General features: G+C 57.8%; 40 protein-coding genes, 1 riboswitch and 1 other annotated feature (1 of these 42 only partly in view). Of the genes, 31 read left to right on the top strand and 9 right to left on the bottom strand.

Features of this window, described 5'->3' with window-relative positions:
- Positions 1-1,101 precede the first annotated feature (1,101 nt).
- The 16 genes from infC (at position 1,102) to AAC01S_RS05005 (ending at position 13,412) form a co-directional block, all read left to right on the top strand.
- Positions 1,102-1,623, top strand: a complete 522-nt coding sequence (gene infC / locus AAC01S_RS05080) for a translation initiation factor IF-3 (RefSeq protein WP_083511531.1) — start codon at positions 1,102-1,104, stop codon at positions 1,621-1,623.
- 55 nt (positions 1,624-1,678) lie between these two features.
- Complete coding sequence (rpmI, locus tag AAC01S_RS05075) at positions 1,679-1,882, top strand: 50S ribosomal protein L35 (protein ID WP_067619783.1); 204 nt, start codon at positions 1,679-1,681, stop codon at positions 1,880-1,882.
- Between the two features lie 68 nt (positions 1,883-1,950).
- The gene (gene rplT, locus AAC01S_RS05070) at positions 1,951-2,310 is read left to right on the top strand and encodes a 50S ribosomal protein L20 (protein WP_067619780.1); all 360 of its coding nucleotides are present in this window, start codon (positions 1,951-1,953) and stop codon (positions 2,308-2,310) included.
- Positions 2,311-2,503: 193 nt separating this feature from the next.
- Positions 2,504-3,289: a TrmH family RNA methyltransferase gene (locus tag AAC01S_RS05065; protein WP_067619777.1), complete on the top strand. Its 786-nt coding sequence runs from the start codon at positions 2,504-2,506 to the stop codon at positions 3,287-3,289.
- Positions 3,290-3,315: 26 nt separating this feature from the next.
- Positions 3,316-3,894, top strand: a complete 579-nt coding sequence (locus AAC01S_RS05060) for a divergent PAP2 family protein (protein ID WP_067619774.1) — start codon at positions 3,316-3,318, stop codon at positions 3,892-3,894.
- A gap of 122 nt (positions 3,895-4,016) precedes the next feature.
- Positions 4,017-4,247 (top strand): spore coat associated protein CotJA, encoded by a 231-nt coding sequence (locus AAC01S_RS05055; RefSeq protein WP_067619771.1) that lies wholly within the window; start codon positions 4,017-4,019, stop codon positions 4,245-4,247.
- A complete protein-coding gene (locus AAC01S_RS05050) occupies positions 4,244-4,519 on the top strand; it encodes a spore coat protein CotJB (RefSeq protein WP_067619769.1) in 276 nt (91 codons plus the stop codon). Before AAC01S_RS05055 ends, AAC01S_RS05050 begins: the two co-directional genes overlap by 4 nt.
- Positions 4,520-4,785: 266 nt before the next feature.
- A complete protein-coding gene (locus AAC01S_RS05045; protein ID WP_245630087.1) occupies positions 4,786-5,496 on the top strand; it encodes an iron-containing redox enzyme family protein in 711 nt (236 codons plus the stop codon).
- Between the two features lie 93 nt (positions 5,497-5,589).
- The gene (locus AAC01S_RS05040) at positions 5,590-6,159 is read left to right on the top strand and encodes a manganese catalase family protein (protein WP_067619766.1); all 570 of its coding nucleotides are present in this window, start codon (positions 5,590-5,592) and stop codon (positions 6,157-6,159) included.
- 177 nt (positions 6,160-6,336) lie between these two features.
- A complete protein-coding gene (locus AAC01S_RS05035) occupies positions 6,337-6,888 on the top strand; it encodes a CBO0543 family protein (RefSeq protein WP_067619763.1) in 552 nt (183 codons plus the stop codon).
- Between the two features lie 248 nt (positions 6,889-7,136).
- A complete protein-coding gene (locus AAC01S_RS05030) occupies positions 7,137-7,988 on the top strand; it encodes a sugar phosphate isomerase/epimerase family protein (protein ID WP_067619759.1) in 852 nt (283 codons plus the stop codon).
- On the top strand, positions 7,981-8,730 hold the full coding sequence (locus AAC01S_RS05025) for a sugar phosphate isomerase/epimerase family protein (protein WP_067619756.1): 750 nt from the start codon (positions 7,981-7,983) through the stop codon (positions 8,728-8,730). The genes AAC01S_RS05030 and AAC01S_RS05025 overlap by 8 nt, the downstream gene beginning before the upstream one ends.
- 40 nt (positions 8,731-8,770) lie before the next feature.
- Positions 8,771-9,739, top strand: coding sequence for a sugar phosphate isomerase/epimerase family protein (locus AAC01S_RS05020; RefSeq protein ID WP_067619753.1), 969 nt, complete (start codon positions 8,771-8,773; stop codon positions 9,737-9,739).
- A 13-nt stretch (positions 9,740-9,752) separates the two neighbouring features.
- Positions 9,753-10,796 (top strand): Gfo/Idh/MocA family protein, encoded by a 1,044-nt coding sequence (locus AAC01S_RS05015; protein ID WP_067619750.1) that lies wholly within the window; start codon positions 9,753-9,755, stop codon positions 10,794-10,796.
- A 118-nt stretch (positions 10,797-10,914) separates the two neighbouring features.
- Complete coding sequence (locus AAC01S_RS05010; RefSeq protein WP_370670807.1) at positions 10,915-12,051, top strand: Gfo/Idh/MocA family protein; 1,137 nt, start codon at positions 10,915-10,917, stop codon at positions 12,049-12,051.
- Between the two features lie 107 nt (positions 12,052-12,158).
- Positions 12,159-12,307: riboswitch (FMN riboswitch) on the top strand.
- A gap of 139 nt (positions 12,308-12,446) precedes the next feature.
- Complete coding sequence (locus AAC01S_RS05005) at positions 12,447-13,412, top strand: DMT family transporter (protein WP_067619744.1); 966 nt, start codon at positions 12,447-12,449, stop codon at positions 13,410-13,412.
- A 98-nt stretch (positions 13,413-13,510) separates the two neighbouring features.
- Here AAC01S_RS05005 and AAC01S_RS05000 read toward each other — a convergent pair whose 3' ends face one another.
- Entirely contained in the window at positions 13,511-13,981 is a 471-nt protein-coding gene (locus AAC01S_RS05000) for an anti-sigma factor (RefSeq protein WP_157071048.1), read from the bottom strand.
- 871 nt (positions 13,982-14,852) lie between these two features.
- Between AAC01S_RS05000 and AAC01S_RS19860 the strand changes: the two genes are divergently transcribed.
- Both AAC01S_RS19860 and AAC01S_RS04990 read left to right on the top strand, forming a co-directional pair.
- On the top strand, positions 14,853-15,839 hold the full coding sequence (locus AAC01S_RS19860) for a 2-hydroxyacid dehydrogenase (protein WP_067619738.1): 987 nt from the start codon (positions 14,853-14,855) through the stop codon (positions 15,837-15,839).
- Positions 15,840-15,844: 5 nt separating this feature from the next.
- On the top strand, positions 15,845-16,822 hold the full coding sequence (locus AAC01S_RS04990) for a type I phosphomannose isomerase catalytic subunit (RefSeq protein ID WP_067619735.1): 978 nt from the start codon (positions 15,845-15,847) through the stop codon (positions 16,820-16,822).
- Here AAC01S_RS04990 and AAC01S_RS04985 read toward each other — a convergent pair.
- Genes AAC01S_RS04985 through AAC01S_RS04970 form a run of 4 tightly spaced genes read right to left on the bottom strand, consistent with a single transcriptional unit; the run spans position 16,810 to position 21,301 of the window.
- Positions 16,810-18,039 (bottom strand): DUF4129 domain-containing protein, encoded by a 1,230-nt coding sequence (locus AAC01S_RS04985; RefSeq protein WP_067619732.1) that lies wholly within the window; start codon positions 18,037-18,039, stop codon positions 16,810-16,812. The genes AAC01S_RS04990 and AAC01S_RS04985 overlap by 13 nt on opposite strands.
- The gene (locus AAC01S_RS04980) at positions 18,032-19,078 is read right to left on the bottom strand and encodes a DUF58 domain-containing protein (protein WP_067619700.1); all 1,047 of its coding nucleotides are present in this window, start codon (positions 19,076-19,078) and stop codon (positions 18,032-18,034) included. Before AAC01S_RS04980 ends, AAC01S_RS04985 begins: the two co-directional genes overlap by 8 nt.
- 3 nt (positions 19,079-19,081) lie before the next feature.
- Positions 19,082-20,074, bottom strand: coding sequence for an AAA family ATPase (locus AAC01S_RS04975; RefSeq protein WP_370670806.1), 993 nt, complete (start codon positions 20,072-20,074; stop codon positions 19,082-19,084).
- 15 nt (positions 20,075-20,089) lie between these two features.
- The gene (locus AAC01S_RS04970) at positions 20,090-21,301 is read right to left on the bottom strand and encodes a mannosyltransferase family protein (protein WP_169794006.1); all 1,212 of its coding nucleotides are present in this window, start codon (positions 21,299-21,301) and stop codon (positions 20,090-20,092) included.
- Between the two features lie 182 nt (positions 21,302-21,483).
- Here AAC01S_RS04970 and AAC01S_RS04965 point away from each other — a divergent pair, with 182 nt between their 5' ends.
- Positions 21,484-24,279 carry a 2-oxoglutarate dehydrogenase E1 component gene (locus AAC01S_RS04965; protein WP_067619693.1) on the top strand — a complete coding sequence of 932 codons (2,796 nt, stop codon included), beginning with the start codon at positions 21,484-21,486 and terminating at the stop codon, positions 24,277-24,279.
- Positions 24,280-24,396: 117 nt separating this feature from the next.
- Complete coding sequence (gene odhB / locus AAC01S_RS04960) at positions 24,397-25,668, top strand: 2-oxoglutarate dehydrogenase complex dihydrolipoyllysine-residue succinyltransferase (protein ID WP_067619689.1); 1,272 nt, start codon at positions 24,397-24,399, stop codon at positions 25,666-25,668.
- 130 nt (positions 25,669-25,798) lie between these two features.
- On the opposite strand, the gene AAC01S_RS04955 is transcribed toward odhB, so the two are convergent.
- Positions 25,799-27,247: a glycosyl hydrolase family 18 protein gene (locus AAC01S_RS04955; protein WP_083511527.1), complete on the bottom strand. Its 1,449-nt coding sequence runs from the start codon at positions 27,245-27,247 to the stop codon at positions 25,799-25,801.
- A gap of 243 nt (positions 27,248-27,490) precedes the next feature.
- On the bottom strand, positions 27,491-28,915 hold the full coding sequence (locus tag AAC01S_RS04950) for an NAD-dependent malic enzyme (protein WP_067619684.1): 1,425 nt from the start codon (positions 28,913-28,915) through the stop codon (positions 27,491-27,493).
- Positions 28,916-29,114: 199 nt separating this feature from the next.
- Here AAC01S_RS04950 and AAC01S_RS04945 point away from each other — a divergent pair, with 199 nt between their 5' ends.
- The 10 genes from AAC01S_RS04945 (at position 29,115) to AAC01S_RS19535 (ending at position 41,891) form a co-directional block, all read left to right on the top strand.
- Positions 29,115-30,236, top strand: a complete 1,122-nt coding sequence (locus AAC01S_RS04945; RefSeq protein WP_067619680.1) for a PucR family transcriptional regulator — start codon at positions 29,115-29,117, stop codon at positions 30,234-30,236.
- A 108-nt stretch (positions 30,237-30,344) separates the two neighbouring features.
- The gene (locus AAC01S_RS04940) at positions 30,345-31,493 is read left to right on the top strand and encodes an ABC transporter ATP-binding protein (RefSeq protein WP_067619677.1); all 1,149 of its coding nucleotides are present in this window, start codon (positions 30,345-30,347) and stop codon (positions 31,491-31,493) included.
- Between the two features lie 157 nt (positions 31,494-31,650).
- A complete protein-coding gene (locus AAC01S_RS04935; protein WP_067619674.1) occupies positions 31,651-31,911 on the top strand; it encodes an HPr family phosphocarrier protein in 261 nt (86 codons plus the stop codon).
- A 268-nt stretch (positions 31,912-32,179) separates the two neighbouring features.
- Positions 32,180-33,985, top strand: coding sequence for a methyl-accepting chemotaxis protein (locus AAC01S_RS04930; protein WP_083511525.1), 1,806 nt, complete (start codon positions 32,180-32,182; stop codon positions 33,983-33,985).
- 223 nt (positions 33,986-34,208) lie between these two features.
- Entirely contained in the window at positions 34,209-36,923 is a 2,715-nt protein-coding gene (gene ppc / locus AAC01S_RS04925) for a phosphoenolpyruvate carboxylase (protein WP_067619671.1), read from the top strand.
- 84 nt (positions 36,924-37,007) lie between these two features.
- On the top strand, positions 37,008-37,967 hold the full coding sequence (pfkA, locus tag AAC01S_RS04920; protein WP_245630088.1) for a 6-phosphofructokinase: 960 nt from the start codon (positions 37,008-37,010) through the stop codon (positions 37,965-37,967).
- A gap of 85 nt (positions 37,968-38,052) precedes the next feature.
- Positions 38,053-39,120, top strand: a complete 1,068-nt coding sequence (locus AAC01S_RS04915; protein WP_067619665.1) for a class I fructose-bisphosphate aldolase — start codon at positions 38,053-38,055, stop codon at positions 39,118-39,120.
- A gap of 176 nt (positions 39,121-39,296) precedes the next feature.
- Positions 39,297-39,791 (top strand): 5-(carboxyamino)imidazole ribonucleotide mutase, encoded by a 495-nt coding sequence (gene purE, locus AAC01S_RS19855; protein WP_067619663.1) that lies wholly within the window; start codon positions 39,297-39,299, stop codon positions 39,789-39,791.
- On the top strand, positions 39,775-40,962 hold the full coding sequence (gene purK, locus AAC01S_RS04905) for a 5-(carboxyamino)imidazole ribonucleotide synthase (RefSeq protein WP_067619821.1): 1,188 nt from the start codon (positions 39,775-39,777) through the stop codon (positions 40,960-40,962). Before purE ends, purK begins: the two co-directional genes overlap by 17 nt.
- 752 nt (positions 40,963-41,714) lie before the next feature.
- Entirely contained in the window at positions 41,715-41,891 is a 177-nt protein-coding gene (locus AAC01S_RS19535; RefSeq protein ID WP_176573017.1) for a hypothetical protein, read from the top strand.
- On the opposite strand, the gene AAC01S_RS19185 is transcribed toward AAC01S_RS19535, so the two are convergent.
- Positions 41,888-42,571, bottom strand: coding sequence for a putative endonuclease domain-containing protein (locus tag AAC01S_RS19185; RefSeq protein ID WP_067619656.1), 684 nt, complete (start codon positions 42,569-42,571; stop codon positions 41,888-41,890). The genes AAC01S_RS19535 and AAC01S_RS19185 overlap by 4 nt on opposite strands.
- Positions 42,572-42,845: 274 nt before the next feature.
- Complete coding sequence (locus AAC01S_RS20040) at positions 42,846-42,971, bottom strand: hypothetical protein (RefSeq protein WP_281178108.1); 126 nt, start codon at positions 42,969-42,971, stop codon at positions 42,846-42,848.
- Between the two features lie 247 nt (positions 42,972-43,218).
- Positions 43,219-43,533, top strand: a binding site (T-box leader).
- 96 nt (positions 43,534-43,629) lie between these two features.
- Here AAC01S_RS20040 and pheS point away from each other — a divergent pair.
- On the top strand, positions 43,630-44,033 hold the start of the coding sequence (pheS, locus tag AAC01S_RS04885; protein ID WP_067619818.1) for a phenylalanine--tRNA ligase subunit alpha. Its footprint extends 631 nt past the window's final position; only the first 404 of its 1,035 coding nucleotides appear in the window; it begins with the start codon at positions 43,630-43,632; its stop codon lies off the right edge, out of view.

The following is a 44,033-nucleotide window of genomic DNA, read 5'->3' as shown; positions in this document are numbered from 1 at the left end:
TGACGAGACATGCTAGGCAAGTTCGGTTACGGTTGGGGAGAGGGAACCGGTGGCTGCCCGTGTTTGCTCGGCTGTATGAGTCATTTGGCTAAGAGGCAGACATTATGCACATGTGGATAACCCCACGAACCATTCGGGGATGTTTAACCGTGGACAATTTTGTTAACAGCCTTCTCCCATACAAAGTTGGCGGAGTTTCTCGACGTAATTTCGTCCTCGCCACGCGAAGAACAACGAATTTAGTTCATACGTCACGGATTCAGGAAGCAAGAGAGCAACCCAAAAACTTGACGTCACGTAAATGATTTACAATCCGTTTAAGTACTTACAGGGAAGGCTAAGGATGTATGCCACTCGTGTGTTCACAAACATTGGCCGATATGGTTCTGTCCGGTCCAGTCCACTGTGTGCAGAGAGAGGATAAGAAGCGAGGGCTTTGCCCTGAGACGAGCAGACACCTCGGAGGATGCGGAGGCCGAAGCGCAGGACACCCTGAGCTAGGCGCATTGCCTTGCGCGCCCGCATGGGCGTTGTCTATACGGTGAAGATCCGGAATGAAGAGGGTAGAAGTAGCCACTAGCTTAAGCCAAGGGTGCCCATCGCGGGGGCGGATCTGAAGGAAGGGTGTCAACATCGGGTGTAAAATCCCCAAATAACAGCGGATACGATTCCGCCAGAATAACGATTCAATTCCCGAAAATCACTGGTCTCGATTCGCCGCACTATGTTGAATATACGGCAGCGCAACCTCAAAAACGCCCATGACTTTTTCGGAACGCGGACTATGATGAAATGCCATACCCTGTTGCATTTTCGTAAGAAAGCGGTGCGCATCTTACGAACGATCGGAAGTAAGGCAGCTCATCCACGATGGTCCACTTGACTTGACTTGGGCAGTTCGTTAGAATTCAAGTGTTGAAGTGTACTGACAAAGAAGAAGCCTGCCGCTTCTCACCCGCTTGGTTGGTGCTGACGGGTTACCTAGACGTGACGGACTTGAGAAGGTTCAAGTACGTTCATTACTGGCTATCTAGGGGCGCAGGTCGTGGACCTGCGCTTTTATTGTTGCGGTGTCGGTAGACTTTTCGGAGGTGACATCAGATTAGCAAAGATGGATATCAGGTGAACGATGGGATTCGTGCGCGTGAAGTGCGTGTGGTTGATGCCGAGAACGAACAGCTTGGCATCATGCCGTTGCGCGATGCGTTGCGCTTGGCTGAAGAGCGCAATCTTGACCTCGTGAATGTGGCTCCTAACGCGAAGCCGCCCGTGTGTCGTATCATGGACTACGGCAAGTTCAAGTACGAGCAGAGCAAGAAGGAAAAAGAGTCGCGCAAGAACCAGAAGGTCGTCCTTTTGAAGGAAGTTCGCATGACGCCGAATATCGACGAACACGATTTAAACGTCAAATTGAAGAACGTCATCAAGTTCCTGAAAGAAGGTTCCAAGGTCAAGGTTTCGGTTCGGTTTCGCGGTCGCGAGATCACGCACCAGAACATCGGACAGGAGCTCTTGCTCAAGTTGGCCAAATCGGCGGAAGACCAAGCCATTGTGGAACGGATGCCCCGTTTGGAAGGGCGTCATATGGTCATGATTCTTTCTCCTAAGCAGCCAAGTGCCTAATCTCCACCTGGAGTTTCGAAGGTTCATAAATTTGGAAAGTGGAGGACACAACGACATGTCTAAGAACAAGATGAAGTCCCACAGTGGTTTGAAAAAGCGCGTTAAGCGGACAGCTTCCGGCAAACTGAAGCACGCTCACGCGTTCGCCTACCACAAGGCAGAGCACAAGTCCGCAAAACGCAAACGTCATCTGCGTGGCACGGGACTCGTGTCAGCCAGCGACTACAAGCGGATTAAGCAGCTCGTTGCCTATAAATAATCGACATGAAACAGGAGCGTATCCGCGGTTCGCGAAGAACCGGGTGACATCTGAGGAGGATATCAGCAATGGCACGTGTGAAGAGTGGTATGGTGACGCGTCGTCGTCATAAGAAAATATTGAAGATGGCTCGCGGCTATCGTGGTTCCAAGCATCGCTTGTTCCGTACGGCGAAGCAGCAGGTCATGAAGTCGCTGATGTACGCGTACCGGGATCGTCGAGTTCGCAAGCGCGACTTCCGTCGTCTGTGGATCCAACGTATCAACGCTGCGGCGAGATCGAACGGTTTGTCGTACAACAAGTTCATGTATGGACTGAAGCTCGCTGGCGTCGAAGTCAATCGCAAAATGCTCGCCGACTTGGCTGTCGCGGACGGCGCCGCATTTACGGAACTCGTCAACGTCGCTCGCGCGAAACTCAACGCCTGAGCCGACTTGTCGCGGGCATGCGCGCCAAGCCTGCGAGACGTTTCCCAGTCGGCTGGGGTGATTTCAGCTTCAGTTTCATCGTGCGGTATGTCAGGTGCCCGGTCAGTTCGCTGGCCGGGCGTCTTGGCCTGTCGCTGCTGTTTTGACGAAGGGACTTGGCAGGAACCTTCCGGTGCCGAGGAGGCGGAATTGGGTGTACATAGAATCCGCGCAGAATGATCGAGTTCGCGCATGGAGTCAGTTGAAGAGCAAGAAGGGAAGGGCGAAGTCTGGTCGTTTTTTAGTCGAGGGACGCCTGCTCGTACTTGAGTTGTTGCGCAGCGCGTACGAAATTGAAGCGGTTTTGTGGGATGTCAGTTCTGACGAGCCGTCTGACGACTTGCGGAGCCATCCGAAAGTGGCCAGTCGATTGGTCGAACTGTCGCCGGCGGCGTTTGCCCAGGTCGCCGATACGTCCACGCCGCAAGGTGTGATTGCTGTCGCCCGGATACCGCACCAGCAAACGGTGGCGATGACCGCGCCGGCGGTTCTTTTGGACGGGATGCAAGACCCGGGCAACGTCGGCACCCTGTTTCGCACCTGTGAGGCGTTTGGCATCCAGACCGTGTGCTGCGGCACCAATACGGTCGACATGTTTGCGCCAAAGGTGGTGCGATCGACGATGGGCGGCATGTTCCGCCTGTCGCTGCATGACCGAGATTCGACGGAATTCATCGAGGCGTGGCGGGCTGCGTTCCCGAGCGGCCAGGTTGTCGCGGCCGCGGCGCAGGCCGACGATTGGTGCTATACGACGGAGATGTCTCATGATACGCTAATCGTGATTGGCAGTGAGGCGAAGGGCATCCGGCCGGAAGTTTTACCTTTGGTGGACAAGCTCGTGTCAATCCCGATGCAGGGCCAGGCGGAGAGCCTGAATGCCGCCGTCGCCGGCAGCATTCTCGCGTACGAATGGTTTCGCCAGCAGCATCGTCGTTCCTGAAACCGCCCAGAGAGGGGAAGCTTTCGTTGATACATCCATCTGCTTATATGTGGTTGGCTCCGTTGATTGCGATGGTCGTCGCCCAGGGCCTGAAGCCACTATTTGTGATGGGGCGCTTGCGTACCTGGGACTGGAGACAAGTACGAACGTCGGGTGGAATGCCCAGTTCACATACAGCCGCGGTGGTCGCCCTCGCGGTGGAACTTTGGATGCGTTATGGCGGATCGGATCCGATTCTTGGCATCGGCTTTTTTCTGGCTGCGGTCGTGATGTATGATGCGGCCGGAGTGCGTTGGCAAACTGGTCAGCAGGCGGCGGTGCTGAACCGACTGCTGCGGGATCTGAAAGGGCAAGATGTCCACGCCGACGCGGCGGGTGCCGGCGAGATCGGGAGAACAGACGACGCAAACCGCGGAGCGAATGTGCAAGAGGAATCTCATCGGCCGACGTCCCCGAACGCCGCAGGCATTCGGCCGCTGAAAGTGGTCAAAATGCCGTGGTGGCTGATTGACTGGCCCATCTTGAACGAACACGTGGGTCACAAACCAACCGAGATTGTCGGCGGCGCCATCGTCGGCATTCTTGTCGCGCTGTTGGTGCATTGAATCGTATTCGCACTGAAATTCTCCCCGGCAATTCTCCCTGGCGAACGCGTTCGATGGACTACGATATGTCCCTCCCACATACATATGGGGCTGAATACGGTCAACAGGAGGGACGATCCGCCGTGGAGAAGCAGGATCCGTCGCAATGGCGAGTCTATCATCCGTACCACAGCCCGTTTGATCCTTGTCCAGCACGACCCAAACACTTCATCATTCCCCCTAACGAGACCGCGCCTTTCCAAACCAGCGCCCGCAAACAGTACTCGCCGCATGAAGCTTTGCGCAAAGGAACGCTGTGGCCGGACTATTACAGTCCGTATCCATCGAGTGTTCGGGACGGAGGTGCGGAATGAGCGATCGACCGAAAACGATGCCAAAAGCGTACTATCAATACCTTCAAGAACTGCAGGCCGTCGATTTTGTGTTGTGCGAGCTGACCCTGTACCTCGACACGCATCCGGACGATCAACAGGCGCTGGCCCAATTTGGACAATATCAGAAACGAAAGCACAATCTCATGGCGCAATTTGAATCGGCGTTCGGTCCTTTGCACGAATTCGGCGTGAGCCCGATCAGCGGCAATACGTGGACGTGGTCACAAACGCCATGGCCCTGGCAAGTGTAGCGGGCTTTCAGCCGCTGTGTCGATGGAATGGTGAAAGGCTGCCATTTGGATGCGGTCGTCTGGATGGTGAATCGAACCTCGGTGAGTGTATCCGAGGTTCGATTTTTTGTGGAGAACTGGACGCGCTGCGGCTTCCTCACGGGACACCCTGCATGAAGAACCGGTGTGTATGATAGAAAAACGTTGTCACTTATCGAGAAATATTTGCTAGACTACATTTCGTGATTCTTTTCATTTGTCATTCTTTGAAGAGGAAGGTAATCGATTTGTTTACTCAGTACCAGGATGTCGAAAGAGCCATCGACGAGGTCGTTGATAAGGAGTTTCTGAACGGAGTGTTTCTGACTACGCTAAGAAATGGCGAGTACACAATTCCGCAAATCCAATATTTTGCTGTTCAATATTCGTATTACAGTCGCCATTTTCCTCGCGTACTTGGGGCGGCAATCTCTGCGATGGCGCCCCTGGACACGTGGTGGGTACCGCTGGCGGATAACCTGTGGGACGAGGCTGGTCGCGGAATTGCGGGTAAATCACACGAACAGTTGTACAAGACATTTCTGCGCTTGGTCTATCCAGATGTCCAACTGGATGAGAAGGGAGTCCCAGTACAGCCCATATCGCCTGCGGTGCTGAACGCCATCGAATTTTTCGTGCATTTTTTCCGTGAAGCGACTCCTTTGGAGGCAATGGCCGCGGTAGGATTGGGTTCGGAAATGTTTGCCGGAGCCGTGATGGGTGCCATCGCAACTGGGCTCCGACATCCAAACTATAACCAACAGCCGCTCAACCTGCTGTTCTGGGACGTTCATGCCGATGAACACGAGCCCAGGCACTATCAATTGTGCAAAGACATTCTTGAGCAATTTACCAGTTCCGATGAGCTTGAGCTCATGTTCCATGTGGGAGAAAAGATTGCAAAGTCCGAGGCGATGATGTACACACAACTTCATCATGAAATGATGAAGTTGTCATAGCAAGAGTTCCTTTCGGCAGGGGGATCGAATACGTACAAACCTTCCATGCATATCCATCTCTGAAAGCATTCTGCCGCGGAGGTGGACCACTGCATGTGGATCTATGAAAAGAAACTGCAATACCCGGTTCGAGTGAGCAAATGTGACCCGCATCTGGCGAAAATGTTGATTGAACAATACGGAGGCGCTGACGGCGAATTGTCCGCGGCCCTGCGCTACCTGAACCAGCGGTACACCATACCTGACAAAGTGATCGGCTTGTTGACCGACATCGGGACGGAGGAGTTCGCGCATCTCGAGATGATCGCGACCATGGTCTACAAATTGACCAAGGATGCGACGCCGGAGCAGATGAAGGCGGCGGGTCTCGTCGATCACTATGTCAATCACGATAACGCCCTGTTCTACCACAATGCGGCAGGTACTCCGTGGACGGCGGCTTACATCCAAGCCAAGGGCGATCCCATCGCCGATTTGTACGAAGACATTGCCGCAGAGGAAAAGGCGCGCGCGACCTACCAATGGATCATCGACAACACCGACGATCCGGATATTGTCGACAGCCTCAAATTTCTGCGCGAACGAGAAATTGTCCATTCTTTGCGATTCCGGGAAGCTGTAGAAATTCTGAAGGAATACAACGCGACACAAAAAGTGTTTTAGGTTCAGCGGGCTCGGGGTTTCTTGTGTCGGCGTGATTTGACCTCATCTTGGACCGGGGCGGCTCCGAGCCATTCGGGGGCGTGCCCCCTCCTTCGCAACGCTGCCAAGTGTCGTGATCGTGGACCACCCATCTTTTGGACATACTTCATTTTGAAGCGTCTGAAGGAGAGGTCTATGATGGCGACATTTTCGGATGTGAAAGACGCGCATCGCCACTTGATGAACTTGACTCGGGACTTCTGGCTGCACCATAACCTCTTCACGTGGCAGTGGTGGCTTTTAATATGTCTTGAAATCATCCCATGGATCGTTTGGTGGCGGCTGGTTCACAAACGGCGGATCGTCGAAATTTTGCTGTATGGCTGCCTGGTCGCCGTGATCGCGTTAACGCTGGACATCATGGGCAGTTCCCTGCTTCTGTGGGATTATCCGCAAAGGAGCGTTTGGTTCGTCTTCCCACCGATGATCCCGGTCGATTACGGGATTGTTCCAGTCGTGGACATGCTGTTGTATCAGTATTTTCGATCCTGGAAGGCGTTTTTGATTGCCGTCTCGGTGTTTGCGCTGTCGGCGGCTTTCATCGCGGAGCCGCTGTTCCACCGGGGAGGGATGTACGTCCTCAACGGCTGGAGCTACGTCTACTCGTTCCCTTTGTATATCGCCAAATCGGTCGTGGCAAGATTGGCCATGGAAGGTTTGCGCCGCATTGAGCTTCGTTCTACGCGTTAGCGGCCGTTCCAACGCTGGTTTTTGTGCCCAAACAGAGAGAATAGCCAGATTTGCAAGAAGACAGTCACATTGTGGATGGCGATGTGGGCGCTTGTTGTGCTTAAATGTGGCCGAGGCCTGTTGTTGATAAGCCCAGGGGGTGCCTTGGCGGCGGCGATTGGCCGCATTCCCCGGACTTTTCAGAGGCCGATCTGATGTACTTTGTGGCACGCCGCGCAGCGGTCTGCCTGGAAGAATGGAGGTAGCATATGAAACCTTGTCTACACCCTTCGATCGTGGACGAACATCGGTTTGAGCCATTTCTCGAGCTGGCAGCGCGCCATGGGTATGAATGGGTGGATATGCCTCTCCAGTGGATCGAGGATGCAAGAGCACAACACGGCGATGCGTACGTCGAAGAGCAGTTTTTGTCGCGAGGCATAGCATTGGCAAGTTTCGGACTTCCAGTCGACGTGTACGGCGACGAATCGGAATTTGTCCGGGATCTGGCGATGCTGCCGGAACGGGCTGAATTGGCTCTTCGTCTTGGCGCGACGCGATGCACCACGTTCTTGTGGCCGTCGATCGACGAGCGGCCAGTTCCTTATACGAGCCGATTGGCGCGACGCTTGCGCCAATGCGCCGTGGCCATGATGCCGTACGGAATTCGATTTGGCCTCGAATTTGTCGGACCACACCACTTAAGGAACAAGGCGTATCCGTTTGTGCAGGACATGCAGGATTTGTTTGCGTTCATCGAAGCGGTTGGCGCCCCCAACGTGGGTATGCTGCTCGACAGCCTGCATTGGTACACGGCTGGCGTCTCGGAGGACGATGTGGCGAAACTATCCGGACAACAAATTGTTCACGTCCACATCAACGATACGGACGGCGAACCAAGCGACGCGCACGATGGCCGCCGACTGCTGCCGGGACACGGGCGGATCGATCTTGCGGCATTCGTCCGGGCGACGTACCGCGCCGGCTATCGGGGACCCGTCTCCGTCGAGGTTCTGCATCAGGAACCTCTGTCCGGAACGGAAGACGATCGGGCCAAAGATGCGAAAGAACATATTACGAAGCTCATTGAAGAAGCGAGAGGTGCATATCAACATGACTGAGATTGGCGTACAGCTGTATACGCTTCGGGATCTGCTTGCCAAAGATTTTGTGGGGACGCTTCGCAAGGTGTCCGAAATCGGTTATCGGGCTGTCGAACTCCACCATTACGGCGGACTGGAGCCGACGGAATTGCGCAAGGTGCTCGACGATCTGAACCTGCGCCCTGTATCGAGCCACGTGGCGTTGAACAGATTCGAGTCCGAACTGGACCAGGTGATCGACGAGGCGAAGGCGATTGGACTCGAATATCTCGTCTGCCCATTTTTGCCGCAGGAGCGCAGACAGTCCAAAGCGGATTACGAGGCGTTGGCCGGGATTCTGGCGAAAGCCGCGCAAGCTTGCAAAGCCGCCGGCATCAAGCTTGGCTATCATAATCACGACTTTGAATTCGAGACGTTCGATGGTACGACCGCGTTGGACCTGTTGTTGACCGCGCTGGAAAGCGAAGGCGTTCAGATGGAGTTGGACGTGTACTGGGCACACAAGGCCGGGTACCAACCGACCGAATTTCTTCGCCGTTACGCTGGCCGCGCCGATCTGCTGCACGCCAAGGACATGTCGAAAGAAACGGGCGCATTCGAAACTGTCGGCAAAGGCGTACTCGATTGGAATTCGCTGTTCGAAGCTGCAAGTGCGGCAGGTGTGAAGTACTACATCGTCGAACAGGATGTTTGTCCGGGTGATCCGCTCGAATCCATTGCGGCTTCGTTGGCGTTCTTGCAAGAGCACCTGAAAGCGTAACCATTCGGACATCAACATCAGTGGAATCGGAGGCGATGTCGTGAAACTTGGTATTTTTACGGTACTGTTCGGTGACAAGTCGTTTGAAGAGATGCTGGATCATGTCGCCGCTGCCGGCCTCGATGCGGTGGAGATTGGCACTGGCGGATTTCCGGGATCTGCCCATTGTGATCGAAAGGCGCTGTTGCAAAGCGCGCAAAAGCGTGAGGCGTTTTTGGAAGCCATCCATTCGCGCGGACTTGAGATCAGCGCGTTGAGCTGCCACAACAACCCGTTGCACCCAAACAAGGAGATTGCGGCACAAGCGCATGAGACGCTGCAGGAGACGATTGAACTGGCGGCCTTGCTCGGCGTTCAGACCGTTGTGACGTTCTCTGGATGCCCAGGTGAATCGGAGCATTCCCTGTACCCCGTGTGGGTCACCTCGCCATGGCCAGACGATCACCTCAAAGTGCTCGAATGGCAGTGGAATGAGAAAGTGATTCCGTATTGGTCCGAGCAGAACAAGGTGTTGGCTCAACACGGCGTACGCGTCGCGATTGAAGCCCATCCGAATTTCGTGGTATACAATGGCGAGACGATGCTGAAGCTGCGCGAGGCTTGCGGCGAAAACATCGGCATCAACTTCGACCCAAGCCACATGTTTTGGCAGGGGATTGATCCAGTGGAAGCCATCCACGCCTTGGCTGACGCGGGGGCTATCTTCCACGTCCACGCGAAGGACACCGGGTTTAACAAGCACAATCGTGCGGTCAACGGCGTTCTCGATACGAAGCCTTATCAACAGGAGCGCAACCGCGCGTGGATTTTCCGCACGGTCGGCTATGGACACGACTCAGAGACGTGGTCCGATATCATCAGCGCCCTTCAGTTGGCTGGCTATCAAGGCACGGTGTCGATTGAACACGAAGACAGCCTGATGTCGGTCGAAGAAGGCTTCCAAAAGGCGGCTGCGTTCTTAAAGCCGCTGATCATTCGCGAAAAACTTCAGAACATGTGGTGGGCTTAAGGAGGAAACAGCGTTGGCTGACAAACTGCGAGTTGGCATCGTGGGCGCGGGCGGTATCGCCCAACACGCGCACATTCCGAATTACTTAAAAGTGAGTGACAGGGTCGAGATCGTGTCCATTTGCGACGTTGTCCTCGACATGGCGAAGAAAACGGCTGAAAAATTTGACATTCCCAATGTGTTTTCGTCTGTCGACGAAATGCTGGCCGGCCCAGAACTGGACGCCGTCAGCATTTGTACGCCAAACAAATTTCACAAGGACGCGAGTATCGCCGCCCTGCGGGCCGGATGTCACGTGCTGTGCGAGAAACCGCCAGCCATGTCGGTGGCGGAGGCCGAAGAGATGGCGAACGCGGCGAAAGAAGCTGGCAAGTATTTGACGTTTGGGTTCCACTATCGCCACTCCAAAGAAGTCGACACGTTGAAGCGTTTCGTCGAAGCGGGCGAGTTGGGTGACATCTACGCCGCTACGGCGATTGCGATGAGACGCCGCGGCATTCCAGGATGGGGCGTTTTCACAAACAAGGCCCTGCAAGGCGGCGGCCCGCTCATCGATATTGGCTGCCACATGCTCGATACCGCGCTGTATCTCATGGGTTACCCGGAACCGACGATGGTGCTTGGTGCTACATACCAAGAGTTGGGAACGCGTAAGGGCGTCGGCCTGCTCGGCGATTGGGATTATCAGAATTTCTCCGTCGAAGACATGGCGCGCGGTTTCGTGAAGTTCGCGAACGGTGCGACCTTGGTGATTGAGTCTGCGTTCGCTGCCAATGTGCAGTTGAACGATGAGATGAATGTCAAACTGATGGGCAAGGAAGGCGGCGCAAATGTCTTCCCGTTGACCATCTACCAAGAGCGGCACGGCGCGCTCGTCGACGTCTCGCCGGTGTATTTGCCGGACGTTTCCGCGTATGAGCGCGAGATCAAGCGGTTTGTCGACGCGTGCCTGGGTGGGGAACCGCCGATTTCGACGCCGGAACAAGGCGTGAAACTGCAGCGCATCATCAATGGTCTCTATCAGTCGGCAGAGACCGGGGAGACTGTCAAGCTGTAAGTCATCACATCGCGGACACAGCGAACATGGGGCGGGACCGGACGAGGTTCCCCCCGTTTGCTGTACGCGCGTATTCAAGGAGGCGTGTTTGGTGAGCAAACCGAAACTCGGTATCGGCATGATAGGCTATCAGTTCATGGGAAAGGCCCACAGCCACGCGTTTCGCGACCTCGATTTCTTCTTCCCGGGCGGCGCTTCTCCGGTACTGAAGGCCATCGCGGGCAGGGCGGAAGCGGCTGTTCGCGACGCGGCGAACCAGTATGGTTTCGAGTCGTATGAGACGGATTGGCGGAAACTGCTGGAGCGTGACGATATCGACGTGATCGACATCGTGACGCCGAATTACCTGCACGCGGAAATGGCGATCGCCGCCGCAGAGGCAGGGAAACACGTGATTTGCGAGAAGCCGATGGCGATGACCGTCGAAGAGGCGATTCGCATGCGCGACGCGGTCAAGAAAAACGGCGTGACAGGCCTCTTGTGCCACAATTACCGCTTTGCGCCTGCGGTGCAATACGCGAAGCAATTGATTGCTTCAGGGCGGCTGGGGCGCATTTATCATATTCGCGCCCAATATTTGCAGGATTGGATCATGGACCCCAATTTCCCGCTCGTGTGGCGTTTGCGCAAAGAGGTCACTGGCTCAGGCGCGCTCGGCGATATCGGGGCTCATATTCTCGATCTCGCCCGGTTCCTCGTCGGCGAGATCACCGAGTTGACCGCGACCATGGAGACGTTCATCAAGACGAGACCGCTCGGTGAGATGAGCGGTGGACTGGAAGCGAGAGTTGACGGATCGCAGACGGGCACAGTCGACGTCGACGACGCCACCGCGATTTTGGCCCACTTCGACAACGGTGCGCTTGGCGTGTTTGAAGCCACGCGATTCGCCGGCGGCAACCGCAACGGCAATCGTTTCGAGATCAACGGCGAACGCGGATCCATTCGCTGGGACCTGGAGAACATGAATCTGCTGCACGTTTACTTGGAAGACGATGAAGCGGGGCTGCAGGGATTCCGCACCATCAACTGTACCGAGACGGTGCACCCGTTTGCGGATCGGTACTGGCCGGCGGGACACATTATCGGTTATGAGCACACGTTCATGAATCTGTTCGCGTCGTATTTCGAGAGTATCGTGGAAGGCAAGCCGTTCCAACCGGATTTTGACGAAGGCGTGCGCAACGAGCGCGTCTTGGAAGCCGTGGAGACGTCGGCTCAGAAGCGGGAATGGGTCGCGATTCCACAGGAGTGACGTTTTTTGACCCGTGTGGACTCGCGTGGCTTGGGGGCGACCCGCACTGCGGACGAGCTGGCTCTAGATCTTCGGTGTCGGAACTGCTATACTTTTTTCAGTTGAATATGAACCTTCGGGGCAGGGTGAAATTCCCGACCGGCGGTGACGATCACGACTGATCGAAGCCCGCGACTCGACGTCATTGAAGATGACATCGATTGACTTGGTGATGATTCCAAGGCCGACGGTATAGTCCGGATGGGAGAAGGTAACGAATGGGAATAGCTGACAGACACGTCGGCTATGCCTTCATTTGTGTACGTGCCCCGAGTATGTTTACTCGGGGCTTTTTACGTGCGCAAACCTTCGGGAGGTTCAATTCAAACTCCTCATTGTGCATGGAGGTTTTTGAATTGGGAGAGAGTCAAAAGGTGAAAACTGGGTGGTCGTTGTGGCTGATCGCGATTGGGGCAGGAATGTGGGGACTGGACGCAGTATTCATTTTGGCGCTTCAGAAATCATTCACATCTACCGAAATTGTTTTGTTGGAACACATCCTGTTGGCGTTTTTCGCGATTCCTGTCCTGATCTGGAAACGACACGAAGTTCGTAAGCTCAACATTCTCGACTGGGGAGCAGTGTTGTTTGTCGCGTGGGGCGGCTCTGCCATTGCGTCCATTCTATTCGACAACGGCTTGCAGGTGGGGCTCACCGCGAACAATGTCAACGTTGTGCTGATCCTTCAGAAACTGCAGCCGCTCTTTGCGGTATTGTTGGCGACGCTGGTCTTAGGCGAGCGGCTTCGCCGCGGATATTGGCTGCTGTTTGCCGTCGCGATGTTTGGGGCCTATCTGCTCACGTTTGGCTTCCAAATTCCGCAGACGGCAGCGAAGGGGGCGCTTTCGAGCGGTCTCTACGCCATTGGCGCGGCGGTTCTGTGGGGCGGATCGACCGTGATGGGTAAACGCATCGTCAACAAGGTTTCGTTTCCAACCATGACCGCATTGCGATTCGCAGTGGCCTTGCCCTTTTTGCTCGGAATAGTCTCGTTTCAACATCCACACATCGGTGCTATGGCCGTATCCCTGACCAAGCTGCACGTGCTTGGCAACCTGTTGTACCAGACCATCGTGCCGAGTTTGCTGAGCCTCCTCCTATACTACCGAGGATTGAATGGCGTTCGGGCATCGTACGCGACGTTGGCGGAACTCGCATTTCCCGCGACGGGCATCTTCGTGGACTGGTTGTTCCTCGGCCAGACTGTACACTTGGCGCAGTGGATAGGCTTCGCGATTGTCTGGCTGGCCGTGCTGCGGCTCTCCCAGGACCCGAACCGGGCGACCACTCGAGATGGGGCCAGCAGCCCGTCTGCAGCGTGATCGATTGACCATACAGAGGTGGATGCGCAAACAAGCTGCCGCAGAGCAATGGATGCTCGCGGCAGCTTGTTTGTCTAGACGAGGTTGTCCGAAACGCCTTAATAGAGTCGATCCGTCAGTTGTTTGCCCTTGGCAGCCCATCGCAGCGACGCGTGCGCAATGTGCTGCCACGAGAAAAAGTGCAGGTCGTGAAGTCCAATCGGATCGTGTCGGTTCACCAAGCCGACAAGGCTGATGAACATCGCCAACGACAACGTCAATGCCGCCCAAATTGGGCGGTAAGGGGGCCGTGGGATGGATTGGGTCTTCAATTCGCGACCGCGGATGGGAAATGGGATGACTTTCGTCCGAGTTGTCCATCGAATGGCGGACGTATGTAGGCGTTCCGTGTGTTGCGACGATTCATGCGGCGATTCAATCGATGCGAGAAACGACCGATACTCCATCACGTCCTGCTGACATTCGAGGCACTGTCGGAGATGATGTTCAAACCGCTTCTTCAACAATTCGTCGTGCAATTCGCCCAAGGCGTAGTCGATTGACACATTGCAGATGGATTGGTTGTCCAACGAATTCCCGCCTTCGAAACGGCGTTGCGATGTCGCCGTAAAGATGAGCCTGATTCCAGTAAAGCACGAATCCCACTGCAAGAAAAGTCTTGTTTCTGAAATATTTATTGCGATTTGAATTATCGTGATGGTGACCCGTCGATGGGTGTATCGTGTACGCACTGTCGCGATCGGGTGGGGCGGAGGAATCGGGGGAGTCGGGGGAGTCGGGGGAGTCGGGAGAGTCGGGAGAGTCGGGAGAGTCGGGAGAGTCGGGAGAGTCGGGAGAGTCGGGAGAGTCGGGGGAGTCGGGAGTCGGGAGAGTCGGGGGAGTCGGGGGAGTCGGGGGAGTCGGGGGAGTCGGGGGAGTCGGGGGAGTCGGGAGCGAATAAGCGGCCGCTGGCCGCTTAAGTGTGTCGAATCCGCAGATTGGCGACGAATAAGAGGTCCACAGCCGCTTAATCGGCTGTGGACGACCCATTTTGGAGGCAGCGGGGCAAATAAGCGTCCTGGGGCCGCTTATTTTAGTTCGATCCGGGCAACTCGCCGAAATAAGCGGCTGAGGACCGCCTATTTGCCGATCCTCCGTTCCCTGTCTTCCGTTCTCGATCCTCCGTTCCCTGTCCTCCGTCCCCTGTCCTCCGTCCCCTGTCCTCCGTCCCCTGTCCTCCGTTCCCTGTCCTCCGTCCCGCTCCCCTGCCGCCAGCCCGTGTCTACCTTCGCCTACCTTCGCGATCGCGCGCGATCGCGCCTGCTCCCGCTCGCCTGCCTTCGCCACGGTCCGGCCCCGCCTCCACCCATCCGCATAAACGCCCCCATCAGAACGTGTTTTCGCTTTTTGCCGAGAAAGTGTAGAGTGATAAAAGGACAATTGCGGAGGAGGTGTCGTCATTTGCAGAGAGTATTCTCGACCAAAGTGTTGCGGTCGGATTTGGAAGAGAGACTGGCTGAGCTAGGCGTGTATACGCGCTGGCGAGAAGAGGGGCCAATGCCGCGTGAGTTTTTGCTGGAAGAGATGGCGAAGGCCGACGCCTTGATTACGGGCGGGCTTCGGATCGACGAGACGCTGCTTTCCCAGGCGAAGGCGTTGCGGGTCGTGAGCACCACGTCCGTCGGTTACGATCACTTCGACATCGCAGCGATGAGGCGGCATGGCGTGGTGGGAACGCACACGCCTGGCGTGTTGGACGATACGGTCGCGGATTTGGCGATGGCGTTGGTGTTGGCGACGGCGCGGCGGATCGTCGAACTGGATGGTTGGGTTCGTCAAGGCAGGTGGACGAAGGGATTCGACGAATCGTTGTTTGGCGTCGATGTGCACCACCGAACCATGGGGATTCTTGGCATGGGGCGCATCGGCGAGGCCGTGGCGCGACGAGCGCACTATGGCTTTGGCATGAATGTGTTGTATCACAGCAGATCTCGTCATCCACATGCGGAGGCCTCGGTCCATGCGGTGTACGCTTCGTTCGACGAGTTGTTGCGGCAATCGGATTTCGTCGTTTTGTTAACGCCTTTGACACCTGCTACGATAGGGCTGATGAACCGCGACGCGTTTGCGAAGATGAAACCGTCCGCGATCTTTATCAACGTGTCGCGCGGCAAGACGGTCGTCGAAGAGGATTTGTTTCAGGCCTTGCAGTCTGGACAAATTAGGGCGGCTGGTCTGGACGTGTTTGTCACCGAGCCAACGCCGACGGACAATCCTTTGCTCAGCCTGCCGAACGTCGTGGCGTCGCCGCATATCGGTTCAGCGACACAGGCGACGCGGGATGATATGGACAGGTTGGCGGTCGACAACCTGATTGCTGTATTGGAGGGGCGCTTCGAAGACGCCCGCATCGTACCCGAGTTGCAGGATCTTGTGAAGGAGTTGTGAGATTCGTGTTGCCAGTGAAGTTTCGACCCGTACCGATGCCTCGCATTTGGGGCGGCCACGCCTTGAAATCGACGTTTGGCGTGGAGACCGACGAACCTATTGGAGAATACTGGGTGCTTTCTGGACATCCGAACGGGATGAGCGTCGTCGCTGACGGACCGCTGGCGGGAAAGACGCTGGCCGAGTTGACAGAGCTGTATCCCGACGCGTATCTCGGGAATTCTCCACAGAATCGCTTTCCGCTACTGATCAAATATCTGGAGGCTGAGTCCGATTTGTCGGTCCAGATTCATCCAGATGACGCGTACGCCAATCAGCACGAAGGGGATTTTGGGAAGACCGAGGCGTGGTACATACTCGACAGCAAGCCCGACGGCCGCGTGAACTATGGACACACTTTTCCAAATCGCGAGGCGTACGAGTCCGCCGTCCGCGAGGGCAAGGTGAAGGATTATCTCAGTTACCGTTCGATCGCGCCAGGGGATCTCGTATTTGTTCCGGCGCGGACGCTCCACGCCCTGTTGGCGGGAACGAAGGTGCTGGAAATTCAACAGACTTCCGACGTTACGTATCGTGTGTACGATTGGGATCGCGTCGACGCCGACGGCAAACCCCGAACGCTGCACGTGGAGAAGGCGGCGGAGGTGCTCCAGTACGGCGGATCGACACCGGAGATGCCACGGGTAACGCTGGTGGACGAGGAAGGTGTCCAGGTTGTGCGTCTGGCGCAGTGTCCGTATTTCACAATCGACGAAGTGCGACTGAGCGCCACGGAATTGAACTTGGCGCTCGGGGTGAAGGGCAACCCAGACGCGCTGATCGCTGTGGAAGGGCAGGGAACACTGTCCTTTGTTTCACCAGATGGCCTGGGTGAGCTCGCTCTTCGTCCCGGGGATACGGTCCTCATCCCGTCGAATATCGAGTCATATCGCGTATCCCCGCACGGTTCCATGACGCTGATTCGGACATTTTATGGCTCCTGATTGCCTCGCTCGTCTCCGTAGCGAGCACGTTCATAGGCTTCGGTCAGCCTGACGTCGTCGAGGTCCCCTGTATGCTCTGCCGTTTGGGGGACTCGATGCAAAAATTCGCGAGGTGATTCGGATCTGCCGATGGTGGCTCCGTTGCGGTGCCAATGCAGCAGGCGCTTTTGGTACGCTTGGCGGACTGGATCGTCCGTGTGCATCAGACGAAACGGCGCGATGCGCGCGTCTCGCGTCACGCGAACGCCGCCGACGCCGTCCGCCGCAGTGGAATCAGCCTGAGATGCCGGCGTTTGTTTGCGGAGAATGACCACGAGTAGAATCGCGAACAGCGCGCAGGCGATGGCGAGCGGAATCGCCCACGTGAACATGTGAGACGCGGAGTGGGGTTGTGCATTGAGCCACTGCGACGGCTTCAAATTGCCCTTTCCGAGTTGCTGCACCTGTTGTGAACGCGGATGCCGCTTGAGGTGGCTCAGGGCTTGAACGAGCCAAGGGCTGATGAAAAGCAGTACCGCGAGAATCAACAGGGATCGCACGAAGTTCTTGAGCAGCGGACCCAGTGTCCGAAACCATTCCCCTAAGGCGAGAAGGCCGGACAGGCCGTAACGCAAGGCGTGGTTTGACAGGTGAGTGGCCCGGGCCTGCGCGTAGCGCGTGAACCACGTCTGCGCAAGCATCGCGCCGAAGGAACAGACGAGTACATAGAGGACGCTGCCGTCGTTGCGGCCCTTTGGCTCGGAATCGGTGACGAGGACATACAGCACGATGCCTGCGACGGAGATGATGGTGAGATAGCGCAAGTTGACGACACAGGCGTCCGTGACGTCGCCGCGGAACGAGTACGGCAGGGCCAAGGCGCTTGCGATAAGCACGCCGAAGGCGGTCGTCACCATCAGGGTCGGCCACGGGTCCAAGGCCAGCCCCGCGCCGAGATCGATCACGAGTCCCGACAGGACACCTCCCAGGAACGCCGCGCGCCACGTCGTTCGTCCGAGCAAGAGCGCCGTGACGATGCCGGCGGCGATCGTCGACAGGCATGTCAAAACCACGTGCATGGACCACTGTGCATAGTTCCAGCCAAATGCCGTGGCGACAAAACTTCCTGCCAGGCCGTCAATGAGGCCGACCAAGCCCTGCATCCGGGCGGGGACATTGGTCCACGGCAGGTCGGTGCCCTTCGATGTATCCACGACGCGCTCTTCTCTGTCACTCATTCGCCGCACCTCCAACTCGAATGGCTTCCACGCTCGTACCGCGTTTGCGCAGCATTTGGAGCCGACCCGATTGCTCCTCGGTTTCGTACTGGCTGAACAGGAACACGAGCGGCATGCGCGCCTTCGCGGGATGGAGGAGCGCGTCGAGAACCGAGTCCAGCGGCGACGTCGCGATCGCGTGCGCATGGCCGAGCAGCGACGCGATCCGCGAAGCGGTAAGCTGGCTGAACACGATGCGCTGTTTGCCGCCGCACGCCGCGTTCGTCGCGAACCACACTTGGGTTCCTCGTTTCTCCAGTTCGATGGCTGCGCCAAGCACTTTCTCGCAGAGGCCATCGAATGCGGGCGATCCGGTCTTCATCCAATACGGATCGGTGAATTGCGCGTTGAGAATCAGCAAAGCGCGCGGCTCCGTGGACGAGAAGAACTGTTTGGAGACGATTTGTCCCAGGCGTGCGCTGGCCCGCCAGTGAATGTGCCGAGCCGGATCGCCAAATTGATAGGGCCGCACGCCCTTGAGCAGCGTTTCGTCCGGAAAGACAACGTGCTCCATCGGCATGTCGCCCTGCATGGAAACAGGCAGCCGATAGCGGGTGAACTGCGCTGGTCGCGGCCGGACGGCGACGGTGGACGAAGCTTGTCCGCTCAAGTACAACCTGTTGATGCCGAATCCCTCGTGCAGCCGGATCGACACGTCCCGCACGGCTGTTGGTCCGCGCCGGAACCCGTACAACGTAAATTCGACGCGGACACGTCGGCGCATCAGCACGTAGGTGGCGAACGCTCGCCTGCTGCGCTCTTCTTGCGGATGAAACGACAGTTCCTTCGGCAGATCGATTTCGATCTCGGCAAACGGGATTGGGAAATGCGACCGATTGATAAGTGTCACCGTGAATGGCACACCTTCCCCGATATCGCATTCGTGTCTCGGGAACTCAATCACGCAATCCACTTTGCCGTCTACCCCGCTCTTCCACGCGGTTGGCCAAATCCACAGCACGGCCACAAATCCGATCGCGACCCACAGGATGTCCAGCATGTGTCAACCCTCTTCCCGCTCGTGCGGAACCGGAACAGCTTCAAGCAGCTCGTTGACGATGCGCGCACCCGCCTCCGCGTCCATCCAGTCGACGTTCAACTGGAGCCGGTGCGTCATCACAGGCGCAAACCCGCGTTTGACGTCGTCGGGCGTCACGAAGTCGCGGCCCGCGATGTAAGCAAGCGCTTGCGCGTACTGCGTGAGAAGAACGACGGATCGGGGACTGGCGCCAAGCGCCACTTGATCGTGCGATCTCGTGGCGCGGCAGAGATCGACGAGATAGCGCAGGACATCGTCGCTCACGTGCGTCGCGCGAACTTCCGCCTGCGCCGCGAGGACGTCGCTGCCGGTGAGAACAGGCTGGACTGGGGCATCGTCGCGGAAGACGACGCGGCGAACCATGTCCATTTCCTCGTCAATGGAAACGTAGCCCAACTTGAGTTGGACGAGGAACCGATCCAACTGTGCCTCGGGGAGCGGAAAGACACCTTGCGATTCGATGGGGTTGGCGGTGGCAATCACGAAGAATGGCAGGGGCAGCGGCGACGTGGTGCCGTCCGCCGAGACTTGGCCTTCGGCCATGGCCTCGAGGAGCGCGGCTTGCGTGCGCGGCGTCGCGCGGTTGATCTCGTCCATCAACAAGACGTTGGTGAAAATCGGCCCAGGGTGAAAGCGGAATTCTCCCTCCTGCGGGTGAAAAATGGTGGTGCCGACGACGTCGGACGGCAATAAGTCCGGTGTGCCTTGAATCCGTCGATAATCGAGTCCGAGGACGCGGCCGAACGAGGAAGCCAAACGAGTCTTGCCAGTCCCCGGGACGTCTTCCAACAGGACGTGCCCTCTCGCCAAGCAGGCGGCGACGAGCAGCTCGATCGTGTCTCTTTGCCCTACCACTTTTTCAGCGAGCGCATCAATAACGGCTGGCATCGCTGACTGAAGGGATTTTGTCTCCATTCCCTCGTTCACTTCTTTCTCCGCAAGATTGTCAATTGCCATTGTACCACCAAAATCTTACTGAAAGAACCAACCGTGACTGAACAAAGACGAACCGATGGCCGCGTAGGCGCAAAATGACCCGCCGACGATATAGACGAACGGGGCAAATTGTTCGGGCCTGCCGCTGGTGGCGGGATCGTATTCTTGTCCGCAGCGGTTCTCGCGCGTACCCGCGCGGGTACAGGCAGGGATGTAGACGGGCCAGAGGACGCAGAAGAACCTTAGGACGCTCATCAACGGATGCTTTGGTATGTACGCGCACAGTCCCAAGAGCAGGATGCACGCGGTCCAACAGGCTGTTTCGAGACTGAAGACAATCGGCTGCTGCTGCTCGGAGTCAAGCCGCCATGCGCGATCGCGGTGGGACGATCGGCCGATTTGCCAAAGGGCGAGGACCACCATGCCGAGGATGAAGATCGTGTTCAGCGACAAAGCGCCATGGGCGATGGTATGGACGAGATTGACGAAGGGTGGGCGCCAGGAGCGATTCCAACTGCCTTCGGCGGCAATCAACGCGAGCGGCGTGTGAAAGTGATTGAACAAATACCATTCGTAGGCCGCCGGCGGCAAGGCTGCACAAACGAGAAAGCAAAGGGCCCGCATGGGCATGCGGAGCCGGATGAAGCGGATGGCGAAGACGGCGGAGAACACGCCGAGATCGTGAACCCCGGCGGCGACGAGGGCGCCGACGCAGCTGAGCGCGAAGCAGCGCGATGAATCGGGACGGCGGAGGCCGAAACAGATCAGCAGAACGCCGAGCAGCGTCAACGTCTCCGTGTAGAGGGCGCTGAAAAAGATGGAGCATGGATTGACGGCGAACAGCATGATGGAGGCGAAGGCGAGATCGCTTCGTTCGCCGCTGATGAGCACGTACATCAGCCACAGACAAAGCGCGAACAGCGCGTTGATGAGGACGACGGTCGCGCTTGCGCCGAGCACGTGAATGAGCAGCGGGAGTTCCGGAAAGAACGCCGCGGCTTTGTACGGCGGCGAGAAAGGGACGGTATTGCCGGTCGCCATGAAAGGAAGTTGGGCGGACAGCGGAAACACGTATCCGTACTTCGCGATATTGACGAACCACTGGGCGTCCCACTGAATCAGCGAATCCGCGATGGAGCGCGTCAGCGTCAACCGGCTGACGGAATTGCGCAAGGGCGAGCAGATTCCGACCAGCAAGACGGCCCAATGCAAGGTGAATGCGATACCAACCTGTTTGATGCGTTCCAAAACCGAATCATTCCCCGTATTTTGCGTGTGAATTCCGAGTGTGGTATACATAGTGATCGGAATTGGGTTTTGTTATCCCATATTTCCGTTTTGCGAGAATTCATCATTTTGTCCATGCAATCTTCCCGAAAAAGGAGTATTGTATCTGTTGGTACGCCCAGGGATACGGAAGAGGGGTTACGATGGAGAGCGAACATCCAGCATCAAACGCATCGTTTTGGCAGCGCTTTTTTGGTCCGAATTTTGGGTATTTGTTGGAACTCTACGACACGTACAAGGACAATCCAGGGTCGGTTAGCGTCGAGACGCGCGAGATGTTCGAAAAGTATGGAGATCCGAACCTCGCCGCCCCCGTTTCCATAGAACAACATACGACCCACACGGCATCGGGTGGGTCATTTGTATCCCCAGAGATCGTCGTACGTGTCAACGACTACGCCCGTAAAATTCGGGAGTTCGGACACTTGGCCGCAGCGACGGATCCGATGTATCCGCCTGCAGGTTCGGAAGAGATCGAGGCTGCGGCGCGAGCTTTGACGGAGGCTGATCTCGAGCGGGTTCCCGCCTCGGTGGTCGACGGCGGCTCCGGCACGGCGAAAGCGGCCGTTGAGAGGCTTCGGGCAAAGTACTGTGGCGCTTACGGCTATGAATTCACCCATTTGTCGCAGCAGCGTGAACGCGATTGGCTGCAGGATCAAATCGAACATGGGGATTGGCAGAAGCCGCTTTCCAGCGAGGAAGCGAAGTACTTATACCGCATGTTGGCGGAAACCGAACTCTTTGAAAAATTCCTGCACCGCCGTTTTGCAGGTCAGAAGCGGTTCTCGGTGGAAGGCTTGGACGTGCTCGTGCCGATGGTGGACACGCTGGCGTCGGACGCGGTGAAGGCGGGATTTTCGACGGTCGTCATCGGCATGGCGCACCGCGGACGCTTAAATGTGTTGGCACATGTGATGAAAAAGCCGTATGAACGGATTTTTTCGGAGTTCCACAGCGGCAACGAACTGGCGAACGACGACGAATTCGCCGCCTACATGCGGGGCTGGGGCGGCGACGTGAAGTATCACCAAGGTTGGCAGCGGGAGTTTGTCGCGGAGAACGGCAAGACCGTTCGCTACGTGCTCGCGAACAACCCAAGCCACCTGGAAGTGGTGGATCCGGTGATTGAAGGCATGGCTCGCGCGGCTCAGGAAGACCGTACGCACGCAGGTCTGCCCATCCAGGATGTCGAGCGCGCGCTGCCCATCCTGGTTCATGGCGATGCGGCGTTCCCCGGCGAGGGCGTGGTGTCCGAGACGATGAACCTGAGTCAAATTCCCGGCTACTACACGGGCGGAACGGTTCATATCATCGCGAATAACCACGTCGGTTTTACGGCCGATCCGGATCAGGGAAGATCGACGCGGTACGCGAGCGACCTCGCCAAGGGCTTTGACATGCCCATCGTTCACGTGTCAGCGGACAACCCCGAGGCCTGCATTGGCGCGATTCGATTGGCATTCGCTTATCGCGAGGCGTTTCATAAGGATTTCATGATAGATCTCATCGGCTATCGCCGCTGGGGCCACAACGAATCGGACGATCCGAGCATGACTCAGCCGGTTCTCTACGCGAAGGTCGCCACGCATCCGACCGTGAAGGAACTGTACGCGGGTGTCCTGCAAGCTCGCGGCGTGATGGATGCGGCCGCCATCGAGCAGTTGGACGAATCGATCAACGCCGCCTTGATGGAAGCGTACCGCAAGTATCCGAATTTGCACGATGAGCCAAAGGTCGACGATTTTGAAGCGCCGTCCGCGGCGGTCGACAACGTCTCTATCGACACCTTGCGAGATGTGAATCGGGCCTTGTTGGAGACGCCGACCGATTTTCACACGTATCCAAAGCTGCGCAGAATTCTGGATCGGCGCGCCAACGCGATCGACGACGGAGATATCGACTGGGCGCACGCGGAGACGCTCGCGTTTGCGACGATCCTGCGCGAGGGCACACCGATTCGTTTGACTGGTCAAGACTCGGAACGCGGTACGTTTGGCCAACGCCACCTCGTGCTCCACGATGTCAACGACGGCCACAAGTATACGCCGTTGCAGCATCTGCCCGGTGCGAAGGCGAGCTTCGTCGTGTACAACAGTCCGCTGTCGGAAACGTCGGTTATCGGCTTTGAGTACGGGTACAACGTGTTTGCCCCGGAGACCCTCGTGCTCTGGGAAGCGCAATTCGGCGACTTCGTCAATGTGGCGCAGCCCATGATCGATCAGTTTCTCGCTGCGGGCCGCGCCAAGTGGGGTGAATCTTCGGGACTCGTCCTCCTGTTGCCGCACGGCTTCGAGGGCCAGGCGTCCGAACACTCGAGCGGACGCGTGGAACGCTTCTTGCAATTGGCCGCCCGTAACAACATGTTCGTGACGAATGTCACGACGGCGGCCCAGTATTACCACTTGCTGCGTTTGCAGGCGGCTCGGCTTGGTTCCAATGCCCGCCCGCTCGTCGTCATGACACCGAAGAGTCTGTTGAGAAACCCGTACGCCTCGTCCAAGGGCGTCGATCTCGCGAACGGCCAGTTCCAAACGGTCTTGCACGACGATTCCCGCAGGACGGCGAAGAAAGTCACGCGACTGATTCTGTCGAGCGGCAAAGTCGGTGTCGATCTCGCCGCCGAGATCGACAAGCGCGGCGGCTTGGATCCGACTGTGGCGACGGCCCGGTTGGAGCAGCTGTATCCGTTCCCCGGCGAACGTCTGCAGGAGATTTTCGCTCACTACGAGAATTTGCAAGAGATTGTGTGGCTCCAAGAAGAGCCGCAAAACGCGGGTGCGTGGTCCTACGCGGCGCCGCGAATCACGGCGATTCTGCCAGAGCGGGTGACGCTGCGTTACGTCGGCCGCCCGGAACAGGCATTCGTCGCGGAGGGATCGCCGGATGTCCACAACCGCGTGCAGGCGGAGATTCTCGCCGCCGCGTTGGCGAAGGACTGACCGTTGCCGGCTTGCGGCGGCGCGTGAAACGCGTGAAATTCAAATGATGATGTCAATCGTAGTTCTGACGGCGATACTTGTCGGATAAGCTTGAAAAGCGAAGGGGAGGAACCTAACGTGGCAGAGGTGAAAGTACCGACGCTAGGCGAGTCGATTGTCGAAGCGACAATCGGTCAATGGTTGAAGTCGGAAGGCGAAGCGGTTGAATCGGGCGAAGCGATTGCGGAACTCGAAACCGATAAGGTGAACGTGGAGGTTATCGCTGAGGAAGCGGGTGTCCTCGCGTCGATTGTCAAGCAGGCTGGGGAAACAGTCGGAATTGGCGACGTTATCGCGGTGATTGATGTGGGCGCGACGGCGGCCGCACCTGCCGCGGCCGGAACCGCAGCTGCCCCGAGCGGCGTAACGGCAGACGCGGGCGCAACTCAACAACCTGCCGCCGCGGGAACCGTTCCGGCGGCGCAACCTGCACCTGCGGCGAGCGTGGCGCCTGCCACTCCGGCGCCGCTTGGCGTTCGGGCAACCCCATCGGTTCGCCGCGCTGCGCTCGAACAAGGTGTCGATCTCAGTCAAGTGCAGAGCGGACGCGTCGAGTTGGCGCATTTGGCCGCCCGGACTCCGGCTGCGCCGGCGGGTGGATCGACCGCGAGTGGTTCGGCAGCCGCCGCACCTGATGCGAATGCGTCGAGGCCCGACGAAGAGCGCGTACGCATGTCTCGCCGCCGCATCACCATCGCGAAGCGTCTGGTCGAAGCACAGCACACCGCCGCGATGTTGACGACCTTCAACGAAGTCGACATGAGCGCCGTCATGGACGTTCGCAAGCGCCGCAAGGACAACTTCAAGGAGAAGCACGGTGTGGGTCTTGGGTTCATGTCGTTCTTCACCAAGGCTGTGGTTGGCGCGTTGAAGCAATTCCCGCGGCTGAACGCGGAGATTCAGGGCGACGACATGATCATCAAGCATCACTACGACATCGGGATCGCGGTGGCAACCGAGGGTGGACTCGTTGTGCCGGTGGTGCGGGACGCGGATCGTCTGTCGTTCGCGGGCATTGAGCGGGAAATCGCTTCGCTCGCGGCACGGGCTCGTGAAAACAAGCTGGGCATCGAGGATTTGCAAGGCGGTACGTTCACGATCACGAACGGCGGCACGTTCGGTTCGCTCTTTTCCACGCCGATTCTCAACGCGCCGCAGGTCGGCATTCTTGGCATGCATGGCATCGTCAACCGCCCTGTCGCCGTCAACGGACAAGTGGAGATTCGCCCAATGATGTATATCGCGCTCTCCTACGATCATCGCATCGTCGATGGCAGCGAAGCGGTTCGCTTCCTGGTCGCCGTCAAGCAGATGATTGAAGATCCGGAGTCGCTGTTGATTGAAGGCTGATTTGCCGTACGGCAGTGGAGGTAAGCGCAACAGATGAGGATGCGCGAACAATAGAACAATAGGTGCTGTCCCCATATCCAGCTGCATGGGCTGGATATGGGGACAGCTTTTTTTGCGTGGACGGGCCTCTTCAGCCGAAGCTGTCCAACACTTGCGCAGTCGCGCTGTCTTCAAGTCCTGCACGCCAATCGGAGATGCCGCCGAGCTTGAAGGTGGTGGCAATCGCGACGCGGGCGGACAGACTGGCCGCGTTTTCGTAGTACACGGTGTGTTTGACGCCGTCCTGGACGTAGGTCAATTCCGGTGCGGCATCGGCGGCGTCATACGTGGTGACCGTGCCAGGCTGCGAGGCCAGACTGTCAGCGTGGTCAAGGCCGTACGATGTCGCGGTGCTGGAACCGGTGCTCCAGTCGTACGCGTAAGTATCGATGCCAAGGATCACTTTATTGGCGGGAATCTGCGAGACGTCGTAGGAAATGGCGGCGTTGACCCACGACAACGGCGCGATTGGGCCAGCCGGGCTGGTCGGATAACTGTAATCGTAGGCCATGCAGATGACTTTGTCCGCGATCTCGCCGATGGACGCGACGTCGTAACCTGCGTCCCAGGTGTCCTGGGTGGGGTTCGTGATGGCGGGTACGTCGACCGTGAGCCACTTGTTCTTGGCTGTCAACGCAACGTGCAATTGTTCGAGGAATGAGAGAAACGCGCCGCGATCGGCCGTTGGGAGAAATTCGATGTCGAGATTCACACCGTCGTATCCGGCTCCGATAATGGAAGAGGCAATCTCGTTCGCCAACGCGCTGGTGGACGATTCGCTGCCAAAGATGGAGGCCTCTTCGGTTTTGTCGAAGAGGTCGACTCGGCCAATCGACAACATGCCGTGTTGGTGGGCGTAGCTTGTTGCCGCTGCGCCTTGGTTGGCGGAGAGCTGATCGTTCGATTCGATGTCGTACGCGTCCGGCATGATCACGTTGACGTTGTGTCGGTTGGTCTCGACATCGGTAAGCGAAGAGGCGTTCGTGACAAACGCGACGTTCCAGAGCGGACCATCTGTGGGTTGCGGAAGCTGCCCATCTGGCGTGATGGTCCACGTAGTTCCGTTCCACGAACTGGCGATGTTCGCGCGCGCGAGCATTTGCATGACGTACCAAACGGGCATGTACGTGGTCAACTTGCCGCTGTTCGGATCTGTGTGAACGACCGCTTGTACTTTGTGGACGGTGACGTTGTTCAGTTGAAGGGTCGCGTTTCCGGTGCCAATCGACAGGTTGCTCCAATTGATGGCGTCCGTCGAGTTGACAGTGAAGCTCCAGGTCGATCCGTTCCAGGAATTTTGATAGCCCAACGAGGTTAAAGCGGACATGACGTAGTAGACTGGCATGTACGTCGTCCCATTGACGGCGATGCCGTACACGTTCGCGTTGCGGCCGTTGCAGACGATTGATTTGGCTGTGACAGGGCCGCTCACTGCGGCTGCCACGGGTCGAATGTCCGCGTTGGCGTTGGCTATTGACGATCCGAATAGGGTTGCTGCGAAAACGGTGATGGCTTTCCTGCGAAACCGATGTCTAGTCATAGATGTCAGTTCGATCCTTTCGGATGCGTGTGAAGGGTGCGATGGCTTTGTGTGGGAATCGTTTCCCCGCTTGGCACAACGACCAAGGACTCGCCGTATTTCCAGACTAAGGGGTAAACGGAAAGTTTACAACGGGAGGAATATTGCTAGTGGAGGTAACCATTTCCACCGAGGCTGGGGGCGCCGAGGCCTGCGATGAACGGGCAACGCGCCCCCATCGCCCCCATCATGGGTGGTGAAAGCTTAAAACTGATCGACTTGTACCACTTCTTTGCGCGCCACACCCGTCTCGATCGCCGCTCTGGCGACCGCGTCGGACACGCGCTGCACGACGGATTGGTTGAACACCGACGGAATAATGTAGTCTTCGCGGAGTTCCCGATCGCTGATGACCGACGCGATCGCACGCGCCGCCGCGAGCTTCATCTCTTCGTTGATGGTGTGTGCTCTCGCGCTCAACGCGCCCTTGAAGATCCCTGGGAAGCACAGCACGTTATTGATCTGATTCGGATAGTCCGAGCGGCCGGTCGCGAGCACCCGGACGTGTGGGGCGGCCAATTCCGGTTCGATTTCCGGCGTGGGATTGGCCATCGCGAAAACGATGGGATCGCGCGCCATCTTCTGAATGTGTTCCACCGTCAGGACGCCCGGGCCAGATACGCCAATGAACACATCGGCGCCGTCGATCGCGTCGGCGAGAGAGCCTTGGATATTGTCCGGATTCGTATGCTCCTTGTACCAGTTCCACATCTCGTTGTCGTAGTGCTTGCCGCGGTGGATGATACCGTCAAGCGTGACGCCGAGAATGTTGCTGACACCTGCGCGGAGCAGCATTTTGGTGCAAGCGACGCCGGCCGCTCCGATGCCGACGACAACGACCTTCAGCGAATCCAACTGTTTGCCGACCAATCTCGCCGCGTTCATCAAGCCAGCCAAGAGGACGACGGCGGTGCCGTGTTGATCGTCGTGGAAGACAGGGATGTCCAGTTCTTCGCGCAGCCTGCTTTCGATCTCGAAGCAGCGCGGCGAAGAAATATCTTCGAGATTGATGCCGCCGAAGCCAGGGGCAATGCCTTTGACGATGCGCACGATTTCGTCCGGATCTTTGGTGTCCAGACAGATGGGGAACGCGTCGATGCCGGCGAACTGCTTGAACAGCATGGCCTTGCCTTCCATGACTGGCATGGCCGCGTAAGGACCGATGTCGCCTAAGCCGAGAACCGCGGTTCCGTCGGAGACGACCGCGATGGAATTGCGCTTGATCGTCAATTGGAACGCTTTTGAAGGGTCTTCGTGGATAGCTTCGCACACCCGTGCGACATGTGGTGTATAGACGCGTGACAAGTCTTCGCGCGTCTTCACCTGAAGCTTGGGTTCGACAGTCAATTTGCCGCCGAGATGGACGAGAAAGGTCCTGTCCGACACCGCGACCACGTGAATGCCCGGCTCCTTGTCCAAAATGTCTGCGATGTTGCGGCCGTGATCGCGATTGTGAACGCTGATGGTGACGTCTCGCACGACGACGTCCTGGGTGACGCGAATGACGTCCACCGCCGTGATGTCACCGCCTGCTTCGCCAATGATGGCGGCCACTCTGGCGAACGTCGTGCCGTTGTTTGCCAGCTCCAAACGGTAAATGAGGCTGATACCTGCCTGTTGTAAAGCCATGAAAAAATCATCCCCTTAGATCGATCGGGTGGTTCCGTCTCTCCAGCGATTCAAAGTGTAACAGAGTCAAACGCTGTGAGACAATGAGATGGGTAGCATTCGTAGAGAACTGGTGGCGAAAAAGCATACAATAGGGACAAAGGGCGGCCGATCTCGGACCTGTGCGGCGAGCCCTCTTGTTTGCTGGGTGGGATGTTGGGTGAAGTGGTGGGAGGAAGCCTTGGCGCGCTGGGCGAAAGCGCTGGGGTTGCGATACATATTCGACGAGGCTGGAGCCTCGTCTGAAGAAGGCGTCGCTTGCGGCTCGTGGCGCTTGGAGAATGGGGTGTGGCAACTCGGCGTCGGTGACGGCGTGGTCCGCTTCGCAGATTGGGATGGGCCGGCGGAAGTGCGCGAGGCGTTGACATGGACGCTGCTCGCGTTGCAGCCTGGCGATTCGGAACGAGGACGCCATCCGCTCGCCGCGTGGTACGACCACTGTCGGCAACTGTCTCTGCATGCGTTGGCTGAGCAGTTTTCCGGCGAGGCTGCAGAGGGCGCCGCGATGGACAAGGGCGGCCCAGAACTCGGCGCCTTCACGTACCCGGGCTACTTTCTCGTATTGTCGCCTTTGCTTCGTCGCGACGAGGCGTCCGACGCTTGGAAGACGGCCAGGGAGCTCATGCTCGAAGTGATGAGGGCGACTTTGTGCGACGTCTGGAATAAAGATGTGGCGGACGGAACGCAGATCTTGACCTATGTTCCCGCGCAGGCGTTCGACACGGCGTTCGACGATCTCTCGTTGTGGACGAGCGATCACCCGCCGAAGCACGCGGATCGAACGCGGACAGTCGTGGATCACCTGGCTACGGCGATCCGGGAAGAAGGGTTGATTGACGTCGCGATTTCCGTATCCATGCCTGTGTTGGAACAGGCACAACTCCGTCAGGCGATTCTGTCGCTCGCGATGGCGTCGCGCTTGCACGGGGCTCAACGCGTAGGCGGCCAGCGAGTTGCGGTCTTTGGCGATCAGCCGATGGCGTTTCTGCTGTCGGCAGTCCCAGAGTCGGCACTGCGTACCATCTTGGCGATGGTGTCGGCGAGATCGGCCTCAAATCCAGAGGAATGGCCGAACGGCTGGATGGAATTGACCCGCGCGATGATGCGGGCCAACCTCAACGTCAGCGAAGCCGCGCGAGCGATGTACGTCCACCGGAACACGTTGCTGGCGCGGATCGAAAAGGTGTATGAGGAGACGGGCTTCGACGTGCGCGTGATCGACCACCTGATGGTCCTTCATTTGGCCGCGCTCGCCATGGAGCAGCAAGGTGCCTACAATTGAGATGTTTTTTCGTGCAACGTGTACATAGGCGGCGGTGCGCCCTTCGAGTAGACTGTTCTCATAAGAAACGGGTCCGCACAGGCGAGGCCATATCTGGGAGGTATACGAATGGCGAGAGTTCTGCTGGAGCACATCTACAAGACGTATGGCGGAGCGTCGGAACCGACCGTCAAGGACTTCAATCTGGATATCCAGGACAAGGAGTTCGTTGTGTTCGTCGGTCCGTCGGGTTGTGGTAAAACAACCACACTGCGCATGATTGCCGGGCTGGAAGATATCACGGACGGCAATTTGTACATTGGCGAGCGGCGCGTGAACGACGTCGCGCCGAAGGACAGAGATATCGCGATGGTGTTCCAAAACTACGCGCTGTATCCTCACATGTCGGTATATCAAAACATGGCGTTTGGGTTGAAGCTGCGGAAAGTGCCGAAGGCGGAAATCGACAAACGGGTGCAGGAAGCCGCAAAAATTCTCGACATCGCCCATCTCTTGGATCGCAAGCCGAAGGCCTTGTCGGGTGGTCAAAGGCAACGTGTCGCCTTGGGGCGCGCCATCGTCCGCGAGCCGCAGGTGTTCCTGATGGACGAACCGTTGTCCAACTTGGACGCGAAGTTGCGCGTGCAGATGCGTGCGGAGATTCGCAAACTGCACCAACGCCTGCAGACGACGATGATTTATGTCACGCACGATCAGACCGAGGCCATGACCATGGGTGATCGCATTTGCGTGATGCGCGATGGTATCATTCAACAGGCGGATACCCCGCAGGTGGTGTACAGCCAACCGAGGAATATGTTCGTGGCTGGATTCATCGGGTCTCCGGCAATGAACTTCATTCGCGGCGAGATCGTCGCCGACGGAGGCAAGTTCTACTTCCGCGCACCGTCGATATCGCTAGAGTTGCCGGAGGGCCGCCACGCCTTGCTGAAGAACTCGGGTATCGTTGGTCAACCGGTCGTGCTTGGCGTCCGCCCGGAAGACCTGCACAACGAAGAAGTGTTTATGGAGACGTATCCCGATACCGTGATCAACGCGCAGGTGGAAGTTGTGGAGCACATGGGCGCAGAAGTGTATCTGCACTGCTCCGTCGGCAGCAATACGATTATCGCGCGAGTCAATGCGCGGTATCCGTATCAAGTGGGTTCGAACGTCAAATTGGCTGTCGATTTGAACAAGATCCACATCTTTAACGCTGAAACGGAAGAGTCCATCGGGTTCGCGACAGCTGGCTCGAAGCAAGAGGTCACGGTATAAGCGTGTCCGAACAGGTCACAGGTACGACGCGACGATACTCAGCAGAGTTCTGTGACCGAACATCTATAAGCGTCGGTGAAGTGGAATACTATCCAAGTTTCGCACACGTGTGCCATCCGAGTATGTGGATGCACACGATACGGTGGAGGTGATTGGTATGGTTGAACGCAAAGTCGTTGTGGCCTTGGCGCAAGGATTAGCCGCAAGACCTGCCGCTGAATTTGTCAAACGCGCTTCGTCGTTTACGAGCAGTGTCCGTATTGGTAAGCATGATCAATTTGTGGATGCAAAGAGCATTCTCGGTGTCATGTCGATGGCGATTTCGCACGGCGAAGAGATTGTGGTCCAGGTCGATGGCGCTGACGAAGACGCAGCAATCGAGGCCTTGGTGGAATTATTGACCTCGACGAGCGTGTGACATCGTCTCCTTCGCAGGCATCTTTGTCGAAATTCTCGTGGAAACCGTCTCGCCTGTCGCTTGAACGCGATTGGGGGAGGCGGTTTTTTGCGTGGTTGGAATCGGATTGGATTCGACAGGGTTCGGCTTGCAGGGAAACATTCCGACAAGTCGAATTAGTGAACTCTAGCTCCCGTGAAATCGGTTTCTTCGGTCCGTCGCCCCGATTGCGCGAGGAATTTTTTCCGTTTTTATGGATTGAGGTTGGTCATGTGAAAGGGCTGGTAGAATGACTGTCTTTTTTTCGCGCGTCAGGGCGGCTTTGACGCGATCCAAAACGACGAGCTGGATCGTAACGGCATGCGTCGGTGCAGGGAAGGTCGCGAAACGTTTGGGACGCTTCCTTCCTGGTTTGAAAATTCGCCAAAAATTCATGGTGAATACGGCCTTGACGACCGTTCTTATCATCGCCATCGGGATCACGAACTGGGCGATTGTGCAACGAATTCACACGGCGACTGTCAAGATGGAGAACGCTGCGAGCGTGCTCGATCAAATCCGCACGCTTGATTACGACATCAGCAGCGTGGACGACGACGGTGCCATTTATTTGCTGGATCCGACTGGACCAGAAGCCTCGTCGGCCATGCAGGATTACAAGCGCGATGGGACAAAGGTGCAGCAGGATCTGAGCAAGTTGCAAAGGGCCGACGTCAGTAAGCAGGACAAGGCGATCCTGAGCTTGTTCGACGTTCAATGGCAGCCGGTCCTACAGGAGAACGAGTTGTCGTTCCAAAGCGTTTCGAGCGGTCTGGCCTCCGTCCAAAGCGAGTATACGCAGAACTCGATTCAACCATTGCTCGACAGCTTGGTTCAGTTCACCAACGACGAACAGGCTGCGGAGAAGGTCGCCAGCCGCGAGGTCATCAACCTGATACGCGAAACGGTGATTTGGGACGTAATCATCTCTCTGATCGCCATCGCGATTGGCTTTGGGGGCAGTTGGCTGCTCTCCGTCATCATTACGACGCCGATCCTGCGCATGCGGAAAATGGCGCTCGAAATATCCAAAGGCAACCTGCGGGTCGATCGCGTTCAAATCGAGTCGGAGGACGAACTGGCGGATTTGGGCAACGTGTTGAATCAATTGGCGGAGAATCTGAAGACGCTGATTCTCGGCATCGCGCAAGCGTCCGAACATGTGGCCGCGTCGTCGCAGCAATTGTCGGCCAGCGCGGACGAAATGATGCACGCGACGGAAGAAATCGCGACCTCCATTGAGCAGGTCGCCGCCGGGGCAGCCACGCAGATGGAGGAGATTACGCAGACCTCGTCTTCGGTCGGCGAAGTCATCGGCGAGATCGACACGGTTACCGCGCTGACCCAGGTGCTGAGCGAAAACGCCCAGCATACCAGAGAGCAGGCGGGCCGCGGTACGCAGATGATGGAATCGATGGAAAGTCAAATGGGGACGATTCGCGATCGCGCGGGTGGCGCGGCAGACTTGATTGCGCAACTGTCGGAAAAATCGTCCGACATCCGGCATATTGTCGAGACGATCGCGTCAATCGCGGATCAAACGAACTTGCTCGCGCTGAATGCGGCCATTGAGGCGGCGCGCGCCGGTGAACATGGCCGCGGGTTTGGCGTCGTCGCCGACGAGGTGCGCAATCTCGCGCGGGGGAGTGCCGACGCGGCGCGCGAAGTGACGCAAATCATTGGCGATTTGATTGCGATCACGACGCAAACGGTGCAATCCATCGGTCAGGTGACCAGCGAGGTGGAAGCGGGATCGACGCTTGCCGCTTCGACGCGCGAGACGTTCCAACGCATTACGGAATCGATGGACGATGTCAATCGCCGCGTTGAAGAGGTGACCAGAGCCACGAGCACCATCGCCAAACGTGCGGCGGATATGTCGTCGTACATGGAGCATGTGGTTCATCTGGCGCAGACGGCGTCGGACGAGTCCCGGAGCGTCGTCGCCGCGGCGCAGACCCAGTCGGGCTCCATGGAGGAAATCGCCGCGACAGCGAATTCCCTCAGCCAGCGCGCGCAGGAGTTGCAGGCGTTGATTGGCCGCTTCGAAATCTAAGCCATACACTGGCGATGCGGCAGTGGAATAGGGCAGCGGCGATTGTTCTTCGCGCCGCTGTTGTCTCGGGTGGAGAAATCACAATGGCGCATTGCGTTCGGAAAGCGATTCAGTGTAGGCTGAATAGAGAGGTTTTTTCCGAAAGGCACAATGGCCCTTGTGCAGGGGCTATCACGCAACATGAGACTCCCGTATCGATTGCGGCGAAAAGGAGGACTGCCTTGTGGCTAACGACGCCCCGCTACATAGAGATATTCGAATCCTCGGAGATTTACTTGGAGAAGTGTTGGTTGAACAATGCGGCGTTGAGGTCCTGAATCAAGTGGAGCGGATCCGAACCGCGGCGAAGCTGTTTCGAGCCGATCCTTCGGGCGAGACCCGCGACGCTTTGACTGAGGCTGTTTCAGAGGTTCCGGAGTCTCTTCGCAACGACACCATCCACGCTTTTTCCGTGTATTTTCAACTCGTTAACCTGGCGGAGCAGAACCACCGTCTGCGGCGGCACCGCGACTATGATCGGGCGCAGCACGTGGGCCGCGGGACGTTTCGCGAAGCGATGGTCACACTTCGCGATCGCGGCCTGGACGCCGCAGGCGTCGAGCAGTTGTTGACCGAAGTGGGCATTGAACTCGTGTTGACCGCGCATCCGACAGAAGCCTTGCGGAGAACTGTGCTCGACAAGCACAACAAGATCTCGGCGTATCTGGAGGAGATGGACGATCCGCGGAAGACCTCGCGCGAGTTGGCAGCCTTGAGAGAACGCATTCGAACGGAGATCGTCGCATTGTGGCAGACCCGTTCTGTTCGCAAGCAGCGGATTACGGTCCTCGACGAAGTGCGAAACGGACTCTACTTCCTGGATCAAATCCTGTTCGACGTACTTCCAGACGTTCATCAAAAACTGGAACATGCGGTGAACGAGGTTTACAGCGGGGAGCACATCGAGGTTCCATCGGTGATCCGCTTCGGTTCCTGGATGGGCGGAGATCGGGACGGCAACCCGAACGTGACCGCAAAGATCACGGAGCAGACCCTGTTGCTGCACTGCGATCTGGCGTTGAACAAGTATGAGGCGAAACTGCGCACACTCGGACGCGACCTCAGTTCATCCGTGGAATTGGTTGGCGCAGACGAGGCTTTGTTAGCATCACTGGATAAGCCCTCTGACGAACCGTATCGCGCGAAGATCAACCAAATGCTTGAGAAGCTTTCCAACACGCGGGCGAGCATCCATGGCAAACCGGTGGATGGGCCTACCTATGCCAACGCGGAAGAACTCATGGCCGACATCGAGTTGATGGCGGGATCGCTCAATCGCCATCGCGGCGAACGGTTGGTGGACACGTTCCTGCGTCCGTTCCTGCTTCAGGTGAAGCTGTTTGGATTCCATATGGTTACGCTCGATATCCGCCAGCACAGCGGCGTCCATGAACAGGCTGTGGCGGAACTGTTCCAGGTAGCGGGCTTGCCGGATTACATGGCTTGCGATGAAGCGAAGCGCGTCCAGTTGCTGTCCGATTGTCTGGCGTCGCCTCGTCCCATCCGCAACCCGTACCATACGTACTCGCCGATCACGACGGAAGCCTTGGCGGTCTTCGACTGTATTCGCCGCGGCCACGCCCTGTACGGCACCGATTGCATCAAGGACTATCTGATTTCGATGACGCAGGGGGCAAGCGACCTTCTGGAAGTGTTGCTGCTGGCGAAGGAATCGGGCTTGTTCGGTTGGCCCGAAGGCCCGGCGCATCCTCCAAAGAGCGATTTGAACGTCGTTCCGCTATTTGAAACTATCGAAGACTTGGAAGCGGCCCCGGAGATTATGCAATCGCTGTTCGAAAATCCGGTGTATCGGCGCCAGGTGAAAGCGCATGACGAACGTCAGGAGATCATGCTGGGCTACTCGGACAGCAACAAGGACGGCGGCTATTTGACCGCGAATTGGTCGCTGTATACGGCGCAGCGCAAACTGCTTGCCGTGGCGAAGAGAGACGGCGTCAAGCTGAAGTTCTTCCACGGTCGCGGCGGTGCGCTCGGCCGCGGCGGCGGTCCCGTCGAGCAGAGCATCCTTGCCCAGCCGACGGAAGCGTTGCGCGGCCATGTCAAAATCACGGAGCAGGGCGAAGTGATTTCGCAGCGCTACAGTCACCCAGGGATTGCGGAGCGATCGCTCGAGTCCGCGATGGCGGCCGTTCTGATTGGCGCCACCCGCGACGTTTCGGAAGACGGAGACGAACAGGCGCGCTGGTTTGAATTGCTCGCCCAGGCGTCTGCGAGTTCGTTCGCGGCCTACCGCTCCCTGGTCTTCGAGGACCCGGACTTCCTTGCGTACTTTCATCAAGCTACGCCGATCGACGAGATCGGGAAGATGAACATCGGCTCACGTCCGGCCAAGCGCAACAACTCCGCACGGATTGAGGATTTGCGGGCAATTCCGTGGGTCTTTTCCTGGACCCAGAGCAGGCATCTGCTGCCAGCGTGGTATGGTTTCGGGCAGGCGATGGAGAAGACGTTGGCTGCCGAGCCTTCCAGCTTGGACGCGTTCCGGGCGATGTACCAGCGTTGGGGATTTTTCCGAACCATCGTCGACAACCTGCAAATGGCGTTGGCGAAGGCCGACATGCTGGTGGCGAAGGAGTACGCGCGACTCGCGGGTGAGGTCGGCGAACGGATCTTCGCCAAGATCGAGGATGAGTATCAGCGCAGCCGGCGGGTTGTGCTGCAGATCACGGGGTATGCCGAGCTGCTCGACAACCGCGCCGTGATTCAAGAGTCGATTGCGCTGCGCAATCCGTATGTCGATCCGCTGTCGTTCCTGCAGGTCAATCTCTTGCGAGCGCTGCGTTCGACTGCGGAAGAGGACGATCAGCGCGAGGCGTTGCTTGCGGATACCCTGTTGACTATCAACGGCATCGCGGCAGGGCTGCGGAACACCGGTTGATTGCACGATGAACCAGTCTATTTGAGTCATTGCAAGAGCCAGATTTCTGAACTACCATGAAGTTGTCTATTGGGGGTGAGGATCATCCGCAAGATTGGCGTGCTTACAAGTGGTGGAGACGCACCGGGAATGAACGCGGGTGTTCGGGCAGTCGTTCGCAAGGCGATTTACCACGGACTCGAAGTCATTGGCATCCGGCGCGGATACGCCGGACTGTTGGACGGCGACTTCCGTCCGATGCCGCTCGAATCGGTCGGCGATGTGATTCAACGCGGAGGAACCTGCTTATATACCGCGCGTTGTCTCGATTTTCTGACAGAGGAAGGACAAAAGCGCGGCTATCAACGGTTGAAGGATGCCGGGATCGAAGGATTGATTGTGTTTGGCGGGGACGGGTCGTTCCGGGGCGCGCAAAAGCTGCACGAACTCGGCATCCGGACGATTGGCGTGCCTAGCACCATCGACAACGACATCGGCGCGTGCGACGCCAATATCGGGTTCGATACGGCCGTGCAGACAGCCATCGAAGCCATCGATAAGATCCGCGACACGGCGACATCGCATGAACGTACGTACGTGATCGAAGTCATGGGGCGAAGCGCCGGCCATATCGCATTGGCCGCAGGGCTGGCTGGCGGCGCCGAATCTGTGTTGATTCCGGAGGTCCCGTACAAACTAGACGATGTTGTCGCGAAACTGCAGCGGGGGGTCGCCCGAGGTAAGAAGCACTCCATTATCGTCGTCGCCGAGGGTGCGGGCCACGCCGTCGATATCGGACGGTACATCGAGCAGCACACCGGGTTCGACACGAGAGTGACGGTGCTGGGCCACGTACAGCGCGGCGGCGCGCCCAGCGCGAACGATCGCGTACTTGCGAGCCGCCTTGGCGCCCATGCGGTGGATCTGTGCATGGCTGGTGTTTCCGGGGAAATGGCGGCGACACTCAACGGCAACCTGATTTCGGTTCCGTTTGACGAGGTGTTCCGCTCAGAGCGCAAGCCAGCGCAAGAATTGTGCGAACTCGCCGACATCCTTTCGATTTGAGGAACGATTTGAGGAACGATTTGAGGAACGATTTGGGCAACGACGTTCAGAAAAGGTTCAGAGGTTCATACAAGGAGAGATTTAGATGATCGAGAAAATTCGCGAATATTTGGGCTCCGAAGCAGATTCACTGTTGAACCACCAGACAAAGACCATTCCCGCTTCGTCGATAACATCTCCATCCCCTACATATCTGGACGACGTGTTCACGTACACCAACCGCAACAACCAGGTTCTGCGTTCTCTTCAGTCCCTGTTTGGCACCGGCCGTTTGGCGAACACGGGGTATGTTTCGATTTTGCCTGTGGACCAAGGCATCGAGCATTCCGCTGGGGCGTCGTTTGCCAAGAACCCGGCTTACTTTGACGCGGAGAACATCGTGAAACTCGCGATTGAGGGCGGTTGCAACGGTGTCGCTTCGACGCTCGGCGTACTGGCTTTGACGAGCCGCAAGTACGCGCACAAGATTCCGTTCATCGTGAAGATCAACCACAATGAGATGTTGACGTATCCAAACAAGTTCGATCAAGTGATGTTCGCCTCGGTGGATCAAGCCTGGGATCTCGGCGCGGCCGGCATCGGCGCGACCATTTACTTCGGCTCCCCCGAATCCACACGCCAGTTGCAGGAAGTGAGCGAGGCGTTTCAACGGGCGCACGAACTGGGCATGTTCACGATTCTCTGGTGCTACCTGCGCAACCCGGCGTTCGCAAGCGGCGGCACCGACTACCATACGTCCGCCGATTTGACCGGACAAGCCAATCATCTCGGTGTCACTATTGAAGCCGACATCATCAAGCAAAAGTTGCCAACCAACAACGGCGGCTATACGGCTTTGAACATGGGCGAAAGCAGCTACGGCAAAACGGACAAGCGTATCTATACGGAACTGACGTCGGATCACCCAATCGATCTCACTCGCTATCAGGTCGCGAATTGCTATATGGGCAAGATTGGCCTGATTAGTTCTGGCGGCGCCTCCGGCGACAACGATTTTGCGGAAGCCGTCAAGACTGCGGTCATCAACAAGCGCGCTGGCGGCATGGGTCTCATCTCGGGCCGCAAGGCGTTCCAACGGCCAATGGATGAAGGCGTCAAACTTCTCAATGCGATTCAAGACGTGTATCTTTGCAAAGACGTCACGCTCGCGTAACGCCTTGCCCTTGAATTGGATGGGCCCTACTGACGTTCATCGCGCTCTTGCGGGCGCGATCGCCATAGGGTCCATTTTTGAGATCCTGTAGGCTCGCGAGCGTCTGAAGTTCGATCAGTGGAAGCTCAATCAGTGGAAGCTCAATCACACGTTTCTGGGATAAAGGAGGACACGGCATGTCATCGCCGTTGGTAGGTGTCATCATGGGCAGCCAAAGCGACTGGGAAACCATGCGTCACGCTTGTGCGGTACTGGAAGAATTGAGCGTTCCCTATGAGCGCAAAGTGGTTTCTGCTCACCGGACGCCGGATTACATGTTCGAATATGCCGCTTCCGCGCGCGATCGCGGATTGCAGGTCATCATTGCGGGCGCAGGGGGCGCCGCGCACCTGCCGGGGATGGTCGCTGCGAAAACCAACCTGCCCGTCATCGGCGTGCCTGTACAGACATCGACGCTGCAGGGCCTTGAGTCGTTGCTGTCCATCGTGCAAATGCCAGGCGGTGTTCCGGTCGCGACCATGGCGATTGGCAAAGCCGGGGCCACGAACGCCGGACTATTCGCGGCGAGGATTCTCGCAGCGAACGACGAGGCCCTGGCAGCCCGGCTCGACGCCCGCGCCGCGGCCATTCGAGATCAGGTGTTGGAAGGTGGCGATCCCGGTGCGCAATAGGCGAGACGTTGTCCTTCCTCCAGCCACCATTGGCATTCTCGGCGGCGGCCAATTGGGGCGGATGATCGCCATAGACGGCCGCAAAATGGGCTATCGCTTCGAAGTGCTCGATCCCACGCCGGATTGTCCGACCGCTCAGGTCGCGGACGGTCAAGTGCAGGCGGAATATCGCGATCTCGCCGCCGCCAAGCAACTCGCCGAGCGCTGCGATATCGTCACCTACGAGTTTGAAAACGTCGATGCCGACGTAGCCGCCGTCCTCGAGCAATCGACCGCGGTCCCACAGGGCAGTTCGCTGTTGGCAACCACCCAGCATCGCGTTCGCGAGAAGACAGCCCTGCACCAGGCCGGTTTGCCAGTCACTCCGTTCGTGCCCATATACGCATTGGCCGATCTTGATTCCGCCTATCGCCAGTTTTCTGGCGAAATGGTGGTCAAAACGTCCCGCGGCGGCTACGACGGCAAAGGACAATGGATGGTGCGATCCGCCGCCCAGTTCAACGAGGGCGTCGCCGCCTGGTCCGACATCCTCCTGGCGAACGCTGCCGCGTCAACGCGAGGAGATGCGGGAGATGCGGCGCTGATCGCGGAACAGTATATCCCGTTCATCGGAGAGTGCTCGGTGGTCGTCGCCCGCAATCGACGCGGTGAAGTCGCCGCGTTTCCAGCCTCCGAAAATGTCCATGTCCACCACATCCTGCACCTTTCCATTGTCCCAGCGCGCTTCGACGCAAGCGTGATGCGAGAGGCTGAACGACTTGCCCGGCAAGTCGCCGAAGCGCTCGACGTCATCGGACTCGTCGCCGTCGAGTTCTTCGTCACGGCGGGAGGCGAACTGTTCATCAACGAGCTGGCCCCACGCCCGCACAACAGTGGACATTACACGATGGACGCCTGCGCCACGAGCCAGTTTGAGCAGCACCTTCGCGCCATCTGCAACCTGCCGTTGGGCGACGTTTCGCTTTTGACACCTGCCGTCATGGTGAATGTCCTGGGCCAGCACGTCGAAGGAGTCTTCGACGCCATGGCGGACTTCCCATCCAACGTGAAAGTGCACTGGTATGGCAAGGCGGAGGCCAAGCGCGATCGAAAGATGGGACACCTGACTATCCTCACCGAGGATGTCGAGAAGGCCATCGCTTGGATTGAGTCGACCGGCATTTGGGGGTAGGTGCGGGTGAGGCGCTCGGTCGCCCATAAGGGACAAAAGTACCGCTATGAGGCGGGGGTGGCCGGGTGGCAGTGGCGCTCGGTCGCCGATAAGGGACAAAAGTACCGCTATGAGGCGGGAGTGGCCGGGTGGCAGTGGCACCCGGTCGCCCATAAGGGACAAAAGTACCGCTATGAGGCGGGGGTGGCCGGGTGGCAGTGGCGCTCGGTCGCCGATAAGGGACAAAAGTACCGCTATGTGAGGGGAGTGGCCGGGTGGCAGTGGCGCTCGGTCGCCGATAAGGGACAAAAGTACCGCTACGCGAGAGAAATGGCCGCGAGGCAGTGGCACCCGGTCGCCCATAAGGGACAAAAGTACCGCTACGGGAGGGGAGTGGCCGGGTGGCAGTGGCGCTCGGTCGCCCATAAGGGACAAAAGTACCGCTACGGGAGGGGAGTGGCCGGGTGGCAGTGGCACCCGGTCGCCCATAAGGGACAAAAGTACCGCTATGAGGCGGGGGTGGCCGGGCGCCCGACTCGCGCCACCGCCGATAAGGGACAAAAGTACCGCTACGGGAGGTGAGTGGCCGGGTGTCCGACTCGCGCCACCGCCGATAAGGGACAAAAGTACCGCTATGTGAGGGGGAGTGGCCGGGCGCCCGACTCGCGCCACCGCCGATAAGGGACAAAAGTACCGCTACGCGAGGGGAATGGCCGGACGCCCGACTCGCGCCACCGCCGATAAGGGACAAAAGTACCGCTACGCGGCGGGCCATGGCCATGGCCATCACCGTCACCATCACCATCACCATCACCATCACCATCACCATCACCGTCACCATCACCATCACCATCACCATCACCGTCACCATCACCATCACAAGCTGCCTCATTGTCTGTGAGGATCGTCGCTTTCTCCACAGTGGCGAATGGCTCGGGTCAATGGGTTAAATATCCAATCGGACCATTCTGCGTGACTCGTGAAGTATATATGCGCGAATGCGCGTTCGTTTGTTCAAAGGACAGAGCCACTTGACCCGGACCAGTTCTCGTAAGTGGCGTCTGGTACTCTTCGAGTTCAACCCCGTGTGGAGGCTCACTTGCTTCGGGGTGATCGGCCCTTCGGAATTGAGTGCGAGCCGGATGATTTCTCGATCAACCGGCGCAAGTTCACTCAATCCTACGATTGGCTCGCCGCTCAATCGTCCTATGAGTTGCTGGATCATCTGTTGGCATTGTCTGGCGTGCAATTTCACGTCCAGATATGTAAAGCGCAAAACTTGCCAACCGTCGATGACCAAGTGGTTTTGTCGCCGAAGGTGTTCAGAGAAATCGTCTTGTGTGATATCCCGCATATGGGTGGCAATGCCGTCGATTTCGATCGCGATTTTGTAGTGATCGCGGATGTACGCAAAATCGATGTAGCGGGTGCCCTCCTTGTAGTCGCGGACAGGGTACTCGGCATGGAGCCATTTGAAATTGTGAAACGCCTGCCACCATACGGAGGATAGAAATAGGATTTCCGCATGCTGCACCCCTGCTTCGAGTCGTTCTCGATCACGCTGAACTCGGCCTGACGCCTGTTCGCGCAGAAATTCGAACACGTAGCCATCGCCGCCCCATGCGTCCATGGATATTCCTCCTTTTGCGTATCGTTTATCGTGCGGCTGACCATGGTGATTTTCTTAACTCTAGGTTGATCGCCGCGAAAAGTCGATGACGCGAAGGAGAGTGTCAAGATGTTCAGCAAAGGACTCGTGCCAACTGCGCGAATGCGCTCTTCGATCCCGCCTTCGCGATCGCGCCGCCGCATCCAATCCGGGCGGACTCTCGTCCAGCCGTGCCGATCCAAAAGGGCCTCGATCCGCCACCGGATCGAGGCCCTTTTGTTAGCCTGCAAGCCAATCAGTATACCGCGCCAGCGCCGGCACCTGCTGCTCCGCCGTAGCTGGGAACGAGCAAGAAGAAGAGCACAAAGATGATCAGGAAGACGACTGCCCACTGTGTGTAGCTACCGAAAACTCCGTACATAGAAACGCCTCCTTCAAGGTTTCGACGACGAAGTGTGCCGCCGAGCACACTGCTACAATATGTATCCTGGAACGCGGCGATCACGACGGATACCCAGTCGCCGTCAACGACGCGGATTTTTCGCGCGCCCACCGCACCCCACGGCACCCCACCGCTGCGCCCCGCCCGTCCTTCGCCCCCACCTTGGTCAAGTTTCCAACTTGCGACACGTAAGGGTTTTTCGTATACTCAAATCGAATTTGATATCGATATGGCTGTGACGAGGCGAGTAGGACGGAGCAGGTTCCCCAGGGAGGCGCGCCTAGACTGGAAGCGTGCCGGACACGACCGTCTGAAGTTCCCCTCTGAGCTGTGGGGTTGAAGCGGATGAGATGGGTTGCCATCGGAAGTCCGAAAGTAGGCCTCACCGGATGATCGTTCCGTGCCAACACGCCGTCGGCGTTGGGGGCATCGAATATCGCCCCTCGTGAATCGCGATGTGGGGAAAACGTCCGTTATGGATAAGAGATGGGCGACACTTTGTCGTCAATTAGGGTGGTACCGCGAGCAACTCGCCCCTATGGTGGGCGGTTGCTTTTTTGCGTTGTGCCGCTTGATGCCATGGTGTCGAATCGCCAACGAGCGAGTTGAAGGAGGACTCTGTGTGGATTTCGAGGCATTGGATGTGGAACTGAACGGGCTCCGGGAGACAGCGCTCAAGCGGCTGGGTGAAGTGGGGGACACGAGATCGCTGGCTGACTGGCGCGTGGAGTATATGGGCAAGAAGAGCGCCATTTCGACGTTGTCGAAGCAGATGGGAAGTTTGAGCGCAGAGGATCGTCCAAAATTTGGGCAGCGAATGAACGAGGTGCGCCAGGCGTTGGAGACGGCGTTCGCGGCGAGGCAGGCGGAATTGGAGCGGATCGAACAGGCGAAGCGGCTGGCGGCGGAGACCATCGACGTGACGCTGCCGGGACGACGTGTGCCGATGGGCGCCATTCATCCGATTTCGCGCGTGATTCGCGACATCGAGGAGGTCTTTCTTGGCATGGGCTTCTCGATTGTCGATGGACCTGAGGTGGA

The sequence above is a fragment of the Alicyclobacillus acidiphilus NBRC 100859 genome (assembly GCF_001544355.1).
Taxonomy (GTDB): Bacteria; Bacillota; Bacilli; order Alicyclobacillales; family Alicyclobacillaceae; genus Alicyclobacillus; species Alicyclobacillus acidiphilus.
The sequence above is the reverse complement of the archived record's forward strand: the minus strand, read 5'-3'. Positions and strand labels throughout refer to the sequence as shown.

Coding starts and splice junctions, on each gene's coding strand:
- AAC01S_RS05030 (WP_067619759.1), top strand. CDS start 7,137: ATGAAACCTTGTCTACACCCTTCGATCGTGGACGAACATCGGTTTGAG.
- AAC01S_RS04915 (WP_067619665.1), top strand. CDS start 38,053: ATGATCGAGAAAATTCGCGAATATTTGGGCTCCGAAGCAGATTCACTG.
- AAC01S_RS05040 (WP_067619766.1), top strand. CDS start 5,590: ATGTGGATCTATGAAAAGAAACTGCAATACCCGGTTCGAGTGAGCAAA.
- AAC01S_RS04940 (WP_067619677.1), top strand. CDS start 30,345: ATGGCGAGAGTTCTGCTGGAGCACATCTACAAGACGTATGGCGGAGCG.
- AAC01S_RS04980 (WP_067619700.1), bottom strand. CDS start 19,078: ATGCTGGACATCCTGTGGGTCGCGATCGGATTTGTGGCCGTGCTGTGG.
- AAC01S_RS05050 (WP_067619769.1), top strand. CDS start 4,244: ATGAGCGATCGACCGAAAACGATGCCAAAAGCGTACTATCAATACCTT.
- AAC01S_RS04985 (WP_067619732.1), bottom strand. CDS start 18,039: ATGAGTGACAGAGAAGAGCGCGTCGTGGATACATCGAAGGGCACCGAC.
- AAC01S_RS05035 (WP_067619763.1), top strand. CDS start 6,337: ATGGCGACATTTTCGGATGTGAAAGACGCGCATCGCCACTTGATGAAC.
- AAC01S_RS05025 (WP_067619756.1), top strand. CDS start 7,981: ATGACTGAGATTGGCGTACAGCTGTATACGCTTCGGGATCTGCTTGCC.
- AAC01S_RS04965 (WP_067619693.1), top strand. CDS start 21,484: ATGGAGAGCGAACATCCAGCATCAAACGCATCGTTTTGGCAGCGCTTT.
- AAC01S_RS20040 (WP_281178108.1), bottom strand. CDS start 42,971: ATGTACGGAGTTTTCGGTAGCTACACACAGTGGGCAGTCGTCTTCCTG.
- AAC01S_RS19535 (WP_176573017.1), top strand. CDS start 41,715: ATGGCCATGGCCATCACCGTCACCATCACCATCACCATCACCATCACC.
- AAC01S_RS19185 (WP_067619656.1), bottom strand. CDS start 42,571: ATGGACGCATGGGGCGGCGATGGCTACGTGTTCGAATTTCTGCGCGAA.
- purE (WP_067619663.1), top strand. CDS start 39,297: ATGTCATCGCCGTTGGTAGGTGTCATCATGGGCAGCCAAAGCGACTGG.
- AAC01S_RS04975 (WP_370670806.1), bottom strand. CDS start 20,074: ATGGCAATTGACAATCTTGCGGAGAAAGAAGTGAACGAGGGAATGGAG.
- AAC01S_RS04950 (WP_067619684.1), bottom strand. CDS start 28,915: ATGGCTTTACAACAGGCAGGTATCAGCCTCATTTACCGTTTGGAGCTG.
- rpmI (WP_067619783.1), top strand. CDS start 1,679: ATGTCTAAGAACAAGATGAAGTCCCACAGTGGTTTGAAAAAGCGCGTT.
- AAC01S_RS04955 (WP_083511527.1), bottom strand. CDS start 27,247: ATGACTAGACATCGGTTTCGCAGGAAAGCCATCACCGTTTTCGCAGCA.
- AAC01S_RS04935 (WP_067619674.1), top strand. CDS start 31,651: ATGGTTGAACGCAAAGTCGTTGTGGCCTTGGCGCAAGGATTAGCCGCA.
- AAC01S_RS05010 (WP_370670807.1), top strand. CDS start 10,915: ATGATAGGCTATCAGTTCATGGGAAAGGCCCACAGCCACGCGTTTCGC.
- AAC01S_RS04930 (WP_083511525.1), top strand. CDS start 32,180: ATGACTGTCTTTTTTTCGCGCGTCAGGGCGGCTTTGACGCGATCCAAA.
- rplT (WP_067619780.1), top strand. CDS start 1,951: ATGGCACGTGTGAAGAGTGGTATGGTGACGCGTCGTCGTCATAAGAAA.